Source organism: Arthrobacter sp. NPDC055138 (genome assembly GCF_053607305.1).
On sequence record NZ_JBSGTH010000004.1, the window covers coordinates 172,473 to 230,143 of the forward strand.

Sequence of the window (57,671 nt, forward strand, 5' to 3'; positions counted from 1 at the left end):
AGTCATTGTCGCGGCTCTTGATCCCGGGGATGAAGGCAGCCAGTGGAAGGCGCGGGAAGGAGTAGCCCGGCAGGAAACCCTCGGAGGCCAGGTAGCGGTAGGTGTAGAAGTCCGATTGCCCCCGTCCCTCGCTGTCGTTTAGAAGGATCTGGACACGCTGGAAGGCTTCGTTCTCGCGTCGACGGGCGGCTTCGCGAGTTTTGCTGTCCGTGGAATGGTCATTACTAGCCCGATACGCCTGTTCGCGTTCGGCCATGGCATGGCGGTACAGATCCCGCCAGCGTTCACACGCTCGGTCGAAGCTGGCGAACGCCCCGTCGACGACTCTGTCGGACCACTGTTCGTCCCACCAGATCGTGTTCTGAAGTTCTTGGGCAACGGCGTCAACAAGACGGCGAGCACGTTGTTTGGCCGACTCCGCCGCAGCTGTGTCCTTCAGCTGAGAGTCGACTCCGGTCATGAGCGGATAACCGGGCTCTTCCAAAGCCAGGACATGGGCCATGGAAGAGCCAAGGCCTTCTCCGGTCGTGGCAAGGGCCTCGGCGAGCCAAATTGCGTGCACGTGGGACCGAACGAGGTCTTCATTAGCGAAGTCCAACCGCGGGGGCTGGACTTGCCCTGAGACCATGAGGTTGGAGCGCTCGAAATAATAGGAGTCATGCGCGTTCCCGGACGCGCAGTAGGTCACTACTAGAGCCGGTTGGCCCGAGCGCCCTGCACGGCCGCTGCGCTGCGCGTAATTTGCGGGTGTAGGCGGTACGTTCCGCATGGCAACGGCATTCAGCGACTTGATGTCGACGCCCAGTTCCATCGTGGGGGAGCAAAACAGCAGCGGAAGTTCAGCGCTGCCGAACTCTTTCTCACGGGATTCGCGGACAACCCCGGGTACTTGAGCGGTGTGTTCGGCTGCGCGGAGACCGGATAGTCCGGCCGCGCCCTCCGTATAGAGATCCTTGAAGAACTTCACCACGCGCGGTTTGCGGTCGGCGTGATAGCTACGCCTAATAGGATCGGCTGCACCCGATTCGCCGTTGCCGGGACGAAGGACCATCGCCGAGAGTTTGAGCTGGTAGCCCCGTTGCCTCCCGTTTACGATGAACGCAATTAGTCCGTGCTTCTCGAGCAGATGGATGAGATCCTCGATGATCTCATTGGCTTCAGAAGGGGTGAGGGCGACACCGAGCCGCTCTGGCCGGCGGAGCCAGCGCCCGAAGCCGCTCTTGCCCGTGACGGTTAGCAGGTTGCGCCCCTTTTGTCCTTCCCGCAATGATTCAGGAACAGCCAACCCCGTTTCGGGTGCCCGCTCGCGGTCGGTTACCGACCATGCACCTTTGAGATGCTCATGGCTCTGGCTGCGCAGCCGGTCCAGCCACTCCTGTGAAAACTCCTCGGCTTCGATGGCGAGCACCCTGCGGAACTCGTCGAGGAGGACACGGATAATTTCTTCACGCTGGGCGGGATCGGCGTCGCGCAGGAGGTAATGAGCGCCTTCCCACCGATGTTCCTGCTCAGCAAGTAGCTTCACATGGGGATAGTCGACGCGGAGAAGCCCTGTTTGTTCGAGGTTGGGCAGGGTAATGCGCCAACCGCGTTGGAGATCCCGAAGTGCGCGGTAGGTCAGGACCTGATGAAGCGCTCGCTTGGAAGGACGCGGATCCAGCGGATCTTCGACCCGGCTATATTCGTTGGAAGCAAGATTTAGGCACTTGATGAGCGCATCGCCGAGCTCAGTGGCGTCGATGCCCTCTTCAGGTGCCTGCTGCAAGGCACGGACCAAGGCGGCGCGTAACTGTGCGACTTGCACAAAGTCGTTGAGATGGCCCGATTGCAGGGCCGCGTCCTGACGGTTGTCGACAAACGTGAGAAGCTTCTTGGCTTCAGTGTCAAGATCCTGGCCTGCATCCGATTTGAGGAGCTGAACAAGCTTCGTTGCAAGGACAGTGACAGCGCTGGATCGACCTTCCTGGTCTAGGGTTACAAGTTTGCTGTATTCACCGCTGCGGACAGCCTCATAGGTAACGCGGCAGCCAAGGCAGAATCCCAAGGACCCGGGAATCCATGCGGCCAGTTGGCCCCCGTCGAATGACTGCGCATCCTCTGGGGCCCCCATTCCGTTCGTATGGACAACGTAGCGCTGCGGAACCCGGCCCCTTTTGGAATCCACAACCGTGGGGTTGCCGCTCGCTGTCTCGGTTCGCCAGGACGCTGGCAAACGATCTTCGGCCAGAGGATCCTTGGGCCATTCGAGAGAGGAGGAAATAAACAGGTATCCATCCTGGCCCTCCGGATTGTCCTTTTGGATGCGCAGTTCATGGCGGGCGAGGAAGCTTGTTCCGGATGCTCCTTCGGACTTCGTCACCATGAGGTATTCCTGGCCGCATTCACGGCAGAAGGCAAGGGGATAGAGCCGTTTCTCCTCTTGACCTACGATGACCTGGAAATTGGTCTCAATGATGCGGGTTGCCTCGTCCTCGGCCGTGACGAAAACCGAGCCGCCTTTGGAGATAAACTGATGCAGGCGGAAAGCGAAGAGCGGACGCTGAGTCTGCGGATGCTTTGCCTTCGAGCCTGCGAGCAGGGTCGCCTGAATGGCCCGGGCGCAGTCACGGACACTCTCCTCTGTCGCTTCCGACAGCTTCTCGGCGGCCTGATCGACGGTCATAGGAGTACTGCGGACCAGTTTCCCCGTGGTTGGCTCGAGCCGCAGTCCAAACTGGTCTTCCACCCAGGAAGCCAAGCCATCGCTTTGCAGCGTGCCGTAATCGGAGGATAGGGCAGCGACGGAGAATTCGGTATCGGAGCGCTCTATAACGGATGCCTTTAGAGTCTCCGGGGAAGGGTGCCGTTCGTTTGTAACGCGTACCAGCGTCTCCATAACGACGTTGTCTCCCGACACCTCGGTGCCGAATATGCGTGAGGCGACCTTGCCGACGTCGGTCTTTTGGTCCTCCGATGTCCCCTCTGAAGACATGGTCGCTGACGTGCCGATGCACTGCAGCGTTTCTTGAGCTTCACAGGCGTCGCGGAGCCGGCGCACTAGCATGGCAACGTCCGCGCCCTGCCGGCCTCGGTAGGTGTGCAGCTCGTCCAGGACAAGGAATCGCAGGCCTTGGGCGGCGCTGATAAGCGAATTTCGTTCATCCGGGCGCGTCAGGACGTATTCGAGCATGACGTAGTTGGTCAGCAGGATGTCGGGCGGGTTCTTCAGAATTTCCTGGCGGGTGTCATGATCCTCCTGGCCCGTGTATCGCTGGAAGGTCACGGGAGGTTGGCCGTTGAAGCCGTTGAGGAGGAACTTCTCCAGCTCTTCCCGCTGGCTGTTCGCCAATGCGTTCATGGGGTAGACGATGATCGCCTGAACGCCCTTGCCGCTGCCGTTGCGGAGCACATGGTCGACGATGGGGATGATGTAGGACAGGGACTTGCCCGAGCCGGTGCCCGTAGTCAGCACGTAAGACTTGCCAGTGTTGGCAATCCGAATGGCATCTGCTTGATGCTGGTGGAGGGTGAGCTCGCGGGAGCCCTGGTCCTCTCGGCTCTGCTTAATCCGGAAGACCTGCCGGCAGTCTTCGTGCAGCAGACCGCGGGCCACCAGCTCGCTGATGGTGCCGCCGGTCTTGAAGGAGGGGTTGAGCGACAGCCAAGGGTCTGGCCATTGGGCGCCCTCGTTTGACTGCTTTTCGACGGCCTTGGCTATCGCTGGATCCTGGATGTCGACGAAGCCTTCGCTGAATGACCGGTATCCTTCAATCATCTGATTCCGGATGCCAAATGCGTCCAAAGCGTCCCCCCGTGGTCTCGCGGCCGATCATGTTCCGTCATCGAAACATGCCTTTTCCAGACTAGTTCTACGGGTGCAGCTAAACGATACAGCACACATAACGAAACGGTAGACAACGTGTCATGTATCTGGACTCTCGTTGGCGTCTCTTACAGTGAGCTCAAGGATGAAACGGACGCAAGTTCTTGATGGGGCGCAGGGGGCACGCAGTGATGACTTCGTGCTCACTGCTGCCAAACACGAGCATCTATAGAGCAACCTCAGTCTACGGGCGGCCCAAAGGGATGAAGGTCGGCCCATCCGCGCGGAGGCTAGCTCCGCCTGGGCGGAGTTAGCCTCCGCGCGCAACTGAACCGTCGAATTGATTGCAATTATCACTCAAAGGAGAATCAGTGGTTCTAGCAGGACACGGCTTCGAGCTCGTCGGAGTGAGCATCTTCGGTCCAGAGCCCCTTGATGCCGTACATCTAAATCTTGATGAAGGCTTGTCTGTGTTGTACGGGCTTAACGGCAGCGGCAAGACGACGGTTCTGAGTGAGGTCGAAGCAGTACTCGCTGGAATCGGCCCGAACCATCCGTACGGTGTCAGCTCAACGCGGTCCTGTCTTCATATACGGCTCACATCCTTAGAAGCGGATCCGGGTCAATTCGAACCGTCGTCATTTGAGCTCGCTCTCATGGACTCCATCCTTGATCCCATGGGAGCGGATTCGCCTCCTCGCCCGACCCGTTTCGAGAAGTGGCAGGAAGTGCTCAATGATTTTCTCTGTGAAGAGAAGGAATCAGATTGGATCTGGGACGACCCCTTGCTGGCCAAGCAGCAAAACGTTCACTTTGCTCTAGTCCCGATCGGCACGCCCAATAAACCAGCTTGGGGTTCCTATCTCAGCGCGGAGCTTTCGAAGACAGAGTGGAGCGCGCTAAAGCGGGTCGTCGATGTACAACGTGATTTCTTCACAAGCGTCCTTGAGAATCAGGATGCCAGCGGCATAAAAGCAGTTCAGGCGGCCGTCCAGGAATGCTCCATATCTGGTCAATGGGAGACCCCATGGACCAAGGTTGCTTCGAAGGGTGCTGTCGAGCGGGATCTCGTTAGTGGCTGGCCAGCTCACTTTGCATTGCCAATCTCCCTGCTTGGACGGATTGAAGTTGCACCCGTCCACGTGATCTCCGATCGGGGAACGATGGAGGGTGTACAGGAGGCTAGCAACAACTTGCTCGTGTCCCTCGCAGAGAGCGAGGGTGAGCTCATAGACATCGCCACCGAATCTGAAACTCAGCTGAATCCTCGGTTCCTTCTAGCGGTTTCTGAGGTTACATCTGCCGCCAACACATTCCTAGATTTAACCGGTCCGCACTACTTCACGCTCGAGCTCGAGTTGAAATCACCGAGTGAATGGTTTGTAGGTGAAGTCCCCGAGTGGTGGGCCAAGTCAGGGGATATAGAAGTTGGGCTCGGTCGCTTATCTGGGGCGGAACTTAGGTGGGCGAAGACTGCGCTGCAATGGGCGATCACAGGTCAGGACACCAGCCGGCCGCAAATTTTCCTTATTGATGAACCCGAACGCGGGCTACACCGAGCACGTGAGCGAGAACTGCCGCGGGCGATGAACAGTCTGTGTCGTGCCTCTCAAAACTTGAGTGTTTTGGCCGCGTCTCATGCCCCTGCGTTCCTCGATGTACGAGTTGGCGCGATCCTTCATCACGTCAGTAGGCTGCGTGAATACCCTACCGTTCTGCATTCAGTGGACCTCAGCTCTCAAGCTTCTTTGTCCCAGTCTGCGCATTCCTTAGGTCTGGCACCCAGCGACCTGCTGCAGCTGACCAGAGTTTTCGTGCTTGTTGAGGGAATTCACGACGAGATAGTCCTCGATACTCTCATTGGCGATAGCATCCGCGACGGAGGAGGCAGGATTATTCCTATCAACGGAGCAGCCCACGCCCGTTCCATAGCGGATGCGCGAATTCTTTTTGACGCTACTGAAGCGAGCGTGGTCTTCGTCCTTGACAACGTCGTTGGGCGTGAGGCGAGTGAAATATGGGAGTCCGCTGTAGGCGCTTATGAAAATGGTCAACGGAAGGTCGCGAAGTCGATTCTGGCCAGATTAACGGACTTGAGTTTCGGGGGAGAATCGTTGTGGCTTCGAGAATTGGGAGAGCGGGCCATCGACTGCAATGTCATACACCGCATCAGGCCGTTTGGGCTTTCTAAGCGCGACATTCTCTGCTACCTGCCTGTCACCGACTTCGTGTCCGGCGCACGCCGATGGGAGGACCTTGAGACCGAGTATGATCGGGCGCGCAGGGACGGGCGAACCAAGATGGCGTTCAAGTCCTGGCTAACGACGATGCGCGGTGCTGACTTTTCGCGTGCAAATATCGAGAAAGCAGCAAAATCCATGCCTAGACCCCTTCCCCGAGAGTTCACGGAGCTGGCTCTTCTGAGCCAATCCTTTGGCCTTCTCGGCCCACTTGATCTCTTGGACGGGGCAGTTCACGGGGACCGTGGCTGGGGCAAGGATCGCAGCTCATAGGCCGGCGCTGGCCGTAAGTTGTTCGGAGAGCCTAGCGCGATGCGGTAGGGAGGCCAGTGCGGTTGTTCGGGCTACGAGCGGCTGTATGCTGTGACGATCGTCGGCTTCCCTGTCGTAGCCCGACCGCAACATGGACGAATTTGGCTTGCCGAGGGTGGCTTGTTTTACGAGATCCTCCGCGCGTAGTCTTCCTTGATGACTTCCAGGTGGAGCCAGGAGTCAGTGCGGCTGACGGCGGGGAGGCTGCGGATTTCTTCGAGCTGGGCGAGGAGATCGCGGGGGGATTGGGCGGCGAGCGTGGTGATGGCGTCGAAGCGGCCGACGGTCTGGGCGACGAATTCCACGTGGGATGAGTTGCGCAGGAGTTCGAGGACGGCGTCGTTGCTGCCGGCGATGTTCAGGCCGACGCCCATGGAGAGCTGCCGGCCGCCGGCGCCGCGGGACTCTACCGCGCTGATACGGATGATCCTGGTGTCCAGCAGGCGCTGCACGCGGGAGCGTACGGCAGTGGGTGTCAGGCCCACGGCGGCAGCGAGGTCACGGTAGCTAGTCCGGCCGTCCTTCTGCAGGATTTCGATGAGCTGGGTGTCCACGCCGTCGATGGTGACCTCGCCGGCGTATTGCGAGATGAAGAAGCCCTTGACCAGCCGGGTGTAGACCAAGGTGTCGATGTAGGCAACGTTGGGGTGCTCGCGGAGCCGGGTGAGCACACCGTGCAGTTCATCGTGCGTGGACACGCGGATCTCGGCGACCAGATCGTGGGTGCCGCCGACGGCCGAGACCAGCACCGCCTCCGGCCATTCGGCCAGCCGCTCGGCGATATGCCGCACCGGTCCGGACGCCACCACGGAGACGTGGGCGATCACGTGCTGGCCGAGGAATGCCGGATCCACCGCGGCCACCACTCGGACGGTGTGGCTGTCCAGCAGTTCCCGCAGCCGGGCCGAGACCGTGGCCCGAGGGAGGCCGAGGTCGCGGGCCAGGTCCTGGTAGCTGGCCCGGCCTTCCTGCTGCAGGGCACGGACGAGTTTTGTGTCGATCGTTTCGGTGGGGATCGCCAAAGTTTTCTGAACCTCCCAAGTGAGCACCGTCGTCGTCAATTATCCAGTGATACAGCGCACATGCAAGCACTCCGGAGAAACAATGCGCGGGAACCTGCGCAAAACTGAATTCAGCGGGCCGTAACGCAGAATTTCTGCTCTTGTCGGATCATTGAACCGGTCCTACAGTTGCATGGATCACACCGGCATCCATGCCTACACCCCAAGGTGGAAGACCATGTCACACACATCAGCAGCCCGGCCGCAGTTCAGCCACGCAAAGGCGCGGCGCGCAGGATTCGCGGCCTTCGTCGGCACCGCCATCGAGTGGTACGACTTCTACATCTACGCCACGGCCGCGGCCCTGGTCTTCGGCCCCATCTTCTTCCCCGAGGCGGACCGGCTGGCCGGCATCGCCGCCGCCTTCGCCACCTACGCGGTGGGCTTCCTGGTCCGGCCGCTGGGCGGGATCATCTTCGGGCACATCGGCGACAAGTTCGGCCGGCGCCCGTCGCTGGTGATCACGCTGCTGGTGATGGGCCTGTCCACCGTGCTGGTGGGCGTGCTGCCCACCTACGAGAACATCGGCTCCTGGGCCGCTGTGATGCTGGTGCTGCTGCGCGTGCTGCAGGGTCTGGCCGTGGGCGGTGAGTGGGGCGGCGCCGTGCTGATGGCGGTGGAGCACGCGCCGGAGAAGCACAAGACGTTCTACGGCGGCTTCGCGCAGCTGGGCAACCCGGCCGGCGCGCTGGGCGCCACGCTGATCTTCGGCATCCTGTCCGCACAGGGCGAGACGTTCCTGGTGGACGGCGGCTGGCGCATTCCGTTCCTGCTCTCCGTGGTGCTGATCGCCGTGGGCTTCTGGGTGCGCTACCGGGTGGAGGAATCCCCGGTCTTCGAGGACAAGGTGGAGGGTAAGGAACAGACTGTCCCGATCAAGTACGCGCTGGGCAAGAACTGGAAGCCGATCCTGATCGGCATCGGCCTGCTGCCCATCTCCACCGGCGGCTATTATCTGGCCACCACCTTCGCCACCGCCTACGGCACCGACCCGTCGGTGGGCCTGGACGAGACGCTGATCTTGAACGCGATGTCCGTGGCGGCGTTCTTCGAGCTGATCACCTGCCTGGGCATCGCCTGGCTGGGCGACACCTGGGGCCGCAAGCGCGTGATGGCCATCGGCCTGATCGGCTCCGTGGTGTTCATCGTGCCGCAGTTCCTGCTGATGTCCACCGGACCGGAGTGGATGATCTTCGTGGCCTTCGCCGTGGTCCGCGTGGCGATGAACTTCACCTACGCTCCGGTGGCCACCATCCTGTCCCAGCTGTTCAAGCCGCAGGCGCGCTACACCTCCATCTCGCTCTCCTACGGCGTGGCTGCCGCCCTGTGGGCGGGCCTGTCCCCGCTGGCCGCCACACTGCTGTGGGATGCGACCGGCACCGTGTGGTCGGTGATCGGAATGTTCGCCGCTATGGGTGCGCTGGGCCTCTTCTGCTTGGCGATCGCGCCGCAGCACGTTGACGAGAACGTGTTCGACGATGCCGCTGGTTCAGATGGTGCCGCGGGCGGTGCCGCCCGCCCTGAGAGCACAGGCGGCGGGGATGCCGGCAAGCATGAGGGCCCGGGCATTGAAGGTATGTGGAAGAAGGAGAGCTTTAAGTAATGCGCAAGCTGAAGACGTTCGACGACAGCGCCGATTTCCAACCACTGCTGGTCACCGCCGGCACCATCCACACGCTGGACCCGTCCGGCAAGGGCGCGACGGCGATGCTGGTCGCCGCCGGGCGGGTGGCCGCCGTCGGCACCGAGGCCGAATGCCGCCAGGCCGCCGCCGCGCTGGGACTGCGCGAGCCGGAGGTCCGGGACCTGGGCGAGGCCACCGTGGTGCCTGGGTTCATCGACCCGCACGCGCACCCGCTGATGTACGGGCAGATGAAAACCTGGGTGGACTGCGGGCCGGACCAGGCTGGCAGCATCCCGGAGATCGTGGCGCTGCTGAGCGCGGCCGCGGAGACCGCGCCGGCCGGGCAGCCGGTGCGCGGCTACGGCTACGAGCACCGCAACCTGGCCGAGGGCCGGCACCCCACCCGGCAGGAACTGGACCAGGTGGCCGCAGACCGCGAGGTGTACCTGATGAACGCCTCCGGACACGGCGGCGTGGTGAACAGTTACACGCTTGAGCGGGGCGGCATCACCCGGGACACCCCGAATCCGGCCGGCGGTGAGTTCTTCCGCGACGCCGACGGCGAGCTGACCGGCGAGCTGTCCGACGCCGCGTGCAACATCCTGACCGGTCTCGGCGGGGTGAAGGTGGGCCACCACGGCCCCAACTTCCACCTGGCCGACGCGCCGGAGGAGCACCTGCGTCAGCTGGCCGCGGCGCAGCAGGACTTCCTGACCGGCGGCGTGACCACGGTGGGCGACGCCCAGGTCTCCCGCCGCGAGTTCGACATGTACCTGCGGCTGGCCGAGGCCGACCAGCTGAAGATCCGCTACAGCATGTACTTCCTCTCCCACCTGCTGGAGGAGGGACTGGAGATCGGCATGACCGGGGCGTTCGGCAACGCGCACCTGAGCTTTGCCGGCTTCAAGTTCTACGCGGACGGCACGCTGGGCGGCTGGACCGCCTACTTCCCGGACGGCTATGTGGGCGACCCCTGCCGCACCGGCCAGCTCTACCACGACCCGGCCGACTACGCCGCGCTGATCCTGAAGGCGCACGCGGCCGGACTGCAGACCGCGACGCACGCGCAGTCGCCGACGGCGCTGGAGATGGTGATTTCCGCTATCGAGGCGGCACAGGCCGAGCACCCGGACTCCGACGCTAGGCACCGGATCGAGCACTGCGGACTGCCGACGCCGGAGCAGATCCGCCGGATGGCCGACGCCGGCATCTTCCCGGTGAACCAGCCGCAGCACTACTACAACTGGGGCGAAGGCGTGACCGCCGCGGTCGGGACTCCGGGGGAGCGGTTCAACCCGCTGGGCGAATTCATTAACGCCGGTGTGCCGGTCACCCTCAGCTCCGACGCACCGGTAGCCGAACCGCGCCCGCTGGAAGCCATCCAGGCCGCCGTCACCCGGGTAACCCGCCGCGGCCACAAGCTGGGCCCGGACACACTGAAGATCACCGCCGCCGAGGCGCTGGAGGGGCACACACTCAACGGCGCCCGGGCACTGGGACGCGAGGACGACCTCGGCTCGCTGGCCGTGGGCAAGCGCGCCGACTTCGCCGTGCTCTCCGCGGACCCGCTGGCCGTGGCTCCGGAGACCATCGCGCAGATCCAGGTGCTTCAGACCTGGGTGGGCGGCAGACCGGCGTTCGAGGCCGAGCCCAGCCGAACCAGCGAGCCGGCGCTCGCCGGAGGCGGCCATGTCTGAGCAGACCGCGCAGCGGGTGCAACAGGACGTCCAGCTGCCGGACGGCGTGGTGGCCGACAATGTGGGCCTGAGCGTACTGACGCTGCTGCGCAACTACGGGATCGACGCGGTGTTCGGCATCCCCGGCACGCACAACCTGGAGTTCTACCGGCATCTAGCGCCGCTGGGCATCCGAGCGGTGACCAGCAGGCATGAACAAGGTGCCGGGTACGGCGCCGACGGCTGGTCGCAGCAGACCGGGCTGCCCGGCGTCGTGATCACAACCTCCGGACCGGGCCTGCTCAACGCGCTCTCCGCAGCCGGCACCGCGTACTGCGAGTCGCGGCCGCTGATCATCCTGTCCCCGGGTGTGCCCGAGGGCGAGGAGTTCGCCGATGTCGGCGCGCTGCATGAAACCAAGGACGCCACGGGTGCGGCCGGCGCGATTGTGGAGTGGTCGCGCCGCGTGCACTCCGGGACCGAGGCCGCGCAGGCTATCCACGACGCGTTTGAGCTGTTCCGCTACGGCCGACCGAGGCCGGTGCACATCGAGGTCCCGCTCAACGTGCTCGAAGGCCCGAGCGACTGCCCAGCGGAGCTGCTGGAGCCGGTCGCCCCGCGCGAGCCGGCCGGCGCCTCCGCCCAGGCCATCCGTCACGCCGCGCAGCTGCTGGCCGAGTCGCGCCGGCCGGTGATTCTGGCCGGCGGCGGGTCGCTGCGCGCCGGCCACCACCTGCTGCAGTTCGCGGAAGCGCTGGATGCCCCCGTGGTCACCACGCTCAACGGCAAGGGCGCGGTGCCCGAATCGCATCCGCTGGCGCTGGGCTCGGACATCCGGCTGCCCGCCGCGCAGCAGCTCTGCGAGGAAGCCGACGTGCTGCTGGTGATCGGTTCCAAGGTGGGCGAGGCCGAACTCTGGTTCAACCAGCTGCACCCAAGCGGCACGGTGATCCGGGTGGACATCCTGCCCGGCCAGATGGCCAAGAACGTTGTGGCCGACGTTCCGCTGGTCGGTGACAGCGCCGCCGTCGTGCCCCAGCTGCTCGCCGCACTGCAGGAAAATAACGACGGCGGCGTCGAGCGCTCGGTGGTCGACCAAGCGAGCGCCAGCGAGCGCGTGGAGACCGAGCACGTGGAGACCGAGCGCGTGGAGACCCGAGACCGTCGAGACAGCGGTGCCGACCGCGTGGCGCGGCTGCGTCCGGTGCTGCGCGATGCGGCCCGCGAGCTGGCCCCGCCGCTGGCGGCGCTCGCCGAACAAGTGGCCTCCGTGCTGCCGGCCAACGCGGTGCTCGGCGGTGACTCCTCGCAGGTGACGTACTTCGGCACCGCCAGCTTTGTGCCGCAGGAGCGGGCGCACTCGTTCCTCTACACGCCCGCCTACGCCACACTGGGCTACGGCCTGCCGGCGTCGATCGGCGCCAAGGTGGCCGCGCCCGACCGGCCGGTGGTCTGCGTGCTCGGCGACGGAGCACTGATGTTCGCGGTCCAGGAGCTGGCCACCGCGGTGGAGCAGCGGCTGGACCTGGTGGTGGTCTGCGCGGACAACGGCGGCTACGGCGAGATCCGGCAGAACGAGCTGGACCGCGGGATCGCGCCGGTGGGCGTGGACCTGGTCCAGCCCGACTGGGCCGCCCTGGCCACCGCCTTCGGCGGCCACGGCGAACGGATCACCGCCGCCGAGGACTTTGCGCCAGCACTCGCGGCCGCCATCGACGCCGGCGGAGTGCGCCTTCTGCACGTTCCCACGCAGTTGTTCGAGTAAGCGCGAACCCGGTGGTCGACCGGTCTCTACTCGGCGCTGGCGCGCCTCCATCGACCACCCGAGGCTCGGTGGTCGACCAAGCGAGCGCCAGTGAGCGCGGGGAGACCCGAGCACCGCCGTCGTACTTTCCTCTGCACCTTATTAACAGCACCACCCGAAAGGACCTACCCGTGAGCACCACCCAGGAAGCCACCGCCGTCCCAGCCAGCCTCGCCGCCGAGGCCAAGGCCACCGCGCGGGAGTGGATCGACGCCAACATGGACCGGCTCTCCGAATGGCACCGGCACATCTGGGAGCTCGCCGAGCCGGCCTGGCGCGAATACCGGTCGGCCGCCTGGTACGTGGAGCGGCTGCGCGCCGAGGGCTTCGAGGTGGAGGAGGGCAGCGGCGGCATGCCCACCGCGTTCAAGGCCGAGTGGACGCAGGGGAGCGGCGGGCCGGTGCTGCTGACCTACGCCGAGTACGACGCCGTGCCGGGCAACTGCCAGGCCGCCTCCACCGAGGAAACCCCACGCGACGGGCTGAGCGCGTTCGCCCCCGGCCACACCGACCCGCACTCGGCGCTGGGCATCTCCACGCTGGCCGGGCTGCTGGGCACCAAGCACGCCATGGAGGTCCACGGCATCGCCGGCACCCTGCGCTACACCGGCGAACCGGCGGAGAAGGTGCAGGGCTCCAAGGTGGTGCACGGGCTGCGCGGCTACTACGACGGCGTGGACGCGATTGTCAGCTTCCACCCGTTCTACATGCTGCCGCTGTGCAACACCGCCCGCTGGGACACCCAGTGTGGCAGCTACTACTCCAAGGTCTACTCGTTCATCTGCGACGAGCCGGAGACCTGGCAGCTCTCGGCCAACCCGAATTCGCCGATCCCGGCGTCGCACTCCGCCGCCCGCGCTCCGGGAGCGAACGTGGCGCTGATGCAGATGTACACCAGCTCGCGGGTAATGCAGGACGCCATGCTGCCCAGTTTCGGCGGCTGGAGCCTCTCGGACGCGATCCTCGGCTCCGGGCAGGCGACGGCGGACAACCTGCCGGCGCGGATCGCGCAGATCCAGTACTCCTGGCGCTGCCCCACGCTGGAGATGGCCGAGCATGTGCTCGCCGTGCTGGACCGCAACGCCGAGCACGCCGCGGCGATGGCGCACTGCCGGGTGGAGACCACCTGGGTGGCCCGCAACCGCCCCGGCATCACCAACCACGTGCTGGCGCAGGCGCTCTACAACAACCTTGAGCAGGTCGGCGCTCCTGTATATAACGACGACGCCGTGGCCGCCGCGCGTGAGATCCAGTCCGGACTCGGGATTGAGCCGATGGACAAGCCCTTCCTGGACGAGTGCGAATCGCTGATCTCCCCGCAGGACGCCGAAACTGCTTTGCGCGAGCATCTGGCCCCGTGGCAGAAGAACTGGACCAGCGACGACTACGTGGAGATGACGCACTACGCCCCGACCGTCCGGTTCTACATCTCCCGGCCCGCGCTCAAACCAGCACCTGGCAAGGGCGCCTACCCCGGCTGGGTCATGAACGCCCTCGGCGGCATCCCCGCCGCGATCGACCCGACCATCGAAGTGGCCGGCAAGACCATCGCCGGCACCTTCGTGGACATGCTGACCTCGCCGGAACTGCTGGTCTCGGCAGCCGACGAGTTCAAGCAGCGCAAGGCCGCGGACCCCACTGAAGCCCTGCTCCCCGCCGACTTCATGCCGCCCACCGGCCTCGCCTGGCCGGACTACTCCCCGGCCGGCGGCGTCGCTTTCGCTGCTGCCCCCGGCGAGAGGACCTGGCACCCGCAGGCGCTGTAGCAGTTTGGCTTGCCGCGCCGGAGATCGGCCCGGCAAGTCAACAGCACTCATGAGTCGAGCGCTATATCTCCGGTGACAGCCTTCCAAACCTCCGTCGCGACCCAACCGCGGACTTATGGCGTCGTGTCTGCACGATGAAAACTTAGAGACTCTGGTGCCAAAGCTTTTGAAATGCGCTCTGACCCCACTCGAACCTTTTAGAAAGACGCCGAAGTTATAAGACACGGGCTCGGTATCTTATAACTTCTGGGGGTTGCCAAGCCTGGCTAGCGTCCAGATGTTGGCGATAACGCACGTCGCAGATGGGAGAGTGAATCAGATTTACCGGCGCATCCCAAGTTTCACGAGTGGGTCAACTCCTCGGCGACGGACTCCGTGCCTTCATGAGGTATGAACCGGCCGGCGGTGGAGCCGCCGCCGAGGTCGTACACCAGTCCGTTGGTGAATGAGGCGTCGCTGCCCAGATGGCAGATGACTGCGGCTACCTCGCGCGGCAGGGCGGCCCTCCCTAGGGGAATGGCCGACAGCCACTCGTTGGCGGTCTCGGGAGCCTCGGCTTTTTTGAGTTCTCCAGCTTGGGTGTGCTCACGATGGACGGGCACACGATGTCGGGCCGGACTCCATCCGGCCCATGGTCCAAGGCCATGCAACGGGTCAAGCCAACACAGGTGCCGGTGAGAGGACTTGGCACCCGCAAGCGCTGTAGCGGCTCAACGAGATCTCCTGCTGGACATGCAGGCTCGCAGTATCGTAAGCGTCCAGCAGGACGGGTGAGCCTATGTGCCTCCGGTGCTATCAGTCAGCATGTAATGTGCACCGCGCCGTTCACCCTGCATCTGGATATCACCTGATGCAGCCATTGAACGCAGGAGCTGTGAAGCGGCAGTAGTGCTGATCCCGCATAACTCGGCTGCTTCTCGTCGCGTTATGCGTCCGAACTCACGGATGTATTTGAGTACCATTTCCTCACGTCTCATGGCCTCCACAGCGACCGAGCGGACGTAATCGCTGCGGCGTACAGCATTCTCGTAAAAGGCCGGCGGCAGATGATACTCGCGGTTTCTTCCGGAGCCCCGCACTTCAAGCATGCCTTTCTCCTCCATGCGGTTGAGGACGGGTCGAAGTTGCGATTTTGGCGTGTCCAGGTCATCGGTCAAGTCCATCAGTGTGACGGCTCCATCGACGCGCAGAATGTGAAGAACCCGCAACTCGTTCAGCGTAAGCTCATGACCATCGGTTTGAATGCCGTGCACATAGGCGACCAGGTCCTTGTCGGCTGCCTCCACCGGAAACGTGACAACGACCCGGGTGTCGCTGCTTCTCGAATAGTCAGGCTCATTTCTGCCGAGCCGCAGCATTTCCCGGTACATGATGCTGACGCCCCGTCCAGAACGTTCAACGAGGCCAGCACGTTTGAAAGCGTCGGCGAGAGCCCGGCTTCGGGGTTGTGACGAATCGAGGAGATTCTCCATTGTTATGCCACGCGGAAATCCGCCGGGGCTGCTGACCGAGAAGGCATCGTCTTTGAGGGATACGGAGACCGGGCCGAGACTCGTATAGTCACGGTGAACTAATGCGTTGGCGATAGCTTCGCGAGCGACTGACATGGGGATCCGCGGAAGAGAAAGACGCAGGAGTCCAAGCTGCATCTCATCTTCCGTATTTCTCGCTTCAAGTCGTTCTTGAAGCTCCTCGGCAACCTTAAACAACGGCGACCTCAGTAAATCGTTGGTCTTCAGACGCGTTCGTTCCAGAACTTGAAAGGCCACTTCGTGATTCGGCACCCAGCGGGCGATAGCCTCTTCTGTGCCGAACAAGAGAATGGCGCCCAGCGTTGGCGAGCCACCATGAAGGGGGTCGGTGAGGGCGAGCGCTCTCAGGATCTCAACGTCGGCGAGCTCGGCCAGTGACCGGTCCCCGGAAGCAGCGGCGCAGAGCCTACGAAACCTATCAAATTCTTGTGGATCAAGGTCTGACATCGAGGCAGAAAGGGCAGGCAATTCCGCCCAGTCCTTGCCGCTGGCGCTGAACTGGCTCAGCAACAAGTCGTGTGGTTCATAAGCTATGCACTCGGGCGTGCCATCGGTTTTCATTGCCCGTCGCTGGTACACGCCGCGGCTGGTGCCGACGGGCATATCTTGGTCCGGGATTTTGATGACCACGACGTCAACGCCTTCGACAGACAGGACCTCAATCTGGGTGGGGAGGCTGGGCCTGGTTCTGTTTTGGATCAAGGCTTCCAGCTTGGCCGGATCTGTTCGTTCACCGTGCCACGGGTAGCAGCCAGAGATCGAGCGATCATCGTCAACGCCGATGAAGAGTGTCCCTCCGCGTCCATTGGCCAAAACAAGCCACGGTCTCGACAAGGTCGTTATCCGTGAAGTCGCTTCGAGAGCGGCGATGTTTGAACTCAACGGTCAGAGATTCGCCAGCAGCCACTAGCTTTGAAATTTCTTTGACCTCCATATAGACATGTTATGCATAACTTATGCGTTTTACGACACGTGCCCCCTGTGGCGACATAAATATGCATAAGTTATGTCCTTGGTGGTAGCAAGGTCCTAAAGGCGGTCGTGAGAGAACTCGAAAGTCTCGGTGCAACACAGTCGACTAGCAGCCATCGGTGACAAAATCACGCCCGACGGACGGCGGGCTTACGGACCAAGCGTGCCCGTTAAAGGCGTAACCCCGGCGATATGGCGAGCCAGTGATCGTTCCGGGGTCTTCGACAGCAACTATAGGAAAGCGTGTGCACGAGGGCAACAGGGTTCGCGGGTCTGAGCGCAACAGGAACAGCTGAAGGGCCATACACTGAGGCTGCAACTGGAGATCTGCTTGGCCAAAGCATCGTCCGGGCTTGCCTGTCAGCAGAACCCCGCCATCCAGAGGAGGCGGGACGGGATCCATGGGTGCCAGCGCCGACGTCGTACTGGCATTGCCGTGGGTTGGCATGACGCTGTGATGCCGCCGGGAGGCAATGAGGATTCAACTGTGCGCACCTCGGTGGATCGGCCATCAGCCTTCCGTCGGCGAGTAGAGGGAATCGCGGCCGTCCGTGGACAGACCCCGTGGGCGACGCTCTCGGAACTGATGGCTCGTCGGCTTGGCCAGCCCGACGAGCCGATTTACCTCGCCATCAACCAGGGAACAAGTTTCGCCGTGACGAGCTTCCGGAGACCCATCACTCACGAGAGCGGCTTTCTCGTCGCCCCGGAAGTCGGCCTGCTGGACGCCGCCTCCGGTGTTGATGGCGATCGAGGAAGTCGAGGCGAACTTCCCGAGCATCGATTTGTTGGAGACCATGGAGACGGAACGGATGTTCTTGTAGGGCACGGACGTGATGGCCATCTTGCCGCCGACAAAGCTCTTGTCCTGGATGACCACACGCTTGTCGGTAATGCCTACGAAACCGGTGCCCACGCCGATGCAGTCGTAGACGGCATAGACAGTTTCGCCCTGCAGGAGCCCTGCCTGAATGAGGGCGAGCCGTTACGGGCGATCGTGGACGATCTGGTTCATGGTGGTCCTTTTGTGAGACGTGGCGGACGGCCTGGACATGGCATCGCCGTCCGCTGGCGACTATCGGCCGGGGCAAGACGGCGGAAAGGGCGCGCGCATACCTTTCTTGCCCCCTCAGGCGTCGGCAGGGCACCTGTATTCCCGATCGCGCTCAAGGCCGGGGGTTTGGCTTGAACCTGACGCAGCGGCCTACTGCTTCATGCTCGGGGAAACCGGCCACCGAGACCGGCGAGGACTTCGAGAACTGGCGCGACAACCGCGCCCCGCGCGACCACAGCGCACAGGCCCCGGTGGCCAGCGGCATGGACCTGCCGGAGTTCGAAGTCGTCGAACTCGCTGGCTGATTTGCGGCTCCCGCGGCCGCTGTGCCCAGGGCCGTCGCCGAACCCGGCGCGGTGCAGGATGGCGACCGGACCGTCGTCGTCATTCCGAAGCTGAACGGCACTTGGGCGAGACAGTTGCGATGGCCAGGGCTGCAGGTGGGGAAGCAGCTGGCGAGCGGGGCGTGCCGTGGCAGTTGTTTACCGTGTCATCGAGCGGTGGCCTTCGGGCAGCGGGACCTTCTTGACTCCGCCCGGAGGCCGAATCGTCACCTGGAGCACCCCGCTACGCGAGAGGGTTGCCGGCCAACCAGCCAGAGCTTGTCGTTGGCACTCTTGATTCAGTCATCAACCTAGGACCACGTAGATCCGCGGTCAATCAACGGGCAACAGTTCTTCAAATATGACGCCATGAGGCCGCCCGGCTTCCGCGCGCTTTGCAGTCCACCTCTTTGCTCCGCTCTCGGCACTGCAGCCCATCACCAGCCTGTTCCGAGCCATCGGCCATCTGGCGGCCGGCCTGCGGATCGATCCCCAAGCCTGTCCTGAATTTCTGAAGCCGTGGGAGCGGGAAGCCCTCACCACGACCAGGAGAAGAAATCAGCCGGGCAAGTGGAAGCCCGCGCCGCTCCCAGCGACAGGACCTACTCCAACACAGCCTCAATCCAGCCGCTGACCAGACCACCAACCCATCACGTCTCAACCCCATCTACCGGCAACGGATTAAAAAAACTGGGCAAACACGCTGAAAACGCAACGGTGCCCGGCCTGCATCAGCAGGCCGGGCACCGTTCGATTCAAGAAGGTCCACGACATTCCCAGCACCTATGCTGCACACCGCGAACCGGTGAACCGGTGAACCGGCCGAACATACAGGGCTCCAAGGTGGTGCAAAGGCTGCAGGGCGCTACTACGACGGCGTGTCTGGCTGATCTCCCCGCAAGACGCCGAAGAGATGCTGCGCGCGAGCACCTGACTTTGGCCGAAGACGTGGATTAGCGACGACTACGGGGAGCTGACGTATTACGCCTCTGCCCTCCAGGTTCTACCTCTCCCGTCCCGCCCGGAAGTCCGCAAGAGAAAGACGCTATATCGGTTGAAAGTCGCACGTAGAAACTGTAAATGCGCGAGATACCTCCGTCTGCGGGCGTCGGACGCTAAGAACGTCCAACATCCGCGGATGGCGCATCTGATGAGAGCCCGCTAGATCAAATGAGCCTCTTGCTCGGTCAGCGCCGGAGCGGCCGTAAGGTACTCCCTCAATTTTCCGAGCGCGCCATGGAAATCGACGGGCTGCGTCCCGACAGGGAATCGTTCGAGTATGTCGAGCTGGAATTCGCCAAGCTCACCACCGGCGAGCAGATTTTTCCGGCTGGCCGTGTGGGCAGCGACGACCGCGAGTACGGTGGCGACAGCCTCCAGCGCGAGCTTGGCCTCCCCAGCCTTCCTCCACGCCATGAGGTCCAGTGTTCCGGTGTCAGTCTGACCTCCGTTGCCCAGTGAAAGCAGGGTGGGAGTGGCGGCGGCGCGCGCCTCCTCTGCCCAACCCGTGGCTACGTGGTAGAGGGTGGACACCTCCGACTCCGGCTCGAGGTAGAGCAGGCCGCCGGGCATTTCCGTCACCTGACTGGTCAGAGCGGCGAGAAGCTGGGTAGTGTCCGCCCACGACCGGGTGAGGCCGTCAAGCGCAGCGGATGCGAACGCGTTGTGGTATCCGCCGTTGGACAGCACCGCACCGAAGGGAGGGCGTTCCTTGGGACCCAGGAACGCGGGGTTGTTGGAAGAAGACCTCAGGCCGATCAAAGCCAGACGCGAGGCTTCTGCCTCGTATCGACGGAGGCTCCCAAGCAGGCGCGGCGCGCTCCGGAATGAGACGGGAGCCTGATAAGCCAGCTGCTGGAGATCCTGGTTGTCCACTAACAGTTCACGGATTCTGCGCAGCGACCGGCCTTGGAAATCATCGCCCCAAGCAGTTTCGAAGAATTCATCGAAATGGGCCAGGGGCGCGGCCGCGGCAAAGGCAGCCAGCGCAAACACCTTCTCGGCCACGTCTGCGCGTCCGTCCGCTCCCAGCGCGGCGTCAGCCAGGGCGGCGGCGGCCACCGGCGAGCCGTTGATCATGGCCATTCCCTCGCCCAGCTTGAGCGTGCCGTTGAAGCGCCTCCGGAATAGATAGCCCAAGGGGATGATGTCGCCCGGCTCGCCGCAGCCGCGTTCTGGAACGAACGGTTGCTCGGGTTCGGCGAGCATGTCGGTGATCCGTTCGACCGTCTCGGAACGCAGGCAGCCGGTGCCATTGAGGAAGTCCGCCAACCGCGCGACGATGATTCCTCTGGCTAGCCGGTCCGGCAGTCCCGGCCCGAAGGTTGAGCCGGACGCCGGCATACGGGTGGAGTATTCACTCAGTGCCACGTCTTCCATCACATTCTTGGCGCCCACATGATGCATCGTTGTGATGCCATAAAGCCGAACTTCTCGGTTGTACTCCACAAAAGCGAGAAATTCGGCGCGCCGTTCGTCTATCCTCTGCTTCAGGGCGCTGGAGAGTTGGATGGTTCCGCCATGGCGGGTGACATCTTCGAACAACTCCAGGGTCAGGTCCTGGACGCCGTCAATAACGTGGTGCATGATGCTGTCCTTGTCTGGTGATTGACTGAAATATGGTGGCCGCGGTTAGGGCAGTTGTTGCTGGTCAACCCATTCCGCCGCCACCTCGGCGGCGTCGCGGTGGTCTAGGACGTAGTCCGCGTTCATGGCCGTAAGGTCGTCAGTGGTGAGGGCGGCGCTGATGGCATCAAGCACTTCACGAGCCTCGTCCGGAACTGCTTCTTTGCAGATGAGAGGGGTCACGTTATTGACCCCGACTGTGTTCTTCGGGTCTGCCAGGACCTTGTAGCCATTCGATTTAATCTGCGGCGTTGTGGAGAACAGAAGGGCTGCGTCCACGTCGCCCTTCTCGAGCGCAGATATCGTGATGGGACCGGAGTAGTCCAGCAGTTTGTAATCCTTGAACTCCACTCCGTAGTCCTTCTGGAGTCCGGCGTAACCGTCGGCCCGGGTCTTCCACTCGGTTGGCCCTCCGACGGTCAAGTCTGACGAGACCCTCGCCAGGTCTTCGATGGTCTCCAGATCGAGGCGTTCTGCGGTGGCTTGAGTGACGGTTACTGCGTTGTTGTCCTGCGCCGGCGAGGAATCGAGGATAGCCAGGGAATCAGGCAGAACTGACCGCAAGGCGGCATCTACATTTTCGGTTCCAGAAGCCTTCGCTTCAGGTTTGACGAATGCCAGCAGGGCTTGGTTGTATTCCGGAATGACGCCGAGCGAGCAGTTTTGAACCTGGCTATACAGAACCTCGCGGGCGCCGATATTGAGGTTCCGTTCGACCGCGAAGCCGGCGTCTTCGAGGGCTTTCGCATAGATCTCACCGAGCAAGACGTTTTCGGGAAAGTTGGATGAGCCGACGACGACGGTGCCCCCGGCATGGCCGGTGGTCGGATCGGCGCTAGCGCTTAATGGGTCGCCGCCCGCACAGCCGGTGGCTAGGAAAAGGATGGTGGTCGTTGCGACCACAGTGATCGAGTTTTTCATGCACTTGTCTTTCGACTAGAAGGGGTTGATAGAAAGAGAGAAAGCTTTTGGAAGGGGAAGCAGCGACGGGAAACACCGGGTGAAGTGATGCTGGCCGCCAGCAGGACGAAGAAGATTTCGGTGGCAACGGCAAGCAGGGCAGCAACGATGGAGCCGCCGGCCACTTGGCCGAAGTCGCGACGTCCTAATCCGTCAAAGATGAAGCGGCCCAAACCGCCCAAGCCGACGTAGGCGGCAATCGTTGCTGCTGACACGACTTGGATTGCTGCCAGGCGGATGCCCAGAAGAATCAACGGCAGGGCAACCGGGACTTCAACACGCCACAAGGTGGCGAATCCCCGCAACCCGACCCCTCGGGCGGCGTCCACGACGACGGGGTCGACGGCACGGACACCTTCGAAGACGTTGACGAGCATGGGCGGGACCGCCAGAACGACCAAAGCAATCAACGGTGGCAGGATGCCGATCCCGGAGAGGATGACCACCAGCGTGAGCAGCCCCAGTGTGGGAAGGGCACGGATGGAGTTGGCCACGGTCAGTACTACTATTTCGCCACGCCTCAAGTGTCCAAGGGTTGCACCTAGCGGTAGGGCTATGGTGGCGGCAATCACCATGGCCAGGAGGCTGTAGACGAGGTGTTCGCCCACGCGGACTGGTATGGATTCCGGGCCTGCCCAAGTCGAAGGGGACGCCAGCCAGAGGCCGACAAGTTCAAAAACGGTCATTGCGACCTTCCTTTCGGGGACCACGGAGTCAGCCTGCGCTGCACGGTCACCAAGATCAGATCCGCGATGGCTGCCAAACCGGCGGTGAGCACAATTCCCACGACGATCGGGGTGATGAAAAATCGCTGTGTGCCGTCAACAAAGAGGTCCCCTAGGGAGGACAAACCGATGACTGACACCACCGAGACCATGCCGATGTTCGCCACTGTCGCGACCCTTAGACCGCCGAGGACGACCGGCGCTGCAACCGGTAACTCGACGGCCACCAGCCGGTGCAAGTTTCCATAGCCCATGGCCCCGGCCGCTTGCCGCACGGATTCGTCTGTGGATCTGATGCCGTCCACAACGTTTCGGATGAGCAGCGAAGCCGTGTACAACGTCAACGGCAGAATGGCCGTCAACCGTCCGAGCCCGGTATAAGGCATCATGAAGACGAAGAGGGCGAGCGAAGGTATGGCGAAGAATGCTGAGCTGCAGGCCAGCACCGGCGGATACATCCATGTCCAGCGGACGCAGGCGACTCCCACCGGAACAGCCAGTGCCAAACCGATGAGGATCGGTACGAACGAAAGCAGCATGTGCTCCTGCAGCAGGTTCCACAACTGCGGTACATTTCGGACGATCCACTCCATATCAAGCATGAACCCGGCTCCGATGTTCGTTGATAGCTGGTTCCAGTCCCGGGAAGTCGACCAGGCCCAGTACACGTTGTTCACCGTCGGTGGCCACCGCATACCCTGCAGGCGACAGGAGCGCCGAGTCGAGTGCCGCCCGCATAACGTCGACACCGCGGACGAAGGTGCGGCGGCACGGAATCAGCTCATCACCAGCTGAGGCGCCCGGACGCAGCCATCCCAGCGCTCGGCGCTCGCCGTCGACCTGGAGCCGCCACTCCGCCATGGCAGAGAGGGAGCTCGCTTCGTTGACAACGAATTCATCGCCCGGTTCCAGTCCCGCCGTCGTCATCAATGCGAGCCACTTGACGCCGCTTTCACCAGTGAAGTCGCGCACGAACTCGTTGACCGGCTGGATGAGCAGCCGTTCGGGAGTGTCCGCTTGCACGATGGTTCCGCCGACTTGGAAAACCACCACTTGGTCTGCCAGACGAACGGCTTCGTCCATGTCATGGGTGACGAAGACGATGGTTTTTCCGATATCTCGCTGCAGCCGCAGCAATTCATTCTGCAGGTCTGCCCGTACCACCGGATCAACGGCGGAGAACGGCTCGTCCATCAGCAGTACGGGAGGATCTGCCGCCAGGGCGCGGGCGACCCCCACGCGCTGTTGCTGGCCGCCCGACAGTTGGTAGGGATACTTGCGACCGAGCGCGGGGTCTAGCCCGACTCGCTCCATCAGCTCCACTGCGGCGTTCCTGGCCGCGCGTCGCTTGGCGCCGAGCAGCACTGGCACAGTGGCGATATTGTCGGCGACCGTGCGGTGCGGGAAGAGACCAGCATTTTGGATGACGTAACCGATGCCGCGACGAAGGACAGTTGCGTCCAGCTCAGCGGCGTCCCTGCCACCAATCAGGATGCGTCCGCTAGTGGGCTGGATCATCCGGTTGATCATTCGAAGCGAGGTGGTCTTGCCGCACCCGGAGGGCCCGACGAAGACGGTGATTTTGCCGGCCTGACACTCCAGTTCAATGGAGTCGACACCGACGGTGCCGTCCGGATACAGCTTGCTGATCGATTCAAAGACAACATTTGCCGGACCTCGCCCGACAGATTGGCGCATGTTGGATGTCATCGCATCTCCTAGTCGTAGGAGACCTGCTACCTAAAGAACCTAAGTTACGGCCAGCTGTGACGCAGGTCATTCCACGACCACTATGACCGATAGGTGGTTGCTTCGCAACCATTATGCGGTTGTTACTTTGATACTTCCGCGGCTAAGCTTGAGAAAGCCGCTTTTGTTGCGGCCACGCGGTTAAGGAGGCGAAGAAGATGGCAACGCAGAAAGTGCGCGCTGCTCCCAATCCGCTGCTGCCGGGAACCGGGCGCAATGAATCACTCCAGCGAGCTTTCGACTTGCTTGGCCTACTGGCAGGACGCAGGGGCGGGGCATCCATCGCTGAACTGTGCCAAGAGTCCGCCCTGCCGCGTTCCACTGTCTCCCGGCTGCTGGCTTCGCTTTTCGACGCCGGGGCCGTGGCACGGCCAGGGCAGGACCGCAGATGGGTGCTTGGCCCTACCATCCTGCGTTTGACCAATGCCGTTGCCCAGTTATCTGGGCTGCAGGACAGTAGCACTCGGGTACTGGAAAAGATGACGGCGGATGTCGGGGAGACATCGATGATTGCAGTCCCGACAGGGCCTACAACCGCCAGGGTGATTGATGAAGTGCGCGGCCCCAAGCTCGTTGGCGTTCTGGACCCCTGGGCCGGGGAGACCATTAGCTCGCCAGCCTCCGGTTTCGTGCGTCTGCTGCTCGCTGAAATGACAGCCGCTCAGTCCGACCGCATCATCGGAACCTTAGAGCTGAAGCGCTATACGGCACAAACGATTGTGGATCCCAAAGCTTATGCTGCAGCCATCGAAGAAGTACGGCAGCAGGGCTGCTGCATTGTCAAGGACGAGCTCGAGGAGGGTTTGTCCGGTATCGGCGCTCCAGTCGTGCAGGACGGGCAGCTAATCGCGATGCTGGCTATCTACCTGCCCACTGCGCGCTTCACGCCGGAGTTTGGAGACAAGGCCATAGCGGCGTTGAAATGGGGCGCCCGCGAGTTGGTGTAGCTGCCGCCCAACGCGGACGTACGGCACGGCGGGCAGGGGGAGCGCTTCGTCCCTGCCCGCCGTGCGACTTCCTTCCCAACTCCAAGGGCAGTTTAGAAGCCCAGGCCGATTTTTGACATCAGGGCCGCCGTCGCGGCCTTCACTCCGGTGGCCAGGGCCATTTCGGCGGCGTCGCCGGGCGCGAAGAACGGCGAGTGGTGGGCCGGAAGCGGTCGGGCTGATTCGACGCGCTCCTGCGTGAATCCACCGAGAAACCAGTAAACGTTCGGCACGCCGATGGCCTCTGCGAACAGGCCGACATCCTCGCTGGCCATCTGGGGTGAGCCAACCTCAACGTTCTCAGGGCCAAACGCCTCGCGAAATACATCGAGGGCTTTACCGGACTCTTCGAGGTCGTTGTAGCACGCGGGGAAGCTCGAAAGTTCGACGATCTGCGGTTCCGGCGCGCCGGATGCGGCGGCCTCAGCCGTGATGATGCGGCGCAAGGCAGCCAGAACTTTGTCACGGACGGCCGGGTCGAAGGTCCGCACGTTCAAGGTGAATTCGGCCCGATCAGGAATAACGTTCTCCTTGAGCCCGGAGTGGAATGTCCCCACGGTCACCACGGCCGTGTCCCTCCCGCCGATCTCGCGGGACACCACGGTCTGGAGCCGAACCACCATGGACGCTGCGCAGACGATGGGATCGATGCCCTGTTCCGGCGCTGATCCGTGCGATCCCTTGCCGTGAACCGTAACCTTCCATGAGTCGGCCATGGCCATGGCGGGACCCGGAACCAGCGTCACGGTGCCCGCCCGGCTGCCCATCAGGTGCTGGCCAAAGACAATCTCGGGGCGCGGCGCCTTGTCCCAAATGCCGTCCGCGACCATGGCCTTGGCGCCCGCGGCGATCTCCTCGCCGGGCTGCAGGATGAAGACCACGGTGCCGGCCCACGCCTCGGTTCGCGCGCCGAGCAGGCCGGCCGTCGCCAGCGCGACTGCCATATGCGTGTCATGGCCGCAGGCATGCATCACCGGCACCTCGGTGCCGTCCTCCAGATGCCCGACGGCGGTGCTTGCGTACTCGACGCCTGAGTCCTCCTTGACGGGGAGGGCATCCGTATCGGCGCGGTAGCCTACGATCGGCCCGTCACCATTGCGCAGGATTCCGACGACGCCCGTGCCGCCGCAGCGGAACACTTCCAGTCCCAGCGAGGTGAGCTCCTCTTCGAGAAACTTTGCCGTCCGGTACTCCTGCATAGACAGTTCCGGATTCGCGTGGAGGTACTTGTACGTCTCAAGGAGCTTGGCGGCTCCCGCGTGGTCAAGCTCGAGCTGGTCCAAAATGGTCCTGGCGGTCATGCGGTTCCTCTTTGGGTGGGGGATAGAGTGGCTGGTGCGGGGAGCCACGGCTGTGGCCAGAGCTAGGAGCGCGCGCTTTCCAGCGTTTCTGCCGGCTGCCTGTCCTTGCGCAGGAACCAGGCGGCTACCGCAGTGGTGACGACGGCCAGCACCGTAGCGTACATCTTCAGCGCCGGTAGGAGCGGGACGAGGACAAACACAACCACTGCGGAAACGACAAGCGCGATGAGCGCAGAGCGAGGGGCCCGCTGGCTCACCATTGCCTGCACGATGACTGCGCCCATGACGGTCGGGAGGATAAAGGTCTGCACCACGGCGACAACGTCGGCTGGAACGATGCTGACCAGCCAGGTTCCGAGGAAGCCGACGAAGACAAGCAGCGATAGCAGGTGCACGGCGGCGGCGCCGCAGATGGCGGCAACGGACGCCAGCTCACCTTTCCGGGTGCCGGCCTTGGCTCCGATGGTCGACTGGGCGACGATCACGGCCGGCAGGAGCTTGTTGGAGATGTTGCCGATCATGAAGGCCTGGTACATGGAGGACGCCCCGAGAATGGGGTAGTAGGTCAGCGGTTCGATGACCCAGATGACGCCGAACACTGCTGCGATGGCGACGAAGGCAGTAAGGATCGACGCGAAATTAATGTCCAGCCCGGAAAAGAAGATCAGATATGCCGGCAGCGTCAACGAGAAGACCAGCCCTGCGAGCATGGTGGCGCGGCCCCATCGACTGGTCGTGCGGTCAAAATCCGTCAATGCGCTGGTGCCTGTGATGGAAGTACTCATGGTGTGCTCCTTGGGGAATCCGGAATCAGGCTGCGGAAACGAAGTAGGTGATGGTCAGTCCTAAGAGGATTGCGATCCCCAGCGCCCATTCCTTGATCCAGGTGGCCCCCGTTCGTTTGGCCAGCAACAGGAGGAGGGCCATGATGGCGGCGGAGGAAGCGAAGGCGACGATGTGGACTGGGGATTTCGGGAACTCGGCGAAACTGAGGACGGAGAACGCGCCGAGCAGCGCCGCACCCGGCACGATCATCATCACTGCCGGATTGACCTGGCGGAGCTTCGAGTCTCCGCGCTTGAGCAGGGGCGTGAAAATCAGCGTCGCGAGCATCCACATGGCCCCGCCCAGGCTCATGGCGGCCAAGGCCAGTCCGAAGACGGACTGGGTGTATGTCGGCCCACCCAGCTCCGCGCCGGCAGTGTTGGCCGCGATGGCTGCCGCACCGGTTTCGTAGGAAACGGATCCGATGAGCCCGATGCGTACAAGTACCGAAGGAGTGCCGAAAACAGTCAGGAGCGCCACGGCAACCAGCACGACTGCAAGAGATGGGCCGATCGCAGAGATAGCCCCGGCACGGAAGCTGGTTTTCAGCTCCCCGGGAGTCATCCCCACGGACGGGGCGGCAAGCCGCGCGGCTTTCATATAGATCAGGCTTTGGACAATGATGACAAGAAAGACGCCCCCGGCGCAGATCCACATGACGGGTGAATTGGCAATTGCCATGACGTCGGTCGAATTATTACCCACCGCTGCGACGGCTGGCTGAGTGACAGTAAAAGGCATGATGGTCTCCTGCATTAGGGGTGGGCTCTATCGCATAACCCCGGGCATCCCACGATGATCGGGTTGGTGGCGCTGGTCGGATTAGTGGGTGGAGTGTTCGGGGGCGGCGTCGTCCTCTGCCAGGTCCTTGCCCTTGGTCTCCGGAGACGCGATGGCCGCCACCAGTACCAAGGCGCAGAGAACGATCAGGTAGATATCGAACGCGCGCGGCATACCTTCGGAGTAGAGCCAGGTCTGCAGGTAGGGCGCAGTGCCACCGGCTAAAGCTCCGGCGACCGAGTAGGGAAGGCCCATGCCTATGGCCCGGACCTTGGTCGGGAACTGTTCCGGGAAAAATGCCGGCATGATGGCCGTCGGTGCTGCTATCAACACCATACCAACGGCCATGTAGACGACCAGACGCCACGATTCCTGCCCGCCGGTAAAGACCAGTGTCAGCGGGATGATCAGCGCCATGGCGCCGATGGTGAAGAAGTACCAGTTAAACTTCCGGCCGATTTTGTCTGACAGCCAGCCCCAGAACACCAGGCACAGGATGAAGAAGAGGTTGGCTGCGGTGCTGATCCACAGCACATGGCTAGGGTTCATTTGCAGCGGACCCATGGCAAAGGCCGGTGCCATGATCGACCATACGTAGAACATCACCGTACCGCCGGCTGCCAGTCCCACGATGCGCAGGCAGGCGCGGCGGTGCTTCCAGATCTCGGGCCACAGCGAGGTGCGCTCTGCGGTTTGTCCGGCAGCACGGGCGGCTTCGAGCGCCTTGGCCCGCTCGCGGAACATCGGAGTCTCGTCCAGTTTCCGCCGCAAGACCAGCGCGTAGACGCCCAGTACGCCGCCGGCGATGAACGGGACCCGCCATGCCCATTCGCGGACAGCATCGACGCCGAGGGTGCTGGTCAGGATGGCCCCGAGCAGGGTAGCGGCGATGACGCCGACGGTAACGAAGACAAAGACGCTGGATGACCAGAGCCCGCGCGATTTACGCGGAGCCATCTCGGTCACATAGGTGAAGGAGGACACGACCTCACCGCCGTGCCCCAGTCCCTGCAGCATGCGTCCGAGAAGCAGGAAGACCGCTGCAGCCGCGCCGATCATGTCGTAGTTCGGCGAGATGCCGATCAGCAGGCTGCCGCCGGCGGTGATGATCATGGATACGGACATGGCCTGGCGCCGGCCGATACGGTCGGCGAACCAGCCGAAGAAGAGGCCGCCCAAGGGGCGCATGAGGAATCCGGCGGCGAAAATAGCCAAGGTTCCCAGCAGTGCGGTGACAGGATCCTCGGCACGGAAGAACTGTCCTGCGAAGTAGGCGGCAAAGATCGAATAGGCGGTCCAGTCGTACCATTCCAGCGCGTTGCCGACGCCGACGCCGACGATGATCTTTCGTTTCTCGCGCGCCGACAGTGGTGTGCCGGCGGTTGAGGTTTTAGGTGCGGTTGCAGTCATGGAAACATGCCTTCGCTTGTGAAGTGACGGATGAGGGCGGGGCGCGTCTTTGCGCCACATGGTCGGCGGAGCCTTCAGTGTCGCAAAGGCTCCGGTCTATACCCCGGCTTGAGCACACATTTCGGCCGTCAAGCTGGTCAGCAGCAGATTCGCTGTGAGTACTGTGTCACATCTTCGTGACGGAAGTCACCGAAATGGTAGATAACAGTTTGGTCACGCTGCCAGCTGGCGGAAGCGGGAGCCGTGAAAGACCAGCGGATTCCGTTCCTTGTCCGCTTGCAGGGCGTGGATTTCGAAGAACACCGCCTCGTGGTCGCCCGCCTCATGCTCCGCATAGATGCTGCATTCGAACCACAGCGACGCGGCAGGCAGGAGGATGGCGCCGCTCGGCGTGGTTGCTGCCTCGATGCCTTGAAACCGGGAACTCTTGTCGCGGCCAGCCAGCTGCCGGCACAGCGCGCCCTGGTCTTCGCCGAGAATCGAGACGCCGATCCGGCCGGCCTGTCGCAACACGGGCCACGTGGTTGAGGACTTTTGCACCGCGAACATAACCAGCGGGGGCTCTAGGGAGACGCCGACGGTGAAGGAAGAAGCCACCAAGGCGTGGCGCTCGCCGGAGACCTCGGCAGCCATGGCGGCAACGCCCGAGGGGAAGTGCGCAAACGTCTCCCGCAGCAGCTGCGGATCGGGTGTATGGGTGCTCAGGCTCATGATCATGTCCTCCTTGGGTCTTCCGCGGCGGGTGCCGCCGCTTGTGTGCAGTCAGCATGCCAGAGGTTGCCCCGGCTTGTATAGCACTTTGATGACGACCGTTTAGATTTCTGGAATATGACGTACTTCACCTTCTTCTATTGCAGCAATCTGTCGACCGTAGTAGTTTCTGTCACATCGCCGTACAGCGGCGGCTCATTGGAAGGAGCACCATGACCCAGCAGATCGATACCCAGACCAGAAGCCGCGTAAGCGTAGTCCGTCAGGCGGAGCGCGAAAACCTGTGGTTTCTCGGGGACCTGATTCAGCCGATCATCACCAGCGAAATGACCGAAGGCCGATTCATGATGGCCCTGACGCACTCCAAGGCTGGTTCAGAGCCGCCCCTGCACGAGCACGATGCCGAAGATGAGATTTTCTACATTCTTGAAGGAAAAATTTCGTTCTGGGCGGCGGATACCGAGGTGACGCTTGGCCCTGGCGATTGCATCCTGATGCCCAAGGATGTTCCGCACATCTTCCAAGTGGCACCGGATCTGGAAGCCAAGTGGCTGGTCATGACGGCTCCGGGCGGACTGGAACACTTCTTCCGGGATGTCTCCATTCCGGCCGAATATGCCGGTCCGCAGCGGGGATGGGAAATGGACGAGGCCACAGAGAAGCGGCTTGAGGAAGCATGCGCTAAGCACAACATCACGCTCCTTGCCCCTCCCGGTACCCGCCCGGGGCGAGACTCCTGACGTGCCGACAGCAGTCACTTCCTTGACCGAAATCGTTCGGGCCTTCTGGACTGCACAAGCAGCAGGAGACGCGGAGGCGGCCCGCACGCTGATGGCGGACGATGTCGTATGGGCAGTCGTGGGCCGCCACGCCGCCGTCGCACGTACCTACCGTGGCGTGGAGGCTTTTTTCGGGGAACTGATCACCACCTTGAGTCGGACCTTCGAACCTGGCAGTGCGGTGATGGACATCCGCGATATGTACGAAGATGCTGCCCAGTCCACCGTCGTCACGCATTTGTACGAAACTGCCCGGACCCGGACCGGGCTGAATTTTGAAAACGACATCGTCACCATCATGACCGTCAAGGACGGCCGGATCACCCATTGCCGGGAGTTCATGGACCTCCACGAGGTCCGCCGCACCTTCGGCGATGAGCCGGCAACCAGACCAGTAAACGCCCAAGAGTAAAGGGACCACCATGACCGACACCACCGTCGCGCCGGCATCCGCCCGGATCACAGCCACCGAAGCCCCGCCTGCGTCATTGACCGCCGAGATCGTCCAGAAAATCCATGCCTACGGCCCGCTGCTGCGGGAGAACGCACTGCTGGCCGATCGCAACAGGGTTTTGCCGCAGCAGTCCGTGGATGCCTTGGAGGAGAGCGGCGCCCTGCGGATCGCCGCTCTGCGACGGTACGGCGGCTACGAGGGCGGCGCGTCAATGCTGCTGGAAGTCGCGCGCATGGTGGGTTTCTACGACCCGGCGGCCGCCTGGTGCACCGTGATCTCCAACGGCTCGGTGATGCTCGCCAATCGTTACGGCGACGACCTGCTCGATGAGGTCTTTGCGGACGGCCCGGTGCGGATGGCATCGATTTTTGCCAGCCCGCAGGGGACCGCCGTGCCGGAGAACGGCGGGTGGCGCGTCTCCGGTGAATGGCCGTTCGCTTCGAATTCGTCGCACTCCGCGTGGGCCATCGGGATCCTCTTCATCAAGGATGCCGACGAACAGCCGGGCGCGGCCCCGCGCATCGGCTTCGCCATGATGCGCCGTGGCGAGTACGAGGTGAAGGACACCTGGTACACCATCGGAATGCGCGGTTCCGGCTCCAACACCATGGTCACCGAAAACCTGTGGCTTCCGCAGAACCGTATCATCACGTTCGAACGGCTCATGGGCCCGGGCTACGAACGGGATCCGGAAGCCACCTTCGGGCGCCGGCTCACCCCGCACCTGACCATGTCCACCACCATCCAGGCCGCGTCCCTTGGGGCAGCGGCGGCAGCCCTGGACTTCGTCACCGAGAAGGCACAGACCCGTCCGATCACCTACACCAATTACAAACGGCAGATCGACTCCGGGGCCTTCGTACAGAACCTGGGGCAAGTCAGCATGAAGATCGATTCGGCGCGCCTGCTTTTGGAACGTTCAGCCGCCATGATCGACGCCGCCGCAGCCGGCACCGAGCCGATGCCGCTCGAGGAGCGTGCCCGCAACCGCGGCGGTATCGGCCACGCGGGCCACGAACTGGTCGACGCCGTCAACGACCTGTGCTGGCTGCACGGCACCGCCGCCTTTGCCGAGCACAGCCTGCTGGGCCGGATGTGGCGGGACATCAACACCGGCACGCGGCACGCCTCCATCACGGCGCCGATGGGTTATGAGCTTCACGGCAACGGCATCACCGACACCGAGTACATCTCGGCCAAGCTCTAAGGAGTCGTGGGGACCTTGAGCGAAAGCCCCCTTTGTCTGAGAGCGGTGAACGACGGCGGTGTGCTTGCCTACCGCGGAATCCGCTATGCAGCGCTCGACGGCGGTGCACGCTTTGCCGCCGCGGTACCGGCGTCCGGCCAGCTGGACACCGAGCGGCTCGCGGATGTCCCTGTTTTCCCGCAACTGCCCAGCCGACTGGCTTCTGCGATGGGTACCGGCGCAGAGAATCCCCAGACGGAGGACGCTTTCTACCTCAACGTTTGGGCGCCAGACGGGGCGGAGCAGTTGCCGGTGCTGATCTTCATTCACGGTGGTGCCTGGATGACCGGCGGCGGCAGTAACGAGTGGTATGACGGCGCACGATTGTCTGCGCAGGGACTGGTCGTGGTCACCGTGAACTATCGGATCGGTGCGGTCGCGCACCTTGCCCCGGTCGGCGCCGAGCACAGACCGCTTCAAGATCTGCTCCTTGCCTTGCAATGGGTTCGGGAAAATATCCGTGGGCTGGGCGGGGACCCGGACCGGGTGACCGTAGCGGGCCAGTCGGCAGGAGGCTGGTATGGGCACCTGCTTAGCCTCCTGCCGGAAGCCAAGGGGCTGCTGCGCCGCGTGGCCCACTTAAGTATGGGCACGCGCTCGCCATGGGAGCCCGGCCATGCCGCACGGGTCCGTGCGGCTGCCGCCAGCCACCTGGCCCCGTCCACACTGGCGGCAGCCCCGACGCCCGAGCTGCTGCGCGCCGGTTCCCGCGGGCTGGCCGAGAATGCCGGCACCCGCCCTTTGGGCTATGCGGCTTCCGGCTATCTTCCTACCGCCGCCCCGAATATCCCCGAGCATTTCCTGGATCCGGACTGGGCGGCCGCACGCTGCCACGCCGAGGCGGTGTACCTGCGTTACACGGCAGACGAAACCGGCATGTTCTTCTTCAATTCCGAACCGGAGCTCGGGGCCGGGGAGGCTGAAGCGGATGCGTTCCTTGCGAGCCTGCCGGAGGCCGACCGCCCACCCTTGCAGCTGGCCGGACTCAGCCCTTACGAACAGTTGGTTGCCGCGTCGTCCTGGGTCCAGTTCCAACGTTTTCCCACCGAACTCGCCGAGGCCTACTCGGCAAAAGGCATTGCCGCTTCCTTGCACGTTTTCAGCCACCGCAGCGCACTGCCCGGGCTGCTCAGTGGGCACTGTTTGGACCTTCCGTTCCAATTCGGCAACCGCGAGGCGTGGGCGGATGCGCCGATGCTCCACGGCCTTAACGACGATGAATTTGAAGAGTTGGCCGCCGAACTGATCAGCGAACTCTCGGAGTTCGCTGCCGGATCATCAAACCAGGCGATTCCAACGGCGGACGGGCGGGCTTAACCGTAAATGGCGCGGTGGACGTGCCGGGCGGACAGCGGACCGAGCAGGGCATGCAGTTCGCGGAACAGCGTACGGGCTGTTTCGCCCGTCCAGCCTTCGGGGAGCGCTTCGCTCGGCAGCCCGGGATCGAGATAAGGCAGCTGCCGCCACTGCGTCACCATGGGCACGTAGGTGGAGAACGCATCGCGGTAAACGTCTTCATTGCGCTCGGCGCGTTCCTTCCACGACTCAAGGACGGGGGAGTAGGAATCGACGAAGTCGTGATAATGCGACTCAAGTGCTGACAGGTCCCACCAAAGGGCAACCTTGCGCCGCAGGTCACCAGGGCCGGCATGGTGTGACAGAAAGAAGTCGATGTATTCTCCCAGCTCGTTCCGCTCCATGTAGGCGGCCGCCTCCGGCTGTAGATGCGAGGGCGCAACGCATAGACCCGGTCCGACCGTACCGAAGCCCATCCGCGCGAGCCCGCTGCGGATCTTGTGCCGTTGGTTCCGCTGCGTCTCGGGAACAGAGAAGGCGGCCAGCAACCAGGGGTCCTCCGACCGCGCCGGATGCGGAGCGAAAATGCGCTCATCGCCGACGCGGAAGTGCGCTTCCAGCTCTGCAGCCAGCGCGTAGCCGGCCTCGCCGTCGATCCGCTCGCTGGTCAGAACTCCCTTTTTCTTCAACCGGGAGATGGAGGAGCGCACGCTGGCCGGTTCCGCCCCCAGATCCTGCAACAGGCGGACAACGACGGCGACCGGAATCGCTCCACCGCTGTGCCGGCCATAAATGCCGAAGACCGTCACGATAAAACGGTGGTGTGGGGGCTGTCCCTTGTCACCCGGGAGCCGTCCGGCAATAATCTCGTCTTCAGCGCGCACGCCACGAGCCTATCTGACCGCCGGTGCCGCCGGGCGCAGCCAATCAGCGGCCGACTTAGGATGAGAGATGCACGACTATTGGGAGTGTGCACCTTAACCGCCGAAATGGCAGCCAGGCTCGGTGAAGGCATGAACTCGGCGTTCTGGATGATCGGCGTCTACCTGGTGGTGGTCGGAGTCCTGAGCGTGCTGATGCTCAACCCGGACCGCACCGGCGCACGCCTGCAGCAACGGTTCGTCTACAACGGCTGAACGAAGCAGTCACCGAAGTCTATCGACCGGACGGGGCACTCCGTCATCGTTGCACCATAAGATGGGACGTGGATTGCAGTGAAGGGAGAATCATGGAGGGGGACGACGGCGGTCTGCCGGAGGTCTGCATCGAACGGACCGTAGAGTGGGTCGATACCGACGCGGCCGGCCACCAGCACAATTCCGTGATCATGCGGTGGGTCGAGGCGGCTGAAGCCGAGATGTTCCGCCGACTGGAGCTGCCCGAGTACTTCCCGAGCGCCCCGCGGGTGCAGCAGGTGATCAATTACCGGGCCAAGCTGTGGTTCGGCCAGCGGGTGACCGCCCGGTTGTCAGTGCAGCAGGTGGGCCGGACGTCCCTGACGTTCGCGTTCGAGGTCCACGGCCACGCACACAAGAAGTCGCCGGGCGGTTTGGCAGCCCACGGAACCTTCACCACCGCCTACGTCCCGGCTGACAGCGACGGCGCGCAGCCATGGCCCGACCACATACGCGCCGTCATCTGCGGCACCGGCGTTCAGTCGGCGCGCGCGGGAAAGGCATGATGGAGATTCCGGCGCCGCAACTGCAGCACCAGCAGTTGATCCTCACCATTTACGGCCTCTACGGGCGGCGGGGCGGGTCCGCCCTGCCGGTGTCCGTACTGATCGACATGCTTGGCGACCTGGGACACGACGCCCCGGGGGTGCGTTCCGCGGTCTCCCGGATGAAGGCCAAGGGTGTGCTCAACAGCGTACGCAGCGGTGGAGCGGCCCGGTACGAGCTGTCGCCGCGCTCGCTGGAAATGGTGCAGGAGGGCGACGAGCGAATTTTTGCACCGCACCGCTTAGACCCGGACGGCCGGTGGGTGCTGGCGATCTTTTCGGTGCCGGAGTCAATGCGGGACCGTCGGCATCAGCTCCGCGCCGAACTGGCCCGGCTGGGCTTCGGATCCATGTCGGCGGGGGTCTGGATCGCTCCGGCTGCCGTGAGGGAGAGCGCCCGGCGGCGGCTCGAAGACCGCGGTCTGGCCGAGTACGTGGAATTCTTCACGGGCGAGTACGAATCGGATATGCGAGCCAAGGTGGCGCAGTGGTGGGACCTCGACGCGTTGGCGGCCCAGATCGACGAATTTCTGGACTATTACGGTGGATCGCTGGAGGCATGGACTAAGCGCGTCGGTGACGATGCCGCGAGGGCGCTGGCCGCGTCGGATCCTGACATCAGGCGGGATGCTTTCCGGTACTACGTGCCCATGCTGACGTTGTGGCGGCGGCTGCCGTACCGTGATCCCGGCCTGCCGCTCAAGTACCTGCCCGACGGCTGGCGCGGACCGGAAGCCCGGGAGACGTTCTTCGGTGTCCACCGACTTGTCGGCCCGCTGGCCGAGGCGCACGCTCAGTCTCTGGTCGCGGACGTCGCCGCAGCCTAAAAGCGCCCGGCAGGATTGCAGAACTCCGGTCCAGGTCGACTTGGAAGATTCGGCACTGGGTGCCGAGCGGCCGGTCGAACTGGGCGTACTGGGTGATAGTGCCGAGACGGCTCGGGCGGTGCTGGAAGTGCTGCAGTCGGTCCTGGGCACCGGGGACGGCGGCTTCCTTATGAGGATCGCCAGTCTGGAGACAGCAGTGCCGGTCCGCGAACCGCGCCGCTGGTCATTGACGCGCGGATTGCCTCCGACGGCGGCGCTTGGTGGCTCGCCGAGGCCTTCAAGGGGCATTGACCGCCGGCGCTGCCGTGGGTGAGACGGCCGTGGTGACAAAAGTGTGGGAGGGCGGAAAGACTCCGCCCTCCCACACAGCGTGGCTCTGCGTTTGACTCAGCGCTCCGGGATCACCGCGATTCCCTGGATTTCAATCAGCGCTTCCTTCTGCCACAGACGCGAAACGCCGATCCCTGCCATGGCCGGATATTCTGTGCCGGCCATCTCCCGCCAAAGCCGCCCGATCTCCCGGCCGTTGGCCATGTAGTCGTCCACGTCGGTGAGGTAAATGGTCACGCTGACCAGGTCTTCCGGACGACCGCCGGCTTCCTCCAAGGTGACGAGCACGTTGGAGAACGCCTGACGGAACTGTTCCACAATCCCACCCGGAACAATGTTCATGTCCTTGTCCAGCGCGGTCTGGCCGCCCAGAAAGACGGTGTTTCCGGCCAGAATCCCGTGCGCGTAGCCGGACGGCTTGGGCAGCGAAGGCGGATTGATGGTGCGGTTGCCGACGGCTGACTGGTTGCTCATCTGCTCTCTCCTTGGCGTTGGTGCTGGTTTTTCGTCAGTTTGCAAAAAACTATGGTGCAGATCCCATTGATCGTGTACGTTGAGCATATGTGACGGCCGTAAAAAAGTCGACACATCGAAATACTAAAGGAGAAATCGCATGAAACTGGCCACCTTGCGAACCGGTCCGCACAGCACCACGGCCGCCGTCCAGCTGGAGGCCGGCAGCTATCTGCCGCTGCCGGCCGCCGACGCGGGGGCCTTGATGGCGGTCCCCAACTGGCGTGCCCAAGCTGAAGAGGCGGTGCGCACTGCAGCGAGCACCGCCGTCGTCCGCGTCCCTGACACGGAGCTGGCACCGGTGGTGCCGCATCCGGGCAAGGTGATTTGCTGCGGCCTGAACTACGGCGACCACATCCAGGAGATGGGCCGCGAGCTGCCCGAGTACCCTACGCTGTTCGCCAAGTTCGCGGACACGCTCGCCGGTCCGGCTGACCAAATCACCGTGGCCGGGAGCGACAGTGTGGACTGGGAGGCCGAGCTGGCCGTCGTCGTCGGCGCCACCCTGACCCGCGCCGATGAGGACCAGGCCGAGGCCGCCATCGCCGGCTACACCGTGGCCAACGACGTCTCGATGCGCGACTGGCAGCGCCGGACCCTGCAGTGGTTCCAGGGCAAGGCGTTCGACGCAAGCACGCCGCTGGGGCCGGTGCTGGCCACCGCTGACGAATTCGACGGGACCGGCGTGGAAGTCCGGGGCTACGTGAACGGCGAACTGGTGCAGCGCGGCCACACCCGCACGCTGGTGTTCGGGCCCGCCCGCTTGCTGTCCTATATTTCGCAGTTCACCACGCTGCGGCCGGGCGACGTGGTCCTGACCGGCACGCCCGGGGGAGTGGGCATGGGCATGGTTCCGCCGCGCTTCCTGGCCGGCGGCGATGTGCTTGTCACCGAGATTGACGGCATCGGCCGTCTTGAGAACCAAGTCCGCATCCAGCCCGTCGGCGGCATGCGGGAACCCGCACCGGCTTTCTCCGGAACAACGACGGCGGAACCCGCCGCCCGCAGCTAAGGCACCTTCCCATCCACCCCTGTTAAAGAGGAGCAACCATGAGTGAAACAACCACGGAATACCACACCGAGGGTGACAACTCGGTCTACGCCGGCGCGGACGGGAAAGTTGTCCCGGTGGTTACCCGGTCCGGCAGCGAGGACACCAACACCGCTCAGTCCGGCGATTGCGTCCGCGTCTCCGGCGTCTCGATCCAACACACCCCTGCCACCAAGATCTGGTTCGGCCAGGTCTCGAACGTTCCCGGCTACCGCTCGCTGCCGCACCATCACGGCGAAGCCGAAACCGGCGGTTATGTGCTGCGCGGCCACGGCCGGATCTACTTCGGCGAGAACTACTCCGAATTCATCGACATGAAGGCCGGCGACTGGGTCTTCGTGCCGCCGTTCATGCCGCACGTGGAAGCCAACATGTCCATCACCGAAGAGCTGGTCTGGCTCACCGCCCGCACACCGGAAAACATCGTGGTGAACCTGGACGAGGTTCCGGACGAGACGCTGGAAGGATACCGCCGGGCATGAACACCGTCACTGCCCAGGGCACCCAGGCGCCGACCGCCGAGACCTTCCTGCGCGCCGTCGAACTGACCGCCGTCGAACCTCAAATCCACGACGAAGCCTACGAAGCGACCAGCCAGTACGTGCCGTGGCCCAAGGCCTACGGCGGGGACATGGTCGCGCAGGCCGCCGCGGCCATGATGCGGTCGGTGGGCGAGGACCGGCAACTGCATTCGATGCACAGCTACTTCATGCGCCCGGTGGATATCGGCGCCGTAGTCCGCTACGAAGTGGAGAAGCTACGGGACGGCCGCGGCTACTCCACCCGCAGCGTGCGCGGCTGGCAGGACGGCAAGACCGTGTTCGCCGCCATGGGTTCCTTCCAGGTGCCCGAGGACGGCCCGGAATTCCAGCCGGACATGCCCGCCGCCGTGGACCCGGATTCGCTGCGCAGCGCCGCGGACGTACTGGCCGGCGTTGACGGCGACGCGGCGGCCTACTGGTCACAAGGGCGCAGCTTCGACATGCGGCACGTACCCGGCCCGGTATACGTGCAGATCGAGGGCGAACAGGTGCCGCAGCAGGCTGTCTGGGTGAAGGCGTTTGGGAAACTGCCTGATCAGGCCGACGAGCGTGCCACCCGGGACCTGCACCGCACGGCGCTGGCCTATGTCTGCGACTACACCATCCTGGAGCCGATCCTGCGCGCGCAGGGCCACTACTGGGCGGAGCCGGGACTCGTGACCGCCAGCCTGGACCACTCCATGTGGTTCCACCGCGACGGGCGCCTCGACGACTGGGTGCTGTACGCCCAGGAAGCGGTGTCCGGCCAGCGCAACCGCGGGCTGGCCACCGGCCGGTTCTTCGACCGCGACGGCCGGCTGCTGGCCACCGTTGCACAAGAAGGCATGATCCGCGCAGCACGTTGAGCAGACCGGGGCATCCGGACCGGATGCCCCGGGGTCTGCCCGTTCGTCCCCCAGCCCATTCGCCTCACTGAAAGGAACGCCATGGAGCTTTCCCCGTCAGCACATGTGGACTCGTTCACGCGCGACCATCTGCCGCCCGCCGAGCAGTGGCCCATCATGGAATTCACCCTCCCCGAACTGCAGTATCCGGACCGTCTCAACGCTGCCACGGTCCTCATCGATGAGGCCGTCGCTGCCTACGGGAGCGAGCGCCCCGCCCTGCATACGCCAGACGGCCAGACGTGGAGCTATGGCCAGCTGCAGCAGCGCGCCAACCAGGTGGCGCAGGTGCTCACCGAGGATTTCGGCGTGGTTCCGGGCAACCGCGTACTGCTGCGTGGTCCGAACAACCCATGGCTCGTGGCCGTGTGGTTGGGCGTGCTCAAGGCCGGTGCCGTCGTCGTCACCACCATGCCGGTGCTGCGCGCCAGCGAAGTCGCCACCATCTGCCAGTTGACCCGTCCGTCCGCCGCGATCAGTGATGCCCGCTTTGCCGACGGACTGGCCGAGGCGGTGGGAGAAGGCATCGCCGTCATGACCTACGGGGCGGACGACCCCGATGACCTCACCGTCAGGTGCGCTGCCAAGAGCGGCGAGTTCGACGACGTGGCCACCGCGGCGGACGACGTCGCGCTGCTGGGGCCGACCTCGGGCACGACCGGAACGCCCAAGATCACCATGCACTTCCACCGGGACATCCTGGCCAACGCGGATACGTTCGCCCGGCACATCCTGCGGCCCACCGCCGACGATGTGTTCGCGGGATCTCCGCCGCTGGCATTTACCTTCGGGCTGGGCGGACTGGTGGTTTTCCCGCTGCGGTTCGGGGCTTCAGCGCTCCTGACCGAACGTGCCACCCCGGTGCAGTTGGCGGAACAAGCCGCCGCCGCGGGAGCCACGGTGCTGTTCACCGCTCCCACCGCGTACCGCGCCATCCTTAAGGAAGGGCGCGCGGACCTGCTCCGCGGATTGCGGATTGCGGTCTCGGCCGGCGAGCATCTGCCCCGGGAGACCTGGGAGGCGGTCCACGAGGCCACCGGACTCTCCCTGGTCAACGGGATCGGTTCCACCGAAATGTTGCATGTGTTCATTTCCGCCGCCGGAGAGGACATCCGCCCAGGTGCCACCGGCGTAGCCATCCCGGGCTTCCGCGCCAAGGTATTGGACGACGACGGCAACGAAGCCCCGGTCAACCAGCCCGGAAAACTGGCCGTCATTGGCCCGACCGGCTGCCGCTACTTGGACGACCCGCGGCAGGCCAACTACGTGCGGGACGGCTGGAACATCACCGGCGACACCTTCCTGCGCGACGAGGAAGGCTACTTCGTTTACCAGGCGCGCTCGGACAACATGATCGTCTCATCCGGCTACAACATCGGTGCCCCCGAGGTGGAGGCGGCGATCGACCAGCATCCCGATGTGGCGGAGAACGCCGTGATCGGGCGGCCCGACGACGAACGCGGCAGCGTCGTCTGCGCCTTCATCGTGCTGCGCGACGGCGTGGCCGGTGACGACGCCAAGCGCAAGGAGATCCAGGACTTCGTCAAGGCGACCATCGCGCCCTACAAGTACCCGCGGGACGTGCGGTTCGTGAGCGAATTGCCGCGCAACCCCAGCGGAAAGCTGCAGCACTTCAAACTGCGCGAAAGCGTCTTGCAGCAGGCATCAGACCTGGCCGGCAACCCGGCGTAGAGACCCTAAGGAATTGACATGAAAATCGCAATTGTGGGAGGCGGCCCGGGCGGGCTGTACTTCGCAGCCCTGATGAAGCAGCTGGACCCGGCGCACGAGGTGACCGTCTGGGAGCGCAACGCGGCCAATGACACCTTCGGCTTCGGCGTGGTTTTTTCGGACGAGACGCTGGGCGGCATCGGCAACGCCGACCCCGTGGTGGCCGAATACATGAGCCGCCGCTTCGCCCGCTGGTCGGACATCGACATCCACTATCAAGGCGAGACCATAGCCGTCGGTGGCCAGGGCTTCGCGGCCATGAGCCGCAAGGAACTCCTGGAACTGCTGCAGCGCCGCTGCGCCGAACTCGGCGTGGACCTGCGCTTCTCCACCCTGGCGCCGCCGGTGGAGGAACTCGAGGCCGGCTACGACCTGGTGCTGGCGGCCGACGGCGTGAACTCGCAGATCCGCTCCAAGTACGCCGCATCCTTCGGGCCGGACCTCGACCCGCGGCCGAACAAGTTCATGTGGCTGGGCACCGATCTGGTGTTCGAGGCCTTCAAGTTCTTCATCAAGGAGACCGAGCACGGGGTCATGCAGATCCACGGCTACCCGTACTCCGACGAGGGATCCACCTTCATCGTGGAGATGCCCGAGGAGGTCTGGCGGGCGGCCGGCTTCGACGAAACCGAGAACGAGGTCTTCCCCCCGGGTGTCTCGGACGAAAAGGCCATCGCGAAGATCCGGGAGATCTTCGCCGACGAGCTGGAGGGCCACCAGGTGCTGGCCAACAACTCCAAGTGGCTGAACTTCACCACGGTCCGCAATGCCAGCTGGCGGCACGGCAACGTCGTGTTGCTGGGCGACGCGGCGCATACCGCGCACTTCTCCATCGGCTCCGGCACCAAACTCGCCATGGAGGATGCGCTGGCGCTGGCCGCTTGCCTGCACGAACACCCGAACGTCGATGCGGCACTTGAGGCCTACGAAACCGAGCGGCGCCCCGTGGTCGAGTCGACCCAGCGCGCCGCCCAGGCTTCGCTGGAGTGGTTCGAGCGGGTGGGACAGTACACCGGCCAGGACCCGGTACAGTTCAGCTTCAATCTGCTCACCCGCAGCCGGCGAATCACGCAGGACAACCTGCGGCTGCGCGACCCCGAGTTCGCACGACAGGTGGAAGAGCAATTCGCCGCCTCCCAGGGTCTGGAATCGGTTGCACCGGCGATGTTCCAGCCGTACCGCATCGGCGGGCTGGAGCTGAAGAACCGCATCGTGGTCTCGCCGATGGACATGTACTCCGCAATCGACGGCATGCCCGCCGACTTCCACAAGGTGCACCTGGGCAGCAAGGCCATGGGCGGCGCCGGCCTGGTGATGACCGAGATGGTCTGCGTCTCCGCGGAGGGCCGTATCACCCCGGGCGACACTGGACTCTATACGGACGAACAGCGCGACGCGTGGGAAGAAATTGTCGAGTTCGTGCACGGACATTCCGACGCCAAGATCGGGGCCCAGATCGGCCACGCCGGACGCAAGGCATCCACCAAGCTGATGTGGGAAGGCATCGACCAGCCGCTGGACTCCGGCAACTGGGAGGTTGTCGGCCCGTCACCGCTGCCCTACGGACCGGACAACCAGGTTCCGCTGGAAATGGACCGCGCCCAGATGGACAAGGTCGTGGCAGACTTTGTCGCCGCCGCGCGTCGGGCAGATGAGGCCGGATTCGACCTGCTGGAAGTGCACGCGGCACACGGATACCTGCTCTCGTCGTTCCTGTCACCCGTGGCCAACCAGCGGAGCGATGAGTACGGCGGCAGCGTGGAAAACCGCCTGCGCTTCCCGCTCGAAGTCTTCGACGCCGTCCGTGCAGTCTGGCCGACGGAGAAGGCACTGACCGTGCGCATCTCCGCGACCGACTGGATCGAGGGAGGTAATACCCTGGACGACGCCGTGGAGATCGCCAAAGCGTTCGCCGCCCACGGCGCGGACGGCATCGACGTCTCCACCGGCCAGATTGCCAAGGGCGAGAAGCCGCGCTTCGGCCGCAGCTACCAGACCCCGTATGCCGACCGGATCCGGCAGGAAGTGGCCGTTCCGGCGGGCATCGCGGTCATCGCCGTGGGAGCTATCTCCTCTCACGACGACGCCAATTCGATCCTGCTGGCTGGCCGCGCCGACCTGATTGCTATGGGGCGCACCCACCTGTACAACCCGCATTGGACGCTGCACGCAGCGGCCGAGCAGGACTACCAAGGCGACGGGGTGGAATGGGTCCCGCAATTCCGTGCCGGACGCCGCAAGCCGCCGAGCTCGCGGACCGACGCCGTCCGTCCGCGCTTGTCACTCCTGCAGGAAACCGACGGCCAGGAGCCCGACGCGCACCTACGCTGGAAGCCGGTCAAGTCGGTCGAGCCGGCGCTGGCCGGGTAGCTGTTTGACCAAGCTGGTTGAACGGTAGCGACGGCGGGGCGGGCAGACGTAGCCCCGCCGTCGCTGCCGCCTGCGCCTTGGCCGGACTTTTAAATCAACATCTAGAGGGGGCAACACTCGTGGACACCCGGGTCGAAATGAGCCAGACAATCGCCTACGGATCACACTCTGCTCAGCGGGTCTATTGTTACAGCCCCGCAGACCCTGCAGCGTCCCGTGGCGGCCTGGCCATCCTGGTCCATGGCGGCTATTGGCGCGCCCAGTTCGATGCCTCCCTCAGGGAGCCCTTGGCCGCCGATCTGTGCTCTCGAGGATGGGCCGTGGCAAACATTGAATACCGGCGGGGAGCGGCGGACAGTGTCTGGCCCGATCCCCGCGATGATGTGGAGGCGGCCATCCGTGCGGTCACCGACAGTGCCTGGGCACAACGTTTTCCGGGTCCACGCATCACCATCGGCCACTCGGTAGGCGGACAACTGGCCCTGCTGGCCACCGCACCGGTCGATGGGGTCGTGGCGCTGGCTCCCGTGACCGATGTGGCCCGGACGTATGCCGAAGACCTGGCAGAAGGCGCCGTCGTCGAATACTTCGGTGCCGGCCGTTCGGACCTGCACCGCGATGCATCGCCGGTGCAGCAGCAGCCCAAAATCGGCACGCCTACGCTGGTGATCCACGGGGATGCCGATCTGCGGGTGCCTCTGGCACACACCCGCGACTTCGTCCGCCACGCTCAGGCACACGGCGCCCAGATCGAACTAACCGTTCAGCCCGGCATGGACCACGTCCAGCTCATCGGCCCACAGGCAGGACACTGGACCCACGTTCTAGCCTGGATGGACGAACGAGTCCGCCTCGGCTCCTGAGAAGAATTCCGCCTGCCCCACAACCTGACGATCCGTCCCATATAGGGAAGTAGTGCAAACGGCGCCCTGTTTTTTCTCACTTCTCTCCGGTCCGCACGCCGAGGTGGAAGCTGGGGGCGCAAAGCGGTAAGAAACCTACCCCTGGCTGCACATGATGGCGTAGCCCCGGGTAGCGTGGAGGCGGTACGGCCCGGACTGTTTCGGGCCCCGAGAGGAGAAGCATCGTGTCCATCGTCGTCATCAACGCGCTGAAGGTCCCGGAGGGTTCGGGCACTGAACTGGAGTCCCGTTTCGCGGCACGGAAGCATGCGGTGGATTCCGCTCCCGGTTTCGAGGGCTTTCAGTTGCTGCGTCCCGTCGCCGGCGAGGAGCGCTACTTCGTATATACCCAGTGGGCCACCCGTGAGGACTTCGAGAACTGGCGCGACAACCGGGCGCCGCGGGACCACAACAGCACGCAGCAGCCGGTCGCCAGCGGCGCGGAACTGCTTGAGTTCGAGGTTGTCGAACTCGCAGACTAAGCGGCCGGCCGCCGTCCACGGATCAGCCCGGCGAGGCCGCCGAGGATGAGGAAGCCGGCGGCCAAAGCGGCCAGGACCACCGGCGACATGGCCCCGCGAGCCAGTCCGAAGCCGGCGGACCCCAGTGCCTGTCCGGTGGCCAGCGCAATAAACAGCATGGAGGTGCCGGCACCGGCAGTGCCCGGCCACACGGTGCGTGCCCACAGAATGAGCACGCCGGACAGGCTCATGTAGCCGGCGCCGAAGACGGCCATGCTGGCGTAAGCGATCCAAGCGCTGCCTGTCAGTATCGACGCCGCGACGCCAACGCTGGCGAGGGCTAAACCTCCGGCGCAGAAGCACCAGCCGCCCCGCGGGCCCAGATGCCGGACCAGTGCTCCGGTGAAGACCCCGAGGAATCCTCCGAAACCCAAGGCGATCCACAGCCAGCCGGCCCGCTCGGGAGCGACGGAACCGGCCTCGGTGAGCAGCAGTGGTCCGAATGTCCAGATCAGGGCTGAGCCGGCACCGGCAATGACCGCTGCCACGCCGGGGACCGCCAAGAGACGCCAGGCACCGCTCCGGGCTTGGGGCGGCGACGCCGCTTTCCTGTTCGTCTGGGAGGACGATGCCGGTTCCCTGTCCCTGCTGGCCGGGAGCCTCGACCTCGGTTCCCCGGCGGCGCGGGCAGCCGCTCCGGGTTCCACGGCGCCGGCGGAGGTTCCGTGGTCCGCCCGTGCCCCGGCGGAATGCCAGACGGCCACCGCCGTCGTCGCGCACATCGCTGCCATGAACACCCAGGCCGGACCGACCGACGATGCTGCGGAGGCCACCAGTCCGGCGCCGATCACGCCGACAGCCGTTCCGGAATTCACCAGCGATTGCGCCGTGGCGGAGACGCGACGCGGGACAGCCGCGTCGATTACCGGGACCAAGGCCGGAGAGGCGAAGCCGCCGCCCATTCCGCCGATGAAGACGGCCACGACGAACATCGCCGGCGACCCCGCAACGGCGACCCCCAGGCACCCAAGAGCAGCGGTGGCACCGGCGAGCAGCAGTCCGGCGCGAGGAACGCGGTCAACGAACCGCGCGGCGGCCAGTGCAGCCACGGAATAAGAGGTGAACTGCGCTGCGGCCGCCCAGCCGAGAACCTCCGCGAGTTCCGGTCGCTGCACTGCCAGGAGTGGAGCGAAGAGGCCCACTCCAAAGCGGGCCATGCCGTAGGTTGCGGCGATCAACAGCATCCCGGCGAACGCCACTCCGAGGCCGGACGCCCCGGACTTGCGCCCGAGAGTTTCCCTGCTCATTCCCACCTCCCAATGCATAACGACCGTTACACCATAACGAGCGTTATACTAGCCTCATGGCTGCCCCTTTGAATACCCGCGACCGCATCCTGAATGCGGCCGAGGAGTTGTTCTTCCAGCAAGGCATCAGCGTGACCGGCGTGGACCGGGTGGCGGCAACGGCCGGAGTGGCGATCGTGACGCTCTACAAACACTTCGGTTCCAAGGACAACCTGCTGCGCGAAGTGCTTGCCCGGCGGCTGGACAACTGGACCCAGCACTGGGACGAAGCGATCGCCCGCGCCAGCACCCCAGAGGATCGGCTACTGGCGGTTTTCGACGCCGTCGAAACGTTCCGCGCCGCGGCCAATCCCACCCAGTGGTGCAGCTTCCTGGCCACTGCGTCGGAGCGCCCCGCGCCAGCAGCCGGCCAAGAAGATCCGGTGTTCGAGCTGATCCGTCAGGACACGCAGATGATCACCGAGCGGCTGGCAAGACTGGCGAAGGAGGCTGGCTGCCCGGACCCGTCAACGGTTGCCGCGGTCCTGCTGCTGCTCTACAACGGAGTGCTCGGCAGCCTGCTCCGCGGCGAACCCAGCAACCCGGTGGCCCACGCGCGCACTGCCGCACGCTCGATTATCGGGACCTCTCCGGCCCCGGCGCTGACGGGATGATTCTGCCCAAGGACGTCGAGGCTGCGCTCGCCGGCCCCGGTGACCGACCGGCCCCTGGGCGGCACCGACCGCGCGGTGGTCGACCGGTCTCTGCTCGGCGCTGGCGCGCCTCCTTCGACCACCGTCGGCACCGCTATCGCACGGTTTTAGCCAGGCGCCGGAAATCCAGCGGCCAAGCGCCCCGAACGCCCCAAGAATCCTCCCGATCAGGTTTTCTTCGGTATAGGGTCGGGCGGTATGGCGCTGCGACTGGTTCAGGTGAATTTCAAGGCGGAGGACGACTCGGCCCTCGGCAGGTTTTGGGCGGAGGCGCTCGGCTGGGGTGTTTCCAGCGAGGGGCCAGGGGTGACCAATGTTGAGCCCGTGGGGTTCGACTGGCCGGACCCGTCCGCGGTCTGCGTGGACGTGGTCAAGGTCCCGGATGCGGAGACCGTGCGCTACCGCGCACACCTCGATCTCGCCACCACGTCCGAGGCGCATCAGGCGGAGCTAGTCACACGCCTACAGGAGCTCGGTGCGACGCCCGCGGACGTCGGCCAAGGTGACGTACCGTGGACGGTGATGGCCGACCCGGAGGGCAACTTGTTCTGTGTGCTGGAGCCCCGGCCGATGTACCGGGACACCGGGCCGATCGCCGCGGTGGTGGTCAACTGCGAGGATCGGCAAGCGATGGCCCGGTTTTGGGGCGAGGCGATGGACTGGACCCTGCACGAAGTGACCGACGAGCATGCGCGGCTGCGCTCGGCCGAGGGTGTGGGACCGTATCTGGAATTCCTCCGTACACCGGATGCCGCGGCGTGCGGCCGGGTGCACCTGGACCTGAAGCCGTATCCCGGGGACGACCAGGCGGCCGAGGTGGCCCGGCTGCGCGCGCTGGGCGCTACCGAGTCCGACCTCGGCCAGGGCGAGGTGCCGTGGGTGTGCCTCGCCGATTCCGAAGGGAACGAGTTCTGCGTCCTCAGCCCCGGCTGACGCAGAGCTCCTGCGCCAAGCGACCGCCGACCGCGCGCATGGCGTCGGCATCCGAAGCAACCGTAATGCTGGCGAAGTTCTCTGAATAGCCGCCCAGATCGGGGCTGACTGAGCCGACCACGGCGTGCACCGGCTTGCCGGGGTTGCGGGTCAGGATGGCGGAGATGATCTTGCCCTGCCCGGTCTGCGAATCCAACCGCCCTTCGCCCACCACAATCGCGTCGGACTCAGCCGCGAGCCGGTCAAAGCCGACCGCGTCGAGGATGTACTCCGCGCCCGGCAGCAGGTCGGCCTTGTATTGCGCCCACATGCCGCCGCTGAAACCGCCGGCTGCCCCGGACCGCGGAATACCGCGGGGATCCCGGGGGAGGGCGGCGGCCTGGCGGTGCAGCCGTTCGGTCAGCGCGGATACCTGCTGTGGGCCGGCACCCTTCTGTGGCCCGAACACCACTGCGGCATCCTCAAAGACCGTGGTGACATCGGTGAGCACCCGCACCCGGGCGCCCCGGAGCCCGCCGTGCTCCTCGATCGCGGCGATCGCACCGGTGCCGCCGTCCGTCGTCGCGCTCCCACCGGCCGCCACCAGGATGGTCGACGCCCCGCGCCGCACCGCGTCGACCATGAGCAGTCCGGTCCCGTAGGTGTCGGCGGCCAGCGGGTCGCGCTCGCCGGAGCAGGGCAGCGTGATTCCGCTGGCCGCGGCCAGTCCGATCACGGCCGTCCCGTCGGTGCTCAGCGCGTAGGACGCGCGGTGCGGATCCCGCCATGGCCCCACACTGTCCGCCTCTACGAGGGCTGCCGCCGTGGCGTCCCGCAGGATTTCGTAGGTGCCTTCACCGCCGTCGGCCACGGGAAGTTCGACGGCGGTGCCGCCGGCTTCCCGGACACCGGCGGCAATGTGGGCGGCCACCTCGGCGGCGGTGTAGGTGCCCTTAAAGCTGTCGGGCGCGATGAGGATCTTCATTTGATGGCTCAGAACCCGACGTTCTCGCGGCCCTTGAGGTCCAGCATCTCGCGGGCCTCATCGGGGGTGGCGACCTCGAAGTTGAGGGCTTCGACGATGGTGCGAATCCGGCTGACCTGCTCGGCGTTGGACGCGGCGAGCTGGCCGGGACCGATCCAGAGCGAGTCCTCCAGCCCCACGCGGACGTGCGAGCCCATGGCCGCGCCGATGGTGGCCAGCGGCATCTGGTTCTTGCCGGCACCGAGGATGGACCACTCGTAGGCATCGCCCAGCAGCCGGTCCGCCGTGCGGCGCATGTGCATCAGGTCCTCCGGGTGGGCGCCGATGCCGCCCAGCAGGCCGAAGACGGACTGGACGAACAGCGGCCCGCGGGCCAGACCGCGGCCGTGGAAGTGGGCCAGGTTGTTCAGGTGCGAGATGTCGTAGCACTCGAACTCGAACCGGGTGCCGTTGCCGTTGCCGATGTTCAGGATGGTCTCGATGTCCTGGAACGTGTTCTTGAAGACCAGGTCGCGGGACTTCTCCAGCCCTTCGCGCTCCCACTCGTGCTCGAACTCCTGGAAGCGGTCCAGCATGGGGTAGAGGCCAAAGTTCATCGAGCCCATGTTCAGCGACGCCAGTTCCGGCTTGAATGCCGCGACCGGCCGCATGCGCTCCTCAACGGTCATGTGCGGCGAACCGCCGGTGGTGATGTTGATGACCGCATCGGTATTGGCCTTCAGCTTGGCCAGGATGGGCTCGAAGTGCGCCGGATCCTGGGACGGGCGGCCGTCCTTCGGGTCGCGGGCGTGCATGTGCACGATCGCGGCGCCGGCGTTGGCGGCGCCAATGGCCGCGTCGGCGATCTCATCCTGGGTGACCGGCAGATGCGGGGACATGCTGGGGGTGTGGATCGCGCCGGTAACAGCGGAGGTGATGATGACTTTGCGCTTGCTGGCCATGATGTTGTTCCTTTGGTGGTGCCGGTAAATCAGTAGAGCTTTTCGGTGTTGCCGTCCACGGCCATCGCCTGGCCGTTGACATTGCGAGCCAGGTCGCTGGCCAGGAAGGCCGCCATGTTGGCGATGTCCTCGGCCTCCACCAGCCGCTCCAGCGAGGACTGCTTGAGGTACAGGTCGGAGACTTCCTCCAGCGGGCGGCCCAGCATGGCGGCCTTGGCCTCGATCACGGCGTCGATGCGCGGACCGTTGACCGCGCCGGGGCAGATGGCGTTGGCACGGATGCCTTCGGGGCCCAGCTCGATGGCGAGCGTCTTGGTCAGGCCCACCACGGCCCACTTGGACGCCGAGTAGGGGCTGCGGCCGGCCATGCCCAGCCGGCCGGCGGCGGACGAGAGGTTGACGATGGCGGCGTCCTTCGCCTCGCGCAGCAGTGGCAGCGCGTGCTTGATGCAGAAGAACTGGCCGTGGACATTGACGTCGAAAGTGGTCCGCCAGGCGTCCGAGTCCAAGGTCTCGATGGGGCCGGTGGGCCCGGCGATGCCCGCATTGTTGACCAATACGTCAAGCCCGCCCAGCTGGGTGCGGACCTCCTCCATCAGCGACTGGACCTGTGCCTCGTCGGACACGTCGCTGAGGGCCACAGCGAAGCCGTCCTGCTTGGCGGCGTCCACCGCCTCCGGGTTGATGTCGGTGACCATGACCTCCGCGCCGAGGTCGCGGAAGCGGGTGGCGATGGCCCGGCCGATGCCGGCAGCGCCGGCGGTGACCAGCACCTTGCGTCCGGTGAATTCCATGGGGTGCTCCTTTGGGTAGTGCAGGTGGGGAAGTGTCAGAGGGAACGGTACGACGGCGGTGCGGCACCGCCGTCGTACGCTCCCCTGGGATCAGTGGCTGCTGACGGTAGCCGTCGACGGGTCCTCGGCGCCGCGCTTGAGCAGGCGGGTCAGCAGTGCGCCGATGAGGCACATGCCGACGATGAACCAGAGGCCGGACAGTTTGTTGCCGGTGGCTTCTTCCATAAAGCCCATAACGTACGGGCCAAGGAATCCGCCGAACAGTCCCACCGTGTTGACGAACGCGATGCCGCCGGCCAGCGCCGCACCCGAGAGCCGGGTGGCGGGGTAGGTGAACAGGATCGGTTGCAGGGCGAAGAAATTGAACGCGGCCAGGCAGAAGCCAATCAGGCCCAAGACGGGTCCGCCGACGGCGCCGAGGGTGAAGCCGGCGACGATGCCCACCATGGTGCAGGTGGCGATCAGCCGAGACCGCGTGGCGTTGGTGGCCAGACGCGGCAACAGCAGGGCGCCGGCGGCGGAGAAGATCCACGGGATGGAGGTGAGCAGGCCGATCTGGATGGGGTTCAGTTCGCCGTAGGTGCCGATGATCGACGGCAGGAAGAAGCTCAGGGCGTAGACGGCAATCTGGTGGGTGAAGTAGATGGCGACGACCAGCAGGATCTGCTTGTCCTTCAGCACATGCCGCAGCTTGGAGTTTCCGGCCGCATGGGCTCCGGCTTCTTCCTCGGCGGCGATGCGGGCCTCAAGGTCTTCCGCCTCGGCGCGGCTCAGGAACTTGGCCTCGGTGGGCTTGTTGGGCAGGAACTTCCAGACCACGAACGCCAGGGCACAGGCCGGCAGGCCCTCGATGATGAACATCCACTGCCAGCCGTGCAGTCCGCCGACTCCGTCCATGGTCAGCAGCAGGCCGCCGAGCGGCGCGCCCACGATGTTGGCGATGGCGACGCCGAGCAGGAACATGCCGTTGGCCTTGGCGCGGTCATTGGCCACGAACCACTGGGTCAGGAAATAGATCACGCCCGGGAAGAGTCCGGCTTCGGCCACGCCCAGCAGCATGCGGAGGATGTAGAAGGACCATTCGCCCTGGACGAAGGCCATGGCTGCGGAGATCAGGCCCCACGTGATCATGATCCGCATGATCCAGAAGCGGGCGCCGACCTTGTGCATGATCAGGTTGGAGGGGATCTCGGACAGCGCGTAGGTCAGGAAGAACAGGCCGGCGCCGATGCCGTAGGCCGTGGCCGAGATGCCGAGGTCGATTTCCAGACGGTCCTTGGCCATACCAATGTTGGTGCGGTCCAGGAACGCCATCACGTAGGCGGCGATCAGCAGCGGCATGATGCGCCGGAAAATGAGCTTGTTGATGACGGCTGGCGGCCTCTTCGCCGTAGCCTGCGACGTAATGGACATAGCAGAGTCTTTCCTGTTGGAGGGCATGGAGGGATCACCGGACGACGGCCGGTGTGGTGTGTGGGTGACTAGGGTTCAGGTTTGGGCGAACCGGCCGGAATGCAGCCGCAGGTGCGCCCGATATGAAGATGGTGCTTACAGAACGTGTGGGTGAAGGCGTTGCCGGGCTGGGTGATCTGGGCCAGCAGCAGCTCGAACGACTTCTCCGCCATCTCCTGCACCGGCTGCACGATGGTGGTCAGCCCGATCAGGGCGGACCTGCTGTGCGGGAGGCCGTCGCTGCCGGCCACCGCCAGATCCTCCGGAATGCGCAGGCCGAGCTCGAGCGCATGCTCCATGACACCGATGGCGATCTCGTCCGAGCCGCAGACGATGGCGCGGGGCGGATTCGGCGATGCCAGCAGCTTTTCGGCAGCGACCCGGCCGCCGTCGCGGTTGAGGCGCGTGCTGATCTTGCGCTCGCCGGTAATCACCACCCCGCGCTCCGCCGCAGCGGCGACGAAGGCCTGCTCGCGCGCCAGCGAGGCGGTGGAGAACCGCGGGCCAATGACGGTGGCGATCTCCTGGTAGCCGTGGTCCAGCATGTGCTGCATTAACTGGGAGGCCGCCGCGAAATCGTCGATGCCGACGAAGTCGCCCGGCAAGTGGTCCGACCTGCGGGACAGATAGATGTAGGGAATCCGGCGCTGCCGGAAAGTGCGCAGCGCGCGTGAGTCTTCGCGCAATGTCGCGGCGATGATGACGCCGTCCACGTTGCGGGCGGCCAGCGTGGCAGCCACCTGGGCCAAGGTGTCCGGATCATCGCGGGTGGTAGCGACGAACACTTCGAACCCCTCGCGGGCGGTGGCGGAGATGATGCCTTCCGCCCAGCCCGTGTACATGTGGTTGACGATGTTGGGCAGAATCAGCCCGACCACCCTGTTCAGGTGAGGGTCCTCGCCCTGCTTCTTGGCGTGGCCACTGGGGCGGAAACCCAGCTCATTGGCGACCTTGATGATGTGCCGCCGTGTTTCTTGGGAAACGCCGCCCTTGCCGTTCATGACGTAGCTGACGGTTGCCGAAGAGACGCCGCAGGCGCGGGCCACCTCGGCTGCTGACACCCGGTGAGGACGCACCGACACTTCAACGATTGCAGAATCCACGATGCCTCCTCTCTCTGTCGCCTTCGTCACGTGATGACCATTACAGAGTAGCTAAAGAAGTTAAGCAACGTTAAGTTATTCGCTGGAGGCCAGTTCGGAGCCGGGGCCTGTTCCCGGGGCTCTTCCGGGCCGAATGCGGGCGGCTGCGGGGAGAAGTGAAACTTAATGATGCTTACGCGAGGTTGGACATCATTCGAGCCGTGGCGGGCGTATCCGCCAGGCGGGCGGCGCCTTCAAGACCTGGCTGCGGGAAAATCCTGCGCTGCCCAGCTAGCACCTTCCTGTCCTGGGGCGGACTGACCACCACGACGGCGGTGCTTGCCGAGGTGCGCAGAAACGGGCGACGGCGGCGCTCGCTTAGGCGAGCACCGCCGTCGTTGTCCCCGTGAGGTTAGCGCGTGGTGAAGGGCAGCACCAGCCGGGACTGGTGTTCGGCGTCGCGGTAGATCTTGTGCATGACCGGGCGGCCCACCGGCAAATGGAAGGCGTCCGGCGGGAGCAGTGCGTTGTGCTCGTCGGCCAGCGGCTCGGCGTTGGACAGCTCCACCACCAGCTTGTGGCCAGGCTTGAAGGTGTTGGCGAACGGGTAGAGGCGCACGACGTACTCCTCGATCTGGCCCGGTTCCACCGGCACGGAGCCGGTGTGCGGGTGGTACGGGTTGCCCTCGGTGGTGCGCTGTTCGTCGAGCTCGCGGTGCGAGGCCTTGAGGTAGCCGCTGGTGATCAGCTGGCGCTTGCCGTTGGGTGCGTAGTCCCAGAGGCGCAGGATGAAGTTGGTGTCCGGCTGGTCGATCTCGGCGAAGATGTGCGCGGCACCGGTGCCGATCATCTCCGTGGACTCTTCGAAGGTGTCGGTGCTCCAGTTGATGATCTGGACCTTGTCCGTCACCGTCAGCGGGGCCTGGTAGAAACCGTCCGGCGCTGCGTACTCGGCGCCCATCAGCTCCGGCTCGGTGGAGAGCTTGTGCCGCGGGCGCAGGTACAGGGACTTGTACTCGATCTCCTTCGGCGGCCACGAATCGGCCGTCACGACCTCGCGGGAGCCCTCGACAAAGACGCTCACGGCGGGCTCGTCCATCACGCCGTTGTCGATGCCCTTGATCCAGTAGTCGTACCAGCGGAACATCTTGTCGTGCTCTTCGATGAAGGGGCGCGACTGCATGGGCGGGTAGGGGCCGATGTCCAGCTTCTTGGGGCCCTTGAGTGCGTTGTAGAGCTCGATGGTGCCGTCCAGCGTCCAGCCGCGGCCCTGGTCCAGTTGCAGCCAGACCGGGATGTCGATGTTCGGGGCCAGCGTGATCGGGTTGCGCTCTTCGTACCACTCGCCGTCGAGCTCGTTCATCACGATGTCGAACCAGGCCTCGTGGTTCTTGGGGTAGTTCAGCACGTGCACCAGGTTGGGCCAGGCGGCCACGTCCGGGTCCTGCAGGCGCTGGGCGACGAGCTTCTTCAGCTCCTCGGGGGAGTACTTCTCGATCATCCGGGACTTGACGCCGTCGGTGAAGGCCCAGCCGGAGTCGCCGCCGCGGCCTTCGCGGGCGGCGCGCGGCATGAACCACATGACGCCGCCGTGGTAGGTGGTCTCGTAGAAGTCGTAGTGGCCGCCGGAGACGAAGATCGCCTTCAGGTGCGGCGGGCGTTCGGCCGCTGCCAGCACCTGCATGGAGCCGAAGTAGGAGATGCCCACCATGCCGACGTTGCCGTCGCACCAGGGCTGCTCGGCGACCCACTCGATGAAGTCGTAGGCATCCTGGCCCAGCGAGACGCCGCCGGCGTTGTAGTTGCCGATGTGCTCGCCGCCGGAGTCGCCGGAACCGCGCAGGTCGCCGATGACGTGGACGTAGTCCTCCTTGACGATCCGGGCAATGTCGCCGGCCTCGATGCAGCCGTCCCACATCGGGCTGGGGCGGCGCTGCGGCGGGGTGGTCAGCGCCAGCGCCTGCAACTCCTTACCGTAGGGGCTCAGGGCCACCAGCGCCGGCCGCGGCTTCTCGTCGATGCCCTGGTAGGCGTCCGCGGCGAGCTCAACGCCGTCGCGCATTGGGACCCGGAGGTCCTTGCGGATGGCGATCTTTTCCCCACCGGCATTCCACGTCGTGAAATCAGTCATGTGTGCAACTCCTTGTCAGCGGCCGAGTGCCCCGAACCGTTGCAGGCGGGCATTCGCTCCAGTCATATTATTATAATAAAGTGGCTGTGGGCAAGGCCACATGCGCTAGGCCGCACAATGGTTGAAGGCCGCGCAGCAGGTTCAGGAGTTGAGGAGAGCAAGATGACGCACGACGTGAAAGTCCATCCGCTGGTGTCGCCGTGGGGCCGGTTTGGCCTCTACAGCTTCTTCATCGACGCCCCGGAGCCGGCCATTGTGGATACCGGCATCGCCTCCTCGCCTGTGGAGGGGATGATCCCTGAGCTGGAGAAGTTGGGCCGCCGGATCGAGGACGTGCGCTGGATCCTGCTGACCCACGGCCACATTGACCACCTCGGTGGGGCCCAGGCCCTGTGGGAACTCACCGGACGTAAGGCCCAGGTGGTGATCCACCAGGGCGACGCGCCGCTGCTGCGCTCCCGGCGCGCGCACGTGGACAACTACGTCCAGGTGCGCCAGCAGTATCTGGACAACCCGAACGCCATCGAGGAGCAGACGCAGGCGGCCGACAAGGTGATCTCCGGCGAGATGGAGCCCACTCTGCTGGTCAAGGGCGGCGAGAAGCTGGACCTCGGCGGCGGCGTGACGGTCTCCGTGCACCACATTCCCGGCCACACCGCCGGCTCCGTGGCCTACGTCATCGACGGGCAGAACGACGTCTTCGTCGGCGACGCGGTGCAGGCCCACGGTGCCGCCAACGGCTTCCCCGGCTACGAGGAGCCGGCCGCCTACCGCAAGAGCCTGGAATACCTGCGCGACGAGGTCCGGCCCAACCGCCTGTTCCTGGGCCATCCGTACCGCGATGCGAACGGGGTTCCCTACGAGATCGGCCTCGACGCCGAGCGTGCCCGGGAAGCCCTGCAGTTCAGCATCGACCTCGAGTCCCGCATCGCCGGGGCCGCGCAGGAATGCCTGCAGCACGGGCTGCAGGCCACCGATTCCCCGTACTCGCCGTTCCAGCCGGTCGCGGAAGCGATCGGCTACACCGGGAACCCGGCGCTGGAACCCTCCCCGTTCTTCACCACCCTGCACGGCTACCGCCAGGAGTTTGAAGCGACCCGCTGACGGCTTGATAGGCGGGCACCCGCGCCCCCCGCCTCCCAGATCATTACGACGGCGGCGCGCACCCTTCGCTGAGTGCGCGCCGCTTTGGTGCGGGATGCGAAAAGGCGGCACCGCCGTCGTGCTCAGTCTGATCAGGAAGCGGAGGCCTGAGCTTCCTCCGGTGCAGCTTCGGTGCTGGCCGCATCTTGGCGCTTCTTGGCGGCCAGCGGGACGAACAAGAAAGCCAGCGCCGCGATGACGCCCGGGATGGCGAAGAACAGGAAGTTCATCTGCACCGGGAGGCTGAGCGTGAGCAGGATGCCGCCGAACGTCGGGCCGACAATGGCGCCCATCCGGCCGACGCCCGAAGCCAGGCCGATGGCGGTGGAGCGCATGAACGACGGGTAGTACTGGGACACGAAAGCGTAGGAAATGTTCTGCGCTCCCATGGTGGTGGCGCCGGTAATGGCGACCAGCACCAGCAGAATCGCCATGTTGTTGCCGAAGCCCAGCAGCGTCAGCGAGACCGCGGAGATCACGAACATGGGAACCAGCACCCGCTTTACGCCCCACTTGTCGGACAGCTTGCCCAAGACCAGCGTGCCGATGATCGCGCCCACGTTGAGCACGATCATGAAGGTCAGGCTGGAGCCCAGCGGGTAGCCGGCTTCCACCATGAGTTTGGGCAGCCAGATGGTCAGGCCGTTGATCATGAGCAGGCACATGAAGAAGGCCACCCAGATCATCAGCGTGCCGAGCGCACGGCGGTTCGTGAACAGGGCGCCGACCGGGCTGCTGCCGGCTTCCTTCTCCTGGATCCCGGTGAACTGAGCGCCGGAGGGGATGTCCGCCGCGCCGTTCACCTTGGCCAGCACGGACCGCAGGGCGTCGAACCGCTTCTCCTCCAGCATGGTGGCAGGGGAGTCGGCGAAGTGCTTGACCATGAAC

Annotated in this window: 49 protein-coding genes and 1 riboswitch (2 of these 50 cut by a window edge); of the genes, 24 read left to right on the forward strand and 25 right to left on the reverse strand. The window is 64.5% G+C overall.

The window, feature by feature from the left end:
• Positions 1 to 3,754: the 5' portion of a DEAD/DEAH box helicase gene (locus ACWF5H_RS11465; RefSeq protein ID WP_452036942.1), read on the reverse strand. It extends 1,415 nt beyond the left edge of the window; 3,754 of the gene's 5,169 nt are visible here — the first part of the coding sequence; the start codon lies at positions 3,752 to 3,754; its stop codon lies off the left edge, out of view.
• Positions 3,755 to 4,173: 419 nt separating this feature from the next.
• On the opposite strand from ACWF5H_RS11465, the gene ACWF5H_RS11470 reads away from it, so the two are divergent.
• Entirely contained in the window at positions 4,174 to 6,315 is a 2,142-nt protein-coding gene (locus tag ACWF5H_RS11470) for a hypothetical protein (RefSeq protein WP_452036943.1), read from the forward strand.
• Positions 6,316 to 6,479: 164 nt separating this feature from the next.
• On the opposite strand, the gene ACWF5H_RS11475 is transcribed toward ACWF5H_RS11470, so the two are convergent.
• Complete coding sequence (locus tag ACWF5H_RS11475) at positions 6,480 to 7,376, reverse strand: Lrp/AsnC family transcriptional regulator (RefSeq protein WP_452036945.1); 897 nt, start codon at positions 7,374 to 7,376, stop codon at positions 6,480 to 6,482.
• A 217-nt stretch (positions 7,377 to 7,593) separates the two neighbouring features.
• On the opposite strand from ACWF5H_RS11475, the gene ACWF5H_RS11480 reads away from it, so the two are divergent.
• From ACWF5H_RS11480 to ACWF5H_RS11495, 4 genes are all read left to right on the forward strand, one after another.
• Positions 7,594 to 9,018: an MFS transporter gene (locus ACWF5H_RS11480; RefSeq protein WP_452036946.1), complete on the forward strand. Its 1,425-nt coding sequence runs from the start codon at positions 7,594 to 7,596 to the stop codon at positions 9,016 to 9,018.
• A complete protein-coding gene (locus ACWF5H_RS11485; protein WP_452036947.1) occupies positions 9,018 to 10,736 on the forward strand; it encodes an amidohydrolase in 1,719 nt (572 codons plus the stop codon). Before ACWF5H_RS11480 ends, ACWF5H_RS11485 begins: the two co-directional genes overlap by 1 nt.
• Positions 10,729 to 12,480, forward strand: a complete 1,752-nt coding sequence (locus ACWF5H_RS11490) for a thiamine pyrophosphate-binding protein (RefSeq protein ID WP_452036949.1) — start codon at positions 10,729 to 10,731, stop codon at positions 12,478 to 12,480. Before ACWF5H_RS11485 ends, ACWF5H_RS11490 begins: the two co-directional genes overlap by 8 nt.
• 170 nt (positions 12,481 to 12,650) lie before the next feature.
• Positions 12,651 to 14,285, forward strand: coding sequence for an amidohydrolase (locus ACWF5H_RS11495; protein ID WP_452036950.1), 1,635 nt, complete (start codon positions 12,651 to 12,653; stop codon positions 14,283 to 14,285).
• Positions 14,286 to 14,626: 341 nt separating this feature from the next.
• Here ACWF5H_RS11495 and ACWF5H_RS11500 read toward each other — a convergent pair whose 3' ends face one another.
• The 3 genes from ACWF5H_RS11500 to ACWF5H_RS11510 form a co-directional block, all read right to left on the reverse strand.
• Positions 14,627 to 14,887 (reverse strand): hypothetical protein, encoded by a 261-nt coding sequence (locus ACWF5H_RS11500; protein WP_452036951.1) that lies wholly within the window; start codon positions 14,885 to 14,887, stop codon positions 14,627 to 14,629.
• 174 nt (positions 14,888 to 15,061) lie between these two features.
• Positions 15,062 to 16,699, reverse strand: a complete 1,638-nt coding sequence (locus tag ACWF5H_RS11505; protein WP_452036952.1) for a DNA glycosylase AlkZ-like family protein — start codon at positions 16,697 to 16,699, stop codon at positions 15,062 to 15,064.
• A 601-nt stretch (positions 16,700 to 17,300) separates the two neighbouring features.
• Positions 17,301 to 17,705, reverse strand: a complete 405-nt coding sequence (locus tag ACWF5H_RS11510; RefSeq protein ID WP_452036953.1) for a PH domain-containing protein — start codon at positions 17,703 to 17,705, stop codon at positions 17,301 to 17,303.
• A 269-nt stretch (positions 17,706 to 17,974) separates the two neighbouring features.
• Here ACWF5H_RS11510 and ACWF5H_RS11515 point away from each other — a divergent pair, with 269 nt between their 5' ends.
• On the forward strand, positions 17,975 to 18,148 hold the full coding sequence (locus ACWF5H_RS11515; protein ID WP_452036954.1) for a hypothetical protein: 174 nt from the start codon (positions 17,975 to 17,977) through the stop codon (positions 18,146 to 18,148).
• Positions 18,149 to 18,359: 211 nt separating this feature from the next.
• A riboswitch (SAM riboswitch) is annotated at positions 18,360 to 18,466 on the reverse strand.
• Between the two features lie 861 nt (positions 18,467 to 19,327).
• Here the strand turns inward: ACWF5H_RS11515 and ACWF5H_RS11520 are convergent.
• The 5 genes from ACWF5H_RS11520 to ACWF5H_RS11540 are packed head-to-tail and all read right to left on the reverse strand — an operon-like array spanning position 19,328 to position 24,186.
• On the reverse strand, positions 19,328 to 20,752 hold the full coding sequence (locus tag ACWF5H_RS11520; protein ID WP_452036956.1) for an aromatic amino acid lyase: 1,425 nt from the start codon (positions 20,750 to 20,752) through the stop codon (positions 19,328 to 19,330).
• 45 nt (positions 20,753 to 20,797) lie between these two features.
• Positions 20,798 to 21,712, reverse strand: coding sequence for a glycine betaine ABC transporter substrate-binding protein (locus ACWF5H_RS11525; RefSeq protein ID WP_452036958.1), 915 nt, complete (start codon positions 21,710 to 21,712; stop codon positions 20,798 to 20,800).
• The gene (locus ACWF5H_RS11530; RefSeq protein WP_452036960.1) at positions 21,709 to 22,437 is read right to left on the reverse strand and encodes an ABC transporter permease; all 729 of its coding nucleotides are present in this window, start codon (positions 22,435 to 22,437) and stop codon (positions 21,709 to 21,711) included. Before ACWF5H_RS11530 ends, ACWF5H_RS11525 begins: the two co-directional genes overlap by 4 nt.
• On the reverse strand, positions 22,434 to 23,078 hold the full coding sequence (locus ACWF5H_RS11535; RefSeq protein WP_452036961.1) for an ABC transporter permease: 645 nt from the start codon (positions 23,076 to 23,078) through the stop codon (positions 22,434 to 22,436). Before ACWF5H_RS11535 ends, ACWF5H_RS11530 begins: the two co-directional genes overlap by 4 nt.
• Positions 23,071 to 24,186, reverse strand: coding sequence for an ABC transporter ATP-binding protein (locus ACWF5H_RS11540; RefSeq protein ID WP_452036962.1), 1,116 nt, complete (start codon positions 24,184 to 24,186; stop codon positions 23,071 to 23,073). Before ACWF5H_RS11540 ends, ACWF5H_RS11535 begins: the two co-directional genes overlap by 8 nt.
• Positions 24,187 to 24,383: 197 nt before the next feature.
• Between ACWF5H_RS11540 and ACWF5H_RS11545 the strand changes: the two genes are divergently transcribed.
• Complete coding sequence (locus ACWF5H_RS11545) at positions 24,384 to 25,172, forward strand: IclR family transcriptional regulator (protein WP_452036963.1); 789 nt, start codon at positions 24,384 to 24,386, stop codon at positions 25,170 to 25,172.
• A 92-nt stretch (positions 25,173 to 25,264) separates the two neighbouring features.
• Here ACWF5H_RS11545 and ACWF5H_RS11550 read toward each other — a convergent pair whose 3' ends face one another.
• The 5 genes from ACWF5H_RS11550 to ACWF5H_RS11570 all read right to left on the reverse strand — a co-directional run bounded on the left by ACWF5H_RS11550 (position 25,265) and on the right by ACWF5H_RS11570 (position 30,238).
• A complete protein-coding gene (locus tag ACWF5H_RS11550) occupies positions 25,265 to 26,512 on the reverse strand; it encodes an amidohydrolase (RefSeq protein WP_452036964.1) in 1,248 nt (415 codons plus the stop codon).
• A gap of 62 nt (positions 26,513 to 26,574) precedes the next feature.
• A complete protein-coding gene (locus ACWF5H_RS11555) occupies positions 26,575 to 27,297 on the reverse strand; it encodes a hypothetical protein (RefSeq protein ID WP_452036965.1) in 723 nt (240 codons plus the stop codon).
• A 25-nt stretch (positions 27,298 to 27,322) separates the two neighbouring features.
• A complete protein-coding gene (locus ACWF5H_RS11560) occupies positions 27,323 to 28,093 on the reverse strand; it encodes a DUF5058 family protein (RefSeq protein ID WP_452036966.1) in 771 nt (256 codons plus the stop codon).
• 66 nt (positions 28,094 to 28,159) lie between these two features.
• On the reverse strand, positions 28,160 to 29,527 hold the full coding sequence (locus ACWF5H_RS11565; protein WP_452036967.1) for an MFS transporter: 1,368 nt from the start codon (positions 29,525 to 29,527) through the stop codon (positions 28,160 to 28,162).
• A 213-nt stretch (positions 29,528 to 29,740) separates the two neighbouring features.
• Positions 29,741 to 30,238 carry a flavin reductase family protein gene (locus ACWF5H_RS11570; protein ID WP_452036968.1) on the reverse strand — a complete coding sequence of 166 codons (498 nt, stop codon included), beginning with the start codon at positions 30,236 to 30,238 and terminating at the stop codon, positions 29,741 to 29,743.
• A gap of 212 nt (positions 30,239 to 30,450) precedes the next feature.
• Here ACWF5H_RS11570 and ACWF5H_RS11575 point away from each other — a divergent pair, with 212 nt between their 5' ends.
• From ACWF5H_RS11575 to ACWF5H_RS11590, 4 genes are read left to right on the forward strand one after another with little or no spacing between them, the layout of a single operon-like run.
• On the forward strand, positions 30,451 to 30,978 hold the full coding sequence (locus tag ACWF5H_RS11575) for a cupin domain-containing protein (RefSeq protein WP_364645272.1): 528 nt from the start codon (positions 30,451 to 30,453) through the stop codon (positions 30,976 to 30,978).
• Between the two features lie 22 nt (positions 30,979 to 31,000).
• Positions 31,001 to 31,429: a nuclear transport factor 2 family protein gene (locus tag ACWF5H_RS11580; RefSeq protein WP_452036969.1), complete on the forward strand. Its 429-nt coding sequence runs from the start codon at positions 31,001 to 31,003 to the stop codon at positions 31,427 to 31,429.
• Positions 31,430 to 31,439: 10 nt separating this feature from the next.
• Positions 31,440 to 32,678: an acyl-CoA dehydrogenase family protein gene (locus tag ACWF5H_RS11585; RefSeq protein ID WP_452036970.1), complete on the forward strand. Its 1,239-nt coding sequence runs from the start codon at positions 31,440 to 31,442 to the stop codon at positions 32,676 to 32,678.
• Between the two features lie 15 nt (positions 32,679 to 32,693).
• On the forward strand, positions 32,694 to 34,034 hold the full coding sequence (locus tag ACWF5H_RS11590) for a carboxylesterase family protein (RefSeq protein ID WP_452036972.1): 1,341 nt from the start codon (positions 32,694 to 32,696) through the stop codon (positions 34,032 to 34,034).
• On the opposite strand, the gene ACWF5H_RS11595 is transcribed toward ACWF5H_RS11590, so the two are convergent.
• Positions 34,031 to 34,897, reverse strand: coding sequence for a PaaX family transcriptional regulator (locus ACWF5H_RS11595; RefSeq protein ID WP_364645284.1), 867 nt, complete (start codon positions 34,895 to 34,897; stop codon positions 34,031 to 34,033). The two genes, ACWF5H_RS11590 and ACWF5H_RS11595, sit on opposite strands and share 4 nt — an antisense overlap.
• Positions 34,898 to 34,981: 84 nt before the next feature.
• On the opposite strand from ACWF5H_RS11595, the gene ACWF5H_RS11600 reads away from it, so the two are divergent.
• The 3 genes from ACWF5H_RS11600 (at position 34,982) to ACWF5H_RS11610 (ending at position 36,560) form a co-directional block, all read left to right on the forward strand.
• Positions 34,982 to 35,149 carry a hypothetical protein gene (locus tag ACWF5H_RS11600; RefSeq protein ID WP_364645286.1) on the forward strand — a complete coding sequence of 56 codons (168 nt, stop codon included), beginning with the start codon at positions 34,982 to 34,984 and terminating at the stop codon, positions 35,147 to 35,149.
• A gap of 92 nt (positions 35,150 to 35,241) precedes the next feature.
• Positions 35,242 to 35,694 carry an acyl-CoA thioesterase gene (locus ACWF5H_RS11605; protein ID WP_452036973.1) on the forward strand — a complete coding sequence of 151 codons (453 nt, stop codon included), beginning with the start codon at positions 35,242 to 35,244 and terminating at the stop codon, positions 35,692 to 35,694.
• A complete protein-coding gene (locus tag ACWF5H_RS11610; protein ID WP_452036974.1) occupies positions 35,691 to 36,560 on the forward strand; it encodes a PaaX family transcriptional regulator in 870 nt (289 codons plus the stop codon). The genes ACWF5H_RS11605 and ACWF5H_RS11610 overlap by 4 nt, the downstream gene beginning before the upstream one ends.
• Before the next feature lie 387 nt (positions 36,561 to 36,947).
• On the opposite strand, the gene ACWF5H_RS11615 is transcribed toward ACWF5H_RS11610, so the two are convergent.
• Entirely contained in the window at positions 36,948 to 37,364 is a 417-nt protein-coding gene (locus ACWF5H_RS11615) for a RidA family protein (protein ID WP_452036976.1), read from the reverse strand.
• A 139-nt stretch (positions 37,365 to 37,503) separates the two neighbouring features.
• Here ACWF5H_RS11615 and ACWF5H_RS11620 point away from each other — a divergent pair, with 139 nt between their 5' ends.
• The 7 genes from ACWF5H_RS11620 (at position 37,504) to ACWF5H_RS11650 (ending at position 45,365) form a co-directional block, all read left to right on the forward strand.
• Positions 37,504 to 38,415, forward strand: a complete 912-nt coding sequence (locus ACWF5H_RS11620; protein WP_452036978.1) for a fumarylacetoacetate hydrolase family protein — start codon at positions 37,504 to 37,506, stop codon at positions 38,413 to 38,415.
• 38 nt (positions 38,416 to 38,453) lie between these two features.
• A complete protein-coding gene (locus ACWF5H_RS11625; RefSeq protein WP_452036980.1) occupies positions 38,454 to 38,936 on the forward strand; it encodes a cupin domain-containing protein in 483 nt (160 codons plus the stop codon).
• The gene (locus ACWF5H_RS11630) at positions 38,933 to 39,841 is read left to right on the forward strand and encodes an acyl-CoA thioesterase (protein WP_452036982.1); all 909 of its coding nucleotides are present in this window, start codon (positions 38,933 to 38,935) and stop codon (positions 39,839 to 39,841) included. The genes ACWF5H_RS11625 and ACWF5H_RS11630 overlap by 4 nt, the downstream gene beginning before the upstream one ends.
• 81 nt (positions 39,842 to 39,922) lie before the next feature.
• Entirely contained in the window at positions 39,923 to 41,572 is a 1,650-nt protein-coding gene (locus ACWF5H_RS11635) for an AMP-binding protein (protein WP_452036983.1), read from the forward strand.
• Positions 41,573 to 41,590: 18 nt separating this feature from the next.
• Positions 41,591 to 43,981: a bifunctional salicylyl-CoA 5-hydroxylase/oxidoreductase gene (locus ACWF5H_RS11640; protein ID WP_452036985.1), complete on the forward strand. Its 2,391-nt coding sequence runs from the start codon at positions 41,591 to 41,593 to the stop codon at positions 43,979 to 43,981.
• Positions 43,982 to 44,118: 137 nt separating this feature from the next.
• The gene (locus ACWF5H_RS11645) at positions 44,119 to 44,844 is read left to right on the forward strand and encodes an alpha/beta hydrolase family protein (protein WP_452036987.1); all 726 of its coding nucleotides are present in this window, start codon (positions 44,119 to 44,121) and stop codon (positions 44,842 to 44,844) included.
• A 224-nt stretch (positions 44,845 to 45,068) separates the two neighbouring features.
• A complete protein-coding gene (locus ACWF5H_RS11650; RefSeq protein WP_452036988.1) occupies positions 45,069 to 45,365 on the forward strand; it encodes an antibiotic biosynthesis monooxygenase family protein in 297 nt (98 codons plus the stop codon).
• Here the strand turns inward: ACWF5H_RS11650 and ACWF5H_RS11655 are convergent.
• Positions 45,362 to 46,651, reverse strand: coding sequence for an MFS transporter (locus ACWF5H_RS11655; protein ID WP_452036989.1), 1,290 nt, complete (start codon positions 46,649 to 46,651; stop codon positions 45,362 to 45,364). The genes ACWF5H_RS11650 and ACWF5H_RS11655 overlap by 4 nt on opposite strands.
• A gap of 56 nt (positions 46,652 to 46,707) precedes the next feature.
• Here ACWF5H_RS11655 and ACWF5H_RS11660 point away from each other — a divergent pair, with 56 nt between their 5' ends.
• Together ACWF5H_RS11660 and ACWF5H_RS11665 are read left to right on the forward strand one after the other, a co-directional pair.
• Complete coding sequence (locus ACWF5H_RS11660) at positions 46,708 to 47,304, forward strand: TetR/AcrR family transcriptional regulator (RefSeq protein ID WP_452036991.1); 597 nt, start codon at positions 46,708 to 46,710, stop codon at positions 47,302 to 47,304.
• 237 nt (positions 47,305 to 47,541) lie between these two features.
• Positions 47,542 to 48,276, forward strand: a complete 735-nt coding sequence (locus ACWF5H_RS11665) for a VOC family protein (RefSeq protein ID WP_452036993.1) — start codon at positions 47,542 to 47,544, stop codon at positions 48,274 to 48,276.
• Here the strand turns inward: ACWF5H_RS11665 and ACWF5H_RS11670 are convergent.
• The 6 genes from ACWF5H_RS11670 to ACWF5H_RS11695 all read right to left on the reverse strand — a co-directional run bounded on the left by ACWF5H_RS11670 (position 48,263) and on the right by ACWF5H_RS11695 (position 55,640).
• Entirely contained in the window at positions 48,263 to 49,240 is a 978-nt protein-coding gene (locus tag ACWF5H_RS11670) for a glycerate kinase family protein (RefSeq protein ID WP_452036994.1), read from the reverse strand. The genes ACWF5H_RS11665 and ACWF5H_RS11670 overlap by 14 nt on opposite strands.
• Positions 49,241 to 49,248: 8 nt before the next feature.
• Positions 49,249 to 50,181, reverse strand: coding sequence for a BKACE family enzyme (locus tag ACWF5H_RS11675; protein WP_414960256.1), 933 nt, complete (start codon positions 50,179 to 50,181; stop codon positions 49,249 to 49,251).
• Positions 50,182 to 50,210: 29 nt separating this feature from the next.
• Positions 50,211 to 50,975 carry an SDR family oxidoreductase gene (locus ACWF5H_RS11680; RefSeq protein WP_452036996.1) on the reverse strand — a complete coding sequence of 255 codons (765 nt, stop codon included), beginning with the start codon at positions 50,973 to 50,975 and terminating at the stop codon, positions 50,211 to 50,213.
• Positions 50,976 to 51,065: 90 nt separating this feature from the next.
• Positions 51,066 to 52,388 carry an MFS transporter gene (locus ACWF5H_RS11685; protein WP_452036997.1) on the reverse strand — a complete coding sequence of 441 codons (1,323 nt, stop codon included), beginning with the start codon at positions 52,386 to 52,388 and terminating at the stop codon, positions 51,066 to 51,068.
• A gap of 68 nt (positions 52,389 to 52,456) precedes the next feature.
• Positions 52,457 to 53,530: a LacI family DNA-binding transcriptional regulator gene (locus tag ACWF5H_RS11690; protein ID WP_452036998.1), complete on the reverse strand. Its 1,074-nt coding sequence runs from the start codon at positions 53,528 to 53,530 to the stop codon at positions 52,457 to 52,459.
• Between the two features lie 391 nt (positions 53,531 to 53,921).
• Positions 53,922 to 55,640: a CocE/NonD family hydrolase gene (locus ACWF5H_RS11695; protein WP_452036999.1), complete on the reverse strand. Its 1,719-nt coding sequence runs from the start codon at positions 55,638 to 55,640 to the stop codon at positions 53,922 to 53,924.
• Between the two features lie 162 nt (positions 55,641 to 55,802).
• Here ACWF5H_RS11695 and ACWF5H_RS11700 point away from each other — a divergent pair, with 162 nt between their 5' ends.
• Complete coding sequence (locus ACWF5H_RS11700) at positions 55,803 to 56,744, forward strand: MBL fold metallo-hydrolase (protein WP_452037001.1); 942 nt, start codon at positions 55,803 to 55,805, stop codon at positions 56,742 to 56,744.
• A 131-nt stretch (positions 56,745 to 56,875) separates the two neighbouring features.
• Here the strand turns inward: ACWF5H_RS11700 and ACWF5H_RS11705 are convergent, their stop codons facing one another.
• On the reverse strand, positions 56,876 to 57,671 hold the 3' portion of the coding sequence (locus ACWF5H_RS11705; protein ID WP_452037003.1) for an MFS transporter. The gene runs 566 nt beyond the window's last position; 796 of the gene's 1,362 nt are visible here — the last part of the coding sequence; its start codon lies beyond the right edge, outside the window; its stop codon occupies positions 56,876 to 56,878.

Bases quoted from the DNA above. Each gene is read 5' to 3' on its own strand.
- ACWF5H_RS11530 (WP_452036960.1), bottom strand. From the start codon at position 22,437: ATGACCGTTTTTGAACTTGTCGGCCTCTGGCTGGCGTCCCCTTCGACT.
- ACWF5H_RS11520 (WP_452036956.1), bottom strand. From the start codon at position 20,752: ATGCACCACGTTATTGACGGCGTCCAGGACCTGACCCTGGAGTTGTTC.
- ACWF5H_RS11640 (WP_452036985.1), top strand. From the start codon at position 41,591: ATGAAAATCGCAATTGTGGGAGGCGGCCCGGGCGGGCTGTACTTCGCA.
- ACWF5H_RS11660 (WP_452036991.1), top strand. From the start codon at position 46,708: ATGGCTGCCCCTTTGAATACCCGCGACCGCATCCTGAATGCGGCCGAG.
- ACWF5H_RS11645 (WP_452036987.1), top strand. From the start codon at position 44,119: ATGAGCCAGACAATCGCCTACGGATCACACTCTGCTCAGCGGGTCTAT.
- ACWF5H_RS11700 (WP_452037001.1), top strand. From the start codon at position 55,803: ATGACGCACGACGTGAAAGTCCATCCGCTGGTGTCGCCGTGGGGCCGG.
- ACWF5H_RS11685 (WP_452036997.1), bottom strand. From the start codon at position 52,388: ATGTCCATTACGTCGCAGGCTACGGCGAAGAGGCCGCCAGCCGTCATC.
- ACWF5H_RS11585 (WP_452036970.1), top strand. From the start codon at position 31,440: ATGACCGACACCACCGTCGCGCCGGCATCCGCCCGGATCACAGCCACC.
- ACWF5H_RS11540 (WP_452036962.1), bottom strand. From the start codon at position 24,186: ATGACATCCAACATGCGCCAATCTGTCGGGCGAGGTCCGGCAAATGTT.
- ACWF5H_RS11545 (WP_452036963.1), top strand. From the start codon at position 24,384: ATGGCAACGCAGAAAGTGCGCGCTGCTCCCAATCCGCTGCTGCCGGGA.
- ACWF5H_RS11560 (WP_452036966.1), bottom strand. From the start codon at position 28,093: ATGCAGGAGACCATCATGCCTTTTACTGTCACTCAGCCAGCCGTCGCA.
- ACWF5H_RS11625 (WP_452036980.1), top strand. From the start codon at position 38,454: ATGAGTGAAACAACCACGGAATACCACACCGAGGGTGACAACTCGGTC.
- ACWF5H_RS11565 (WP_452036967.1), bottom strand. From the start codon at position 29,527: ATGACTGCAACCGCACCTAAAACCTCAACCGCCGGCACACCACTGTCG.
- ACWF5H_RS11525 (WP_452036958.1), bottom strand. From the start codon at position 21,712: ATGAAAAACTCGATCACTGTGGTCGCAACGACCACCATCCTTTTCCTA.
- ACWF5H_RS11610 (WP_452036974.1), top strand. From the start codon at position 35,691: ATGATGGAGATTCCGGCGCCGCAACTGCAGCACCAGCAGTTGATCCTC.
- ACWF5H_RS11695 (WP_452036999.1), bottom strand. From the start codon at position 55,640: ATGACTGATTTCACGACGTGGAATGCCGGTGGGGAAAAGATCGCCATC.
- ACWF5H_RS11570 (WP_452036968.1), bottom strand. From the start codon at position 30,238: ATGAGCCTGAGCACCCATACACCCGATCCGCAGCTGCTGCGGGAGACG.
- ACWF5H_RS11620 (WP_452036978.1), top strand. From the start codon at position 37,504: ATGAAACTGGCCACCTTGCGAACCGGTCCGCACAGCACCACGGCCGCC.
- ACWF5H_RS11480 (WP_452036946.1), top strand. From the start codon at position 7,594: ATGTCACACACATCAGCAGCCCGGCCGCAGTTCAGCCACGCAAAGGCG.
- ACWF5H_RS11630 (WP_452036982.1), top strand. From the start codon at position 38,933: ATGAACACCGTCACTGCCCAGGGCACCCAGGCGCCGACCGCCGAGACC.
- ACWF5H_RS11670 (WP_452036994.1), bottom strand. From the start codon at position 49,240: ATGAAGATCCTCATCGCGCCCGACAGCTTTAAGGGCACCTACACCGCC.
- ACWF5H_RS11635 (WP_452036983.1), top strand. From the start codon at position 39,923: ATGGAGCTTTCCCCGTCAGCACATGTGGACTCGTTCACGCGCGACCAT.
- ACWF5H_RS11555 (WP_452036965.1), bottom strand. From the start codon at position 27,297: ATGAGTACTTCCATCACAGGCACCAGCGCATTGACGGATTTTGACCGC.
- ACWF5H_RS11490 (WP_452036949.1), top strand. From the start codon at position 10,729: ATGTCTGAGCAGACCGCGCAGCGGGTGCAACAGGACGTCCAGCTGCCG.
- ACWF5H_RS11605 (WP_452036973.1), top strand. From the start codon at position 35,242: ATGGAGGGGGACGACGGCGGTCTGCCGGAGGTCTGCATCGAACGGACC.
- ACWF5H_RS11535 (WP_452036961.1), bottom strand. From the start codon at position 23,078: ATGCTTGATATGGAGTGGATCGTCCGAAATGTACCGCAGTTGTGGAAC.
- ACWF5H_RS11675 (WP_414960256.1), bottom strand. From the start codon at position 50,181: ATGGCCAGCAAGCGCAAAGTCATCATCACCTCCGCTGTTACCGGCGCG.
- ACWF5H_RS11550 (WP_452036964.1), bottom strand. From the start codon at position 26,512: ATGACCGCCAGGACCATTTTGGACCAGCTCGAGCTTGACCACGCGGGA.
- ACWF5H_RS11485 (WP_452036947.1), top strand. From the start codon at position 9,018: ATGCGCAAGCTGAAGACGTTCGACGACAGCGCCGATTTCCAACCACTG.
- ACWF5H_RS11655 (WP_452036989.1), bottom strand. From the start codon at position 46,651: ATGAGCAGGGAAACTCTCGGGCGCAAGTCCGGGGCGTCCGGCCTCGGA.
- ACWF5H_RS11615 (WP_452036976.1), bottom strand. From the start codon at position 37,364: ATGAGCAACCAGTCAGCCGTCGGCAACCGCACCATCAATCCGCCTTCG.
- ACWF5H_RS11575 (WP_364645272.1), top strand. From the start codon at position 30,451: ATGACCCAGCAGATCGATACCCAGACCAGAAGCCGCGTAAGCGTAGTC.
- ACWF5H_RS11680 (WP_452036996.1), bottom strand. From the start codon at position 50,975: ATGGAATTCACCGGACGCAAGGTGCTGGTCACCGCCGGCGCTGCCGGC.
- ACWF5H_RS11665 (WP_452036993.1), top strand. From the start codon at position 47,542: ATGGCGCTGCGACTGGTTCAGGTGAATTTCAAGGCGGAGGACGACTCG.